A 57376-nucleotide genomic window follows, 5' to 3' on the forward strand; every position below is an offset into this window, starting at 1 on the left:
CCAGCAGGAACAGGCCGATCTGCCGCTCTCGAGGGGCCCGTGGCTCCGGTGACGTCATGACGTCGACCTTCTCAGACCGGGCTGAGAGCGGTTCCAGCGCCTACAGGCCCCCGGAGCCGCCCGGCCGGTGACAGGGTGGGTGCCATGCGTCAGGACCACCGGCCCGCGGTGACGATCGAGCACGTGGCCCGCGCCGCGGGGGTCTCCCGGGCCACGGTGTCCCGGGTGCTCACCGGGTCCGGGCCGTCCTCCGCCGACGCCGCGCAGAAGGTGCGCGCCGCCGCCGAGCGACTGGGCTACACCGCCGACCCGGTCGCCCGGGCGCTGGTGCACGGCCGGGGCACCCGGCTCGTCGTCGCGGTGACCAGCGCCTCCCCCACCGACCTCGTCGACTGCCCCTACGTCTCCCGGGTGGTCGGCTCGGCCGCCCAGCGGTGCGCCGGCGACGAGCTGGGGGTCGCGCTGCAGTGGCTGCCACTGGCGGCGCCGGAGCCCACGCTCGAGGCGCTGGCCCGGGACCGCTCGGTCGCCGGTGTCGTGCTGGTCAACACCACCCGCCGGGTGCTGGCCGCGCTGCCGCCCCGGCTGGCCGGGCGGGTGGTCTCCATCGGTGCGGGCTCCGCCGACGTCCCGCTGGTCGACGTCGACACCACGGCGGCCGCCGCCGCGCTCACCGCCCACCTGCTCACCTCGGGCCGCCGGCGGATCGCGATGCTGGCCGGGCCGCCGTGGCTGCCCTGCGCCGACCGCCCGGTGGCCGCGTACCGGGCCGCGGTCCGGGCGGCCGGCCTGCCCGAGCGGGTGCTGGCCGGGGACTTCACCACCGACAGCGGCCGGCTGGGCGCCGTCGAGGCGCTGCGCCGCTGGCCGGACACCGACGCCCTGTACGCCATCTGCGACGAGACCGCCCTGGGCGCGATCCAGGCGCTCCGCGCACTGGGCCGGCGCGTGCCGGAGGACGTCGCGGTGACCGGCTTCGACGACCTGCCGCTGGCCGCGTTCAGCGGCCCGGCCCTGACCACCGCGACCCACCCGGTCGAGCAGATCGCCGCGCACGCGGCCGGCAGCCTCCTCGACCGGGACCGCACGCCGGCCACCCTGTTCGACTCCGAGCTGGTGGTCCGGCAGAGCGCCTGAGCGGGGCGTTCAGATCGCGGCGGGGTAGCGCGAGTGCTCGGGGAAGTTGCCGTACAGCAGCTCGTTCTCCGGGCCCTGGGTTACCGCCTGCACCAGCAGCTCGCCGCCCACGAAGCAGCCCAGCCACGAGGCGACGCGGCCCCCGAACGGCTCGGCCCGGTCACCGCGGGACCGGGGCTTGTTGATGCCGACCTTGAACGCCTGCACCTCCCGGGCCAGCCGGCGGGCCTTGTCCTCGTCGTCGCAGGCCAGGCTGGCGACCAGCGCGCCGTTGGAGGCGTTCATCTGCGCCAGCAGCTCGGCCTCGGAGTCGACCACGACGATGGTGTCGATCGGCCCGAACGGCTCGGCGTGCATGAGCGCGCTGGCCCCGGCCGGTGAGAGCAGCGCGGCCGGCGCGACGTAGGCGGAGGTGTCCTGCCCGGTGATGAACCGGCCGTCGGAGACGCGCCCCCGGTACAGCGGGACGGCGCCGCGGTGCATGGCGTCGTCCACCCGGCGGCCCAGCTCCTGGGCCTTGGCGGCGCTGATCACCGGGCCGAAGTCCAGGGTCGGGAGGTCGTCACCGTCGGCCTCGACGGCCAGCGGGTGGCCGAACCGCAGCGACTGCACGACCGGCAGGTAGGTGGCCAGGAACTGGTCGACCAGCTCCCGCTGGACGACGTAGCGCGGGTAGGCGGTGCAGCGCTGCTTGCCGTACTCGAAGCCCTTCTTCAGGTGCGCGGCGAGCCCGGCCCAGTCGGAGAACTCCCAGATGCCCCAGGCGTTGAGCCCCTCCTGCTCGAGCATGTGCCGCTTGCCGGTGTCCAGCAGGTCGGCGGCGACCTTGCCGCCGTTGGACCGGCCGCCGACGAAGGCCAGCGCACCGATCTCCGGGGAGCGGACCAGCACGCTGGACAGCTCCGCACCCCCGCCGGACAGCAGGGTGACCGGCAGCCCCTCCCGCGCCATCAGCGCGTGGGCCAGGGTCAGGCAGGCCGCCCCGCCCTGCGACGGGGTCTTGGCCAGCACCGCGTTGCCCGCGAGCAGCTGCACCAGCTCGGCGTGCACCAGCACCGACATCGGGTAGTTCCAGCTGGCGATGTTGGACACCGGGCCGGCCAGCGGAGCGCGGTCGCCGAGCATCGTCTCGATCTCCTCGACGTACCAGCGCACGCCGTCCAGCGCCCGGTCGACGTCGGCGCAGGCCAGCTTCCACGGCTTCCCGATCTCCCAGGCCAGCAGCAGCGCCAGCTCGTCACGGGCGGCGGCCATCGCCTCGACGGCTGCGGTGACGCGGGCCTTGCGCTCGGCCAGCGGCGTCCGGGCCCACTCCCGGTGTGCGGCGGCAGCGGTCAGGACGGCGTGCTGGGCCTCGCCCGCGGACAGCCGGGGCAGGCCGATGAGCTTGGTGCCGTCGACCGGGGTGACCATCGGCTCGGGGCTGCCGATCGGCCGCCAGGCGCCGTCCACCAGGTTGTGCAGCCGGTCGGTGCCGAACGCCTCGGGGGCGAGCTCGGCGGCGCGGCCCAGCACCGCCGCCCACTCGGTGCCGGGCTTGACGTGCAGGGCCGGGGGCGTCGTGGCTGCCATGACGGCACTCTGCCAGTCGTCCAGGACGTCTGGAGCGTGACACGGCTCACGTGGTGGCCGGAGGAGCATTCTGGCCCGTGACGGTCCACAAGGGGCGTTAGCGGCTACCCGCAACCCTGGACGGCGACCGCGACTTCACGAGCCCTGGTCGGTTGTACGCGCGGTTGACCATGCCGAGGTGAGCACCGGCCCGACAGCCGCAGGTTCGGGCCGACTGGCGGGGTTGCGCCTGCCTAGGGCCTCGATCAACTTATCGACGCCGGCCTTGAGCTCGGCGAAGTCCGAGCTGTTGGCGTTGTCCGCGAGGAGGTTCTGCAGGTAGCCGGCCGTGATCGGCTGATTGGCCGGCAAGCGCCCCTGTGCGCGATCGATGGCCATGATGTGCACCAGCATGGGTGCCAGTGCATGCCCCTTTGAGTCGACCCCGTCGGCGTTGAGGTCAAGGCCAAGGGCGTCCTTGATCAGCGCGCGGTCTCCGTCGGTCAAATTCGCGAGGTTGTTGGGCTTCCCGTTCCAGCGGTCGGTGGTCCCCGCGCTGGGTGTGATCTCCTGAGCGAGAGTCGGGGCAGCTGATGCTGATAGTGAGAAGTTGGAACTGATCACTAGATCGCCTTCCTCTTAACGGTTCTGCGCGGTGCCGACACCAATCATCTGGGGGTATCGGCACCGCGCAGAGTCGGCCTGACGGCCCGGTCAGGACGTGTAGTTGACCGTGATCCCCACCGACTGAGCCTGGTAGTAGTTCGGCGCGAGCGAGCGCTTCGTGCTCGAGGCCAGGTAGCTAAGGAAGTGGAACGACTCATCGGCCGGCAGCCCAGCGAAGTCAGAAGTACTACCCGAGTACGACTGGGTGTTGTAGCTGGGAGAGACGTCGGTGCAGTAGTCGTCGGTCGGGCCCCAGCACAGGTAGACGTGCAGGCTGGTGCCCGAGGGCGGCGCTGACTGCATCGACCAGTTGAAGCTGACGTCGGAGACGACGGCGCCGAAGGGAACCGCGGAGTTGGCCGTCAGGTCGTTCCCTCGGCCCAGCTCGTTGGTGTAGTAGACAGTGGGCCGCAAGGTGCCCTCGCTGTCGTACCACTGGCCGGCGACGGCGGCCGACGCCATGCTGGTACCGACCGGCGCGACCAGGGCGGCGACGGCCAGCCCAAGGGTGAGAAGCAGTCGTGTGATGGTCTTCATGACTAGCTGTCCCAATCTCAGCCAGAGCGAGCCCTGGACAGAGGCTCCCTGTCGAGCTCCCTGTGAGGAACAGGTCACGCCCAGTGGTCGCAGGAGTCAACGGGTCCGAATCGTCTGGAATCGGGCTTAGTGCACTTCGCGTCGGCGTTTCCTTGGTGAGTGAACAACGGGCGAATCGCTTCAACAGTCACACCTGACTCGTGCGCCCCATGGGCGGGAGCATGAAGGCGAGCCAGCCGCCTGCCGCGCCAAGCTGCGAAGGATCATGGCGAGGCTGATCGACACAACCGCCGGGCATGATGGTCGGCGCCCGAACTGCACGGGCTCGTGGCCGCTAGGAACGACAACCACAGAGGACGTGTTCTTGCCATGCCGCAGATTCACTACGCCGGAGTCAAGATCGAGGTCAGCAACCCGAAGGCTCTCGAAGAACTGAGGGCGGCGGCCAGTGCGACCGCCCCTCACATCGTGACCGTCTACCTGGGGCCACGGGACGGGTATGGCGAGTTCCTCGTCGGCGGTGGCATCCCGGTTCGCGCCTCGATCGTTGCCCGACCGTGATCCAGCGGCCGAGCACCCCCCGGTGACGCAGGGCACAGTGAGCCAGGCCACTGCTGCCCGCCACCGACGGAGGACAACCGATGCAACGACGCCGGCTCACCCTTCCCGCACTCCTCGCCGCGACCGCGCTCACCCTGGCCGCCTGCGGCGGTTCCGAGGACGAGCCCGCGACGGGAGGTGGTGGTGGGGACGACGCCGCCGCGGCGGACTACCCGACCGACGACATCACCCTCTACGTCCCCTACGCGGCGGGTGGCCCGACCGACCTGGCCGCGCGGACCATCGGCGACTGCCTCACCACGGAGTTCGGCCAGACCGTCGTGGTGGAGAACCGTCCCGGCGCCTCCGGGTCGCTCGGCATGCAGGCGATGCTCGCCGGTGGCGCCGACGGCTACAGCCTGTCGCTGATCGCCGTCCCGGCCACCGCGACCAACCCGCTGAACCAGGACGTCGGCTACACCAACGAGGACTACGTCCCGATCGCCGCCGTCACCGAGATCCCCTCCGTGCTCGCGGTCGGCGAGGACTCCGAGTACGCCGACGCCGAGGCGTTCTTCCAGTACGCCGAGGAGAACCCCGGCCAGCTCAACGTCGGCGTGCCGGGGGCGACGACGTCCCAGGCGATGGAGCTGCAGCGGATGGCCGAGGAGTACGACGTCCAGCTGACCGCAGTGCCGTTCACCGGGAACGCCGAGATGACCACGGCACTGCTCGGCGGCAACGTGGACGCCGTGTTCATCAACGCCTCCGAGGACGTGCTGCAGAACGTCGACGCCGGCAGCTTCGTGCCGCTGGCGGTGAGCCCGGCCGAGCAGGTCGACTACCTGGAGGGCGTGCCCACGCTGGCCGAGTCCGGCTTCCCGGAGCTGACCAGCAGCGTGTCGGTGTTCGGCCTGGCGGCCCCGGCCGGCACACCGGACGACGTCGTGAGCACCCTGGAGGAGACGGTCAGCAGCTGCCTGGAGCAGCCGGAGACCCAGGAGCGGCTCGGCGAGCAGTACGTGCCCGACGAGTTCATCGGCTCGACCGCCTTCGCCGACCGGATCGACGAGATCGTCGAGGCCTACGGCCCGATCCTGCAGGACTGACCCACCGGCCGGTGCCGTCCGGGCGTCCACCGCCCGGACGGCGCCGGCGCTACCCCGCCGGGCTGGGCAGCACCTCCTCGGCGGTGGCCAGGAAGCCGGCCAGCACCGGGGAGGGGTCCTCCCGCCGCCAGGCCAGCGCGATCGGCACCCGGACGTCGACCCCGCCGGAGATCGGCCGGAAGACCACCCCCTCGAGCTGCAGCTGCTCGGCCGAGGCCGGCATCAGCGTCACCCCGACCGCGGCACCGACCAGGGCCACCACGGTGTGCGTGTCCGGCGCCTCCTGCACCACCCGCGGGGTGAAGCCGGCCGAGAAGCAGGCGTGCACGGCCGCGTCGCGCAGCGCCGAGCCGTGCCGCGAGGGGTAGGTGACGAAGGGGTCCGCGGACAGGTCGGCCAGGTCGACGGCGGGCTCCCCGGCGAGCGGGTGGTCCAGCGGCAGCACGGCCATCAGCGGCTCGTTGAGGATCACCCGGCTGGCCAGCGGCCCGTCGGGCACCGGCGCGCGCAGGAACCCCACGTCGATGCGCCCGTCCAGCAGCGAGCTGACCTGGGCGCCGCTGAACACCGCGGGGTGCAGGTCCAGCCGCACCAGGGGGTAGCGCAGCCGGTAGGTGCGGGCCATCCGCGGGAGCAGGCGCCAGGTGATCGCCCCGGTCACCCCGACCCGGATCTCCCCGCGGGCGCCCCGCTCGGTGGCCAGCACCGACTCCCGCGCGCGGTCGACCTCGGCCAGCACCCGGCGGACGTGCTCCAGGAAGACGACCCCGGCCCCGGTCAGCCGCACCTGCCGGGTGGTGCGCTCCAGCAGCAGCGTCCCGACGTCCTGCTCGAGGTGCTTGATCTGCTGGCTCAGCGCCGGCTGGGCCGTGTGCAGCCGGGCGGCGGCCCGGCCGAAGTGCAGCTCGTCGGCCACGGCGGCGAAGGCCCGCAGGTGACGCAGCTCCATCGGGCCCCTCCCCACTCATGCACCACTGGTCTGGATCAGTGGGCCATTCCGTATTGGACCACTCTCAAAGCCCGCCCTAGTGTCCTGGGTCACACGCAGCGTCGACGAGGACGAGGTGAGCACGTGCACGGCTCCACAGCGGCGTCCGGGACCGGGACCGAGGGGACGGCGAGCCGGGGGCACCGCTGGCTGCGGCTGCACCGGGTCGCGCCGCTGCTGCTCCTCGCCCTCGGGGTGGCGGCGGTGTTCGGTTCCCGCCGGCTGGGCCTGGGCGAGCTGACCGCGCCCGGGCCGGGGCTCTGGCCGTTCATCGTGTCGCTGCTGCTGACCGGCACCGCCGCCGTCCTCGTCCTGCTCGACCCGGCCGAGGACTACGAGCCGTGGACCCGCGGCACGGTGCGGATCATCGCCGGGCTGGTCAGCCTGGGCGTCTTCATCCTGCTGTTCCAGACGTTCGGCTTCGTCGTCGCGGCCTTCCTGATGCTGCTGCTGTGGCTGCGGGTCTTCGGCGGGGAGTCCTGGCGGATGACCCTGGTCCTCGCCGTCGGCGGCACCGCCGTCATGTACCTGCTGTTCGTCGAGGCGCTCGGCGTGCCCTTCCCCGACGGCCTCGTCGACGCCGTGATCGGGGGCTGACGTGGACAGCTGGAACGGCATCCTCCAGGGCTTCTCCGTGGCCCTGGACCCGACCAACCTGCTGTACGTCTTCCTCGGCGTGCTCATCGGCACCGTCATCGGGGTGCTGCCCGGGCTCGGCCCGACGGCGACGATCGCCCTGCTGCTGCCGATCACCTACACGGTCGAGCCGGTGACCGCGGTGATCCTGCTGGCCGGCATCTACTACGGCTCGATGTACGGCGGCACGATCACCTCGGTGCTGCTGCGGCTGCCCGGCGAGGCCGCGTCGGTGGTGACCACCTTCGACGGCTACCAGATGGCCAAGCAGGGCCGGGCCGGGCCCGCGCTGGGCATCGCCGCCGTCGGCTCGTTCATCGGCGGCACGGTCTCGGTGGTCGGGATGGTCCTGCTGGCGCCCCCTCTGGCCGACCTGGCGGTCTCCTTCGGTCCGCCGGAGTACGTCGCGCTGACCGTGCTGGGCATCCTGCTGGTCACCTACCTGGGCACCGGCTCGGTGCTGAAGAGCCTGTCGATGGCCGCCGTGGGCCTGCTGCTGGCCACCATCGGCCTGGACCCGATCACCGGCACCGCACGCTTCACGTTCGGTGAGGTCTCGCTCTTCAACGGCCTGGACTTCGTCGCGGTGGCGATGGGCCTGTTCGGCGTCGGGGAGATCCTGCACAGCCTGGAGCGGACCGAGAAGGTCCAGGCGGTCACCTCCAAGATCAAGGGGATCTGGCCGACCCGGAAGGACTTCCGCGACTCGGCCGGGGCCATCGGCCGCGGCTCGGTGCTGGGCTTCGCGATCGGCGTGCTCCCCGGCGGCGGCGGGGTGGTCTCCTCGCTGGCCTCCTACGCGATGGAGAAGCGCCGGGCCAAGGACCCCAGCCGCTTCGGCAAGGGGGCCATCGAGGGCGTCGCCGGGCCGGAGACGGCGAACAACGCCTCCTCCACCTCGGCGTTCATCCCACTGCTCACCCTCGGCATCCCGCCCAACGTGGTGCTGGCGCTCATCTTCGGCGCCCTGCTGGTGCAGGACATCACCCCTGGGCCGCAGCTGATCGAGCAGCAGCCGGAGATCTTCTGGGGCGTCATCGCCTCGATGGTGATCGGCAACCTGATGCTGCTGGCGCTGAACATCCCGCTGGTCGGCGTCTTCGTGCAGATGCTGCGGGTGCGGGCCGGCATCCTCGCCGCGTTCGCCCTGCTCGTGACCATGGCCGGCGTCTTCTCGGTCAACAACAACGTGTTCGACATGTGGGTCGTGCTCGGCTTCGGCGTCATCGGCTGGCTGATGAAGAAGACCGGCTTCGAGCCCGGCCCGCTGGTGCTCGCCTTCGTGCTCGGCTCGATCCTCGAACGGGCCTTCCGACAGTCGATGCTGATCTCCGGCGGCAGCTTCGACATCTTCGTCACCCGCCCGATCTCCGGCGGCATGTTCGCCTTCATGGCGCTGATCATCATCGTCAGCGCGATCACCAGCCGGCGCCGCAAGGCCGTCTTCGGCCGGGTCGACCCCGCCGACGTCGACGAGACCGACGAGCCGGGCCCGGACGCCGACCGGCAGGTCACCGCCGAGGGCAGCCCCGGCGCCGACTCGACCACCGACACCCCCTCCTCCACCACCCCGGGAGAACGATGACCGCGCGCCGCACCCTCGCCGTCCTGCTGCTCGCCGGCACCGCGCTGACCGGCTGCGGGGGCGGCGGTGGGGGCTCCGCGGAGGCGCCGGAGGAGTACCCGACCGATGACATCGAGCTGCTGGTGCCCTACACGGCCGGCGGCCCGACCGACATCGCCGCCCGGGCGCTGGCCGCGCACATGGAGGGCGAGCTCGGCCAGACCGTCGTCGTCACGAACGCCCCCGGCGCCTCCGGTGCCACCGCGTACCAGCAGCTGATCGCCGCCGACGCCGACGGCCACACCCTGTCGATGACGGCGTTGCCCACAGCGGTGCTCAACTACCTGTCCAACGAGGTGGGCTACACCCGGGAGGACTTCGCGCCGGTCGGCGTGGTCACCCAGGTGCCGTCGGGGATCGTCGTCCCGGCCGACTCGCCGTACGAGTCGTTGGAGGACCTCTTCGACGCCGCGCGGGCCGACCCGCAGGCGGTCACCGTGGGCACCCCGGGGGCGACGAACACCCACGCCGCGGAGACCCGGCGGATCACCCAGCTCTACGACGTCCCGCTCACCGTCGTGCCGTTCAACGGCAACGCGGAGGTGCAGACCGCGCTGCTGGGCGGCAACGTCACCGCCGGGTTCGCCAACCTGTCCCAGGACATCCTGCCGGCGATCGAGTCCGGCGACCTGCGGGTGCTGGCCGTCGGCAGCCCCGAGCCGCTCCCCTACCTGGACGCCCCGACGTTCGTCGAGCTCGGCTACCCCGAGCTGGTGCAGAGCACCACGACGTTCGGGGTGATCGCCCCGGCCGGCACGCCGGAGGAGGTCGTGCAGACCCTGGAGGACACGCTGCGCAGCGCGGCCGAGGAGCCCGGGGTCGTCGGGGCGCTGGACGAGCGGTACGTGCCGGCGGAGTTCATCGGCGCGGACGGGCTCGGTGAGCTGTTCGCCGAGACCGAGGAGACCTTCCGCGATGTCCTCGCCGACTGAGACGCGCTGGTACCGCCGCCAGGGGGCGCGGTGATCGACAAGCGGGTGGCGACCCTCGCCGACGCCGTCGCCGGGATCTCCGACGGCGCCACCGTGCTGATCGGGGGCTTCGGCGACTCCGGCGTCCCGGTGGAGCTGGTGCACGCCCTGCTCGACCAGGGCGCCCGCGACCTCACCGTGGTCACCAACAACGCCGGCGCCGGGGAGAGCGACGTCGCGGCGCTGATCCGGGAGCGGCGGGTGCGCACGGTCGTCTGCTCCTACCCCCGCTCGATGGGCTCGATCTGGTTCGAGGAGCTGTGGCGAGCCGGTGAGATCGGCCTGGAGCTCGTGCCCCAGGGCACGCTCAGTGAGCGGATGCGCGCCGCGGGCGCTGGACTGGGTGGCTTCTTCACCCCGACCGGCGCGGACACCCTGCTGGCCGAGGGCAAGGAGGTGCGCACCATCGGCGGGCGCCCGCACGTCTTCGAGCACCCGCTGCCCGGCGACGTCGCCCTGGTCAAGGCGCACCGGGCCGACCGGTGGGGCAACCTCGTCTACCGGAAGGCGGCCCGCAACTACGGCCCCACGATGGCCACCGCCGCCGCGCTCACGGTGGTGCAGGTCGAGGAGCTCGTCGAGCTCGGCGACCTGGACCCCGAGGCGGTCGTGACCCCGGGCATCTTCGTCGACCGGGTGGTCGAGGTGGCGGCGTCGTGATCCGCCCGCTGAGCGACGTCGCGGTGGCCCGCAGGGTGGCCCGCGACATCCCCGACGGCGCCTACGTCAACCTGGGCATCGGCATGCCGATCCTGGTCGGCGACGTGGTCGGGCCGGACAAGGAGATCGTCTACCACAGCGAGAACGGCATCCTCGGGATGGGACCGGCCCCCGCGCCCGGCGAGGAGGACCGGGAGCTGATCAACGCCGGCAAGCAGCCGGTCACCCTGCTGCCCGGCGGCTGCTACTTCCACCACACCGACGCCTTCGTGATGATGCGCGGCGGGCACATCGACATCTCCGTGCTCGGTGCCTTCCAGGTCTCCGAGACCGGTGACCTGGCCAACTGGATCACCGACCTGGCCACCATGCCGCCGGCCGTCGGCGGGGCGATGGACCTGGCCGTGGGCGCCAAGCGGGTGCTGGTGATGACGACGCACACCACCCGGGACGGCCGCCCGAAGCTGCTGCCCCGGTGCAGCTATCCGCTCACCGCCGCGGGGGTGGTCGACCGGGTCTACACCGACCTGGCGGTCCTGGACGTCGGCCCCGCCGGGTTCGTCGTCCGGGAGATGGCCCCGGGGCTCACCCGCACGGAGCTGCAGTCGGTCACCGCCGCCCGGCTCGGCTTCCCCGACGACGTCGGCGAGCTCGACCCGCACTGACCCGCACCGCCCGACCCCGGAGGCGACGATGCCCCTGTCCCGCACCGCCCGTGCTCTCACCGCCTGTGCCGCTCTCGGCCTGCTGACCGCCTGCGGGTCGGAGGAGTCGTCGTCCGGCTCGTCGGGCGCGGCCGCGGAGTACCCGACCGAGGAGATCCGCCTGCTGGTGCCCTACGGGGCCGGCGGGCCCACCGACCTCGCCGCCCGCGCCTTCGGCGCCTCACTGGAGGAGCAACTGGGCCAGACCGTCGTGGTGGAGAACCTGCCCGGCGGGTCGGGGGCGATCGCCACCCAGGAGCTGATCGGCGCCGAACCCGACGGGCACACCCTCTCGCTGGCCACCGCCGGCACCCTGGTGCTCACGCCGCTGGCCAACGAGGTCGGCTACACCTTGGACGACGTGACGCCGATCGGGGTGATGACCGAGGTGCCCTCGGTACTGGCCGTCGGGGCGGACTCGCCGTACACGACGATCGCGGACCTCGTCGCCGCGGCGGAGGAGCAGCCCGGCGCCCTGAACGTCGGCGTCCCCGGCGCCTCCACCCCGCAGGCGATCGAGCTCCAGCGGCTGGCCGAGGAGCACGACGTCGAGGTCACCGCCGTGCCGTTCAACGGCAACGCGGAGATGACCACGGCACTGCTCGGCGGCAACGTCGACGCGGTGCTGATCAACGCCTCCTCCGACGTCACCAGCAACATCGACGCCGGCCAGTTCCGGCCGCTGGCGGTCTCCTCGGCGGAGCGGCTGTCCTGGCTGCCGCACACCCCCACCCTGGCCGAGTCCGGGTTCCCGGAGCTGACCCTGTCCGGGTCGACCTTCGGCCTCATCGGCCCCGCCGACCTGCCCGAGGAGGTCGTCACCGAGCTGGAGGACGCCCTCCGGACGGCGCACGGCGACCCGGCGATCGCCGAGCAGGTGGGCGCGGAGTACGTGCCCGAGGAGTTCCAGGGCGCGGCCGAGTTCCAGGAGCTGCTCGACCGCACCCAGGAGGTCTACGAGCCGATCCTCGGCGACTGACCGCCGGGCCGGAGGGTCAGCGCAGCCGCGCCTCGGCGGCGGCCCAGGCCCGCTCGGCGTCGGCGGTCGGGGTGTGGCGCTGCACCTGCTGCGTGTCCCGCAGCAGCGCCCGCATCTCGGCCAGCCCGCCGCTGACCGCACCGCCCGCGCGGGCCTGGACCAGCACGTTCCCCAGCGCCGCCGCCTCGACCGGCCCGGCGACCACCGGCAGCCCACAGGCGTCGGCGGTGAGCTGGCACAGCAGCGCGTTGCGCGCTCCGCCGCCGACCAGGTGGACGACGTCCACGGCCTGCCCGGAGAGCTCGGCCGCCCGGCGCACCGCGCGCCGGTAGGCCAGCGCCAGGCTGTCCAGGATGCAGCGGACGGTGGCCGACTGGCTCTGTGGCGGCGTCTGCCCGGTCTCCCGGCACACCTCCGCGATCCGGGCCGGCATGTCACCGGGCGGCAGGAAGCGGGCGTCGTCGCAGTCGACGACCGCGCCGAAGGCCGGCTCGCGGGCCGCGGCGTGCAGCAGTTCGGTGAGGTCGGCCGGCAGCCCGGCCGCCTGCCAGGTGCGCAGCGACTCCTGCAGCAGCCACAGGCCCATCACGTTGCGCAGGTAACGGACCGTTCCGTCCACCCCGAGCTCGTTGGTGAACCCGGCCTCCCGGCTGGCCTCGGTGAGCACCGGGCCCGGCAGCTCCACACCGACCAGCGACCAGGTGCCGCAGGAGACGTAGGCGAACCGCTCGGACGCCGCCGGCACGCCGACCACCGCAGACGCGGTGTCGTGCGACCCCACCGCGGTCACCGGCACCGGGCCGGTCAGGCCGGTCTCGGCGAGCACGTCGGCGGTGAGCTCGCCGAGCCGATCCCCGGGCTGCCGCAACGGCGGGAACAGCTCGTGCGGCAGGCGGAGCCGGTCGATGAGGTCGGTCGACCACCGCCGGGTGGTGGCGTCCAGCAGCCCGGTGGTGGAGGCGTTGGTGACCTCGGCCCCGACCGCCCCGGTCAGCCAGTACGCCAGCAGGTCGGGGACCAGCAACGCCCGCCGGGCCAGCCCGAACCCGGCCAGCTGCCGCATCGCCGCGAGCTGGAACACCGTGTTGAACGGCAGGTGCTGCAGGCCGTTGACCCGGTACAGCTCGGCCGGCGACACCAGCTCGTGCACCCCGGGGACGGCGGTGGCGTGCCGGGCGTCCCGGTAGTGCACCGGGTTGCCCAGCAGCGCGCCGTCGGCGTCGAGCAGCCCGACGTCGACCGCCCAGCTGTCGATGCCGACGCCGTCCAGCGGCCCGGCGTCCCGCCCGGCGGCGCGGAGGCCGTCGAGCACCCCGCCGTAGAGCGCCAGCACGTCCCAGTGCAGCGTGCCGGCGACCCGGACCGGCCGGTTGGCGAACCGGTTGACCTCGTGCAGCTCCAGCCGCCCTGGACCCACCCGCCCGACCATCACCCGCCCGCTGGAGGCCCCCAGGTCCACCGCCGCCAGGCTCAGCTCCCGGCCCCCACCGGCCATGTTGGCCAACATGGCCGCCGTCAGCGGAGGAAGGCGGCGGCGACGCCGGAGTCGACCGGGACGTGCAGCCCCGTCGTCCGGGTGAGCTCGCCACCGGTGAGGGCGAAGACCGCATCGGCGACGTGGTCGGGCAGCACCTCGCGCTTGAGCAGGGTGCGCTGGGCGTAGAACTGGCCCAGCTCCTCCTCCGGGACGCCGTAGACCGCGGCCCGCTTGGCGCCCCAGCCGCCGGCGAAGATCCCCGACCCGCGGACGACGCCGTCGGGGTTGATCCCGTTGACCCGGATCTGGTGCTCGCCCAGCTCGGCGGCCAGCAGCCGCACCTGGTGGGCCTGGTCGGCCTTGGTCGAGGAGTACGCGATGTTGCTCGGGCCGGCGAAGACCGAGTTCTTGCTGGAGATGTAGACGACGTCGCCGCCCATCCCCTGCTCGATCATGATCCGGGCTGCCTCGCGGGAGACCAGGAAGGAGCCCTTGGCCATCACGTCGTGCTGCAGGTCCCAGTCGGCCTCCGTGGTCTCCAGCAGCGGCTTGGAGATCGACAGCCCGGCGTTGTTGACCACCAGGTCGACGCCTCCGAAGGCCAGTACCGCCTCGCGGAACGCTGCGGCCACCGCCTCGGCGTCGCTGACGTCGGCCGCCACGCCCACCGCGACGTCGGTCGAGCCGATCTCCGCGGCCGCATCGGTGGCCTTGGCCAGGTCCAGGTCGGCGACGACGACGCAGGCGCCCTCGGCGGCCAGCCGCTGGGCGATCGCCTTGCCGATGCCGCTCGCCGCGCCGGTGACCAGCGCGACCCGGGTGGCCAGCGGCTTGGGCTTCGGCATCCGGGCGAGCTTGGCCTCCTCCAGCGCCCAGTACTCGATCCGGAACTTCTCGCTCTCGTCGATCGGCGCGTAGGTGGAGACCGCCTCGGCGCCGCGCATCACGTTGATCGCGTTGACGTAGAACTCCCCCGCGACCCGGGCGGTCTGCTTGTTCGCGCCGAAGCTGAACATGCCGACGCCGGGCACCAGCACGATCGCCGGGTCCGCGCCGCGCATCGGCGGGGAGTCCGGGCCCGCGTGCCGGGAGTAGTAGGCCGCGTAGTCGGCGCGGTAGGCCTCGTGCAGCTCCTTGAGCCGGGCGACGACGTCCTCGACCGGGGCGGACGCCGGCAGGTCGACCACCAGCGGGCGCACCTTGGTGCGCAGGAAGTGGTCGGGGCAGGAGGTGCCCAGCGCCGCCAGCCGCGGGTGCTCGGCCGACGCCAGGAAGTCGAGCACGACGTCGGTGTCGGTGTAGTGCCCTACCTGCGGCTTGTCGGTGCTCGCCAGCCCGCGGACGACGGGCAGCAGCGCGGCGGCCTTGGCCCGGCGCTCGGTCTCCGGCAGCGCCTCGTAGCCCGGCAGCGGCGCCCCGAAGGGCTGCGGTCGGCCGCGCTCGGCGAGGAACCGCTCCGCCGTCGCGATGATCTCGAGGCTGTTGGCCTCGCACTGCTCGCTGGTGTCGGCCCAGGCGGTGATCCCGTGGCCACCCAGGATCGCCCCGATGGCCTGCGGGTTCTCCTCCGCGATCTGGGCGATGTCCAGGCCCAGCTGGAAGCCGGGACGGCGCCACGGCACCCAGACGACGCGGTCGCCGAAGCACTCCCGGGTCAGCGCCTCGCCGTCGGCGGCGGTGGCCAGGGCGATGCCGGAGTCGGGGTGCAGGTGGTCGACGTGCGCGGCGCGGACCAGCCCGTGCATCGCGGTGTCGATCGACGGGGCCGCCCCGCCGCGGCCGTGCAGGCAGTAGTCGAACGCGGCGACCATCTCGTCCTCGCGGTCGACGCCGGGGTAGACGTCGACCAGCGAGCGCAGCCGGTCCAGCCGGAGCACCGCCAGGCCACCCTCGGTCAGCGTGCCGAGGTCGCCGCCGGAGCCCTTCACCCAGAGCAGCTCGACCGGCTGCCCGGTGACCGGGTCGGTCTCGGTGCCGGCGGCGGAGGTGTTCCCGCCGGCGTAGTTGGTGTTCCGCGGGTCCGCGCCGAGGCGGTTCGAGCGGGCGAGCAGGTCACTGACCACGGGGTTCGTCATCGAAGAGGTCCTCAGTTCGGGGAACAGGCGAGCTTGTCCGCGCGAAACCGCGCGTGCTTTCGCGCGCGAAGGCGCGGGTGCTTTCGCGCGCGAAGGCGCGGGTGGTGGGGTTAGGCGCCCCAGGAGGCCTGCTGGCCCCCGACGCGTTCGGTGGCGATCTGCTCCTGGTGCCCGGAGGCGGCGTAGGCCCGGTAGGGGTCGCCGGCCAGGCCCTTCGACTCGCGCAGTTCGGCGAGCAGCGGGCGGACGTCGGTGTTGTAGGCGTCCATCAGCGCGGCGTTGGCGCCGAGCACGTCACCGGACTGCTGGGCGGCGCGCAGCGCCTCGCGGTCGACCAGCAGCGCCTTGGCGGTGGCCTCCTGCACGTTCATCACCGAGCGGATCTGGCCGGGGATCTTCGGCTCGATGTTGTGGCACTGGTCGAGCATGAAGTTGACGCCGGAGTCCGGCCGGAGCGCGTCGGCCCGGACGATCTCGTTCATGATCCGGAACAGCTGGAACGGGTCGGCGGCGCCGACGATCAGGTCGTCGTCGCCGTAGAAGCGGGAGTTGAAGTCAAAGGCGCCGAGCCGGCCCACCCGCAGCAGCTGGGCGACGATGAACTCGATGTTGGTGTTCGGCGCGTGGTGGCCGGTGTCCAGCACCACCTTCGCCTGCTCGCCGAGGGCCAGGCAGTGCAGCAGCGAGGTGCCCCAGTCGGGGATGTCCATCGTGTAGAAGTACGGCTCGTAGAACTTGTACTCGAGGATCAGCCGGTGCTCGGGGTCGAGCTCGGCGTAGATCTGCTGCAGCGACTCGGCCAGCCGGTCCTGCCGGTCGCGGATGTCGTCCTGGCCCGGGTAGTTGGTGCCGTCGGGCAGCCAGATCTTCAGGTCGGTCGACCCGGTCGCCCGCATGACGTCGATGCACTGCACGTGGTGGGCCACGGCCTTGGCCCGCACCGCGGGGTCGGCGTGGGTGAGCGAGCCGAGCTTGTACTCGTCGGCCTGGAAGAGGTTCGAGTTGATCGCGCCGATGGAGACGCCCTCCTCGGCGGCGTGCCGGGCGAGCGCGCCGAAGTCGTCGACGAGGTCCCACGGGATGTGCAGCGAGACCCGCGGGGCGGCGCCGGTGTGCCGGTGGACGACGGCGGCGTCGCTGATCTTCTCGAACGGGTCGCGGGGGACGCCGGGGGTGCTGAACACCTTGAACCGGGTGCCGGCGTTGCCGAACGCCCAGGACGGCAGCTCGATGGTCTGCTGAGCGAGCGCGGTCAGGGCCTGGCCGCGGAGATCGGTGGTCACGGGGTGTCTCCGTTCGTGGTGGTGTGCTCCCCGGCGGCCCGCAGCTGGGCGTCGAGGTCGAAGACGAGGTCGAGCGTGGCCTTGCCGCGGCCGTCGCCGGTCTCGAAGAAGGGGGCCATCTCGGCCTCCCACCGGGCGCTGACCGGGGCGGCGTCCACCGCGGCCTGCGCGGCCGCCAGGTCGTCGGTCTCGACGACGCCGACGAGCAGGCCGTCGGGGCGCAGGAAGAGCTGGTAGTCGCGCCAGCCGGCGTCGCGCAGCGCGCGGAGCATCTCCGGCCAGACGGCGGCGTGGCGCTCGCGGTACTCGGCGAGCCGGTCAGGGCGCACCTGGAGGGTGAAGCAGACCCGCGGCACGACGCCTCCTCACTGAAACGATTCACAAGGTGCTGTGGGCCACAGTAGGATGCTGCGTGCGAGCGGTCAACGGACCGGCCGAGAACCGAGGGGGCACCACTGACCGCCAGCATCCGGGACGTCGCCGTCCACGCCGGCGTCTCGGTCGGCACGGTGAGCAACGTCCTCAACCGGCCCGACTCGGTCAGCCCCGCGACCCGCGAACGCGTGCTGAACGCCATCACCACCCTGGGGTTCGTGCGCAACGAGTCGGCCCGTCAGCTGCGCGCCGGCCACAGCCGCACCATCGGGCTCGTGGTGCTCGACATCGCCAACCCCTTCTTCACCGACGTCGCCCGCGGGGTGGAGGAGGTGGCCAACGCGCAGGGCCTGTCGGTGGTCCTGTGCAACTCCGACGGCAGGCCGGCCAAGGAGGCCGCCCACCTCGACGCGCTCACCGAGCAGCGAGTGCGGGGCGTCGTCCTCACCCCGACCGCCGACATCTCCCCGCAGGTCCAGGCGCTGCGGCAGCGCGGCGTCCCGGTGGTGCTGCTGGACCGTCGCGCGCCCGGCGCCGACCAGTGCGCCGTGGCCGTGGACGACGTCCTGGGTGGCCGGCTGGCCGCCGGCCACCTGCTCGACCAGGGGCACCGCCGGATCGCCTTCATCGGCGGCACCACCGGACTCCCGCAGCTGCAGGAGCGCTACCAGGGCGTCGCGGCCGCCGTCCGCGAGGGCACCGGCTCCGACGAGGCGCTCGCCGTCGTCACCCCCGACACGCTCACCGTGGCCGGTGGCCGTGAGGCCGCCGCACGCATCCTCCGGCTGCCTGCCGGGCAGCGCCCCACCGCGGCGGTCTGCGCGAACGACCTGCTGGCGATGGGCGTGCTCCAGGAGATGGTGCGCCAGCAGGTCCGGGTGCCCGACGACTTCGCCATCGTCGGCTACGACGACATCGACTACGCCGCGGCCGCCGCCGTCCCGCTGACCTCGGTCCGCAAGCCCCGCGAGGAACTGGGCCGCCGGGCGGCCGAGCTGCTGCTGGACGAGGCTGCAGCCGAGGGCCACCAGCACCAGCAACCGGTCTTCGAGCCCGTGCTCGTCGCCCGCGAGTCCAGCACGGCCCGGCACCTCAGCCGGTCCGTGGCGAGCTGAGCGGAGGTCTCAGTTGAAGGTCGCACTCTTCGCCACCTGCCTGGTCGACACGATGACGCCGACCGTCGCCCACGCCACCGCCGCGCTGCTGCAGCGGCTGGGGCAGGAGGTCGTCGTCCCACCGACGCAGGCCTGTTGCGGTCAGATGCACGTCAACACCGGCTACCGGCGCGAGGCGGTGTCGATCGTGGCCAACCACGTGCGGGCCTTCGCCGGCGCGGAGGTGATCGTCGCGCCGTCCGGCTCGTGCGTGGCCTCGATCCACCACCAGCAGGCCGCCGTCGCCCGGCGGGCCGGGGACGAGGCGCTCGCCCAGGCCGCCGAGGAGCTGGCCGACCGCACGTACGAGCTGTCCCAGTTCCTGGTCGACGTGCTGGGGGTGACCGACGTCGGCGCCTACTACCCGCACCGGGTCACCTACCACCCGACCTGCCACTCGCTGCGGCTGCTCCGGGTCGGCGACGCGCCGCTGCAGCTGCTGCGGGCGGTGCGCGGGCTGGAGCTGGTGGAGCTGCCCGGCGCCGAGCAGTGCTGCGGTTTCGGGGGCACGTTCGCGGTGAAGAACGCCGACACGTCGACCGCGATGCTCACCGACAAGATGGCCAACGTGCTGTCCACGCACGCCGAGGTCTGCACCGCCGGGGACGCCTCCTGCCTGATGCACATCGGCGGCGGCCTCTCCCGGCTCCGGGCCGGCACCCGCACGGTGCACCTGGCCGAGATCCTCGCCTCGACGGAGGAAGCAGTGACCCCTGACCAGCGCACCGAGCCGGCGGTGACCGCGTGACCGCCGTCGACCTGGGCATGCCCGGCCTGCCCACCGCACCCCGGGGGGTGGGGCACCTGCGCGGCACGCAGTCCTTCCCGGACGCCGCCCGCGGGGCGCTGCGCAACGGCCAGCTGCGGGCCAACCTCGGCCACGCGACCAGCACCATCCGCGGCAAGCGGGCCGCGGTGGTGGGCGAGCTGCCCGACTGGGAGCAGCTGCGCGCCGCGGGCAAGGCGCTCAAGACCGCCACGATGGCCCGCCTGGACGACCACCTGGAGGAGCTCGAGCGCCAGGTGACCGCCCGCGGCGGCGTCGTCCACTGGGCCCGCGACGCGAACGAGGCCAACGAGATCGTCACCCGGCTGGTGCTGGCCACCGGCACGTCCGAGGTGGTCAAGGTCAAGTCGATGGCCACCCAGGAGATCGGCCTCAACGAGGCGCTGGAGGGCGCCGGGCTCGACGTCTTCGAGACCGACCTCGCCGAGCTGATCGTGCAGCTGGGGGAGGACAGCCCGTCGCACATCCTGGTGCCGGCGATCCACAAGAACCGCGCGGAGATCCGGGAGATCTTCGCCCGCACCATCCCGGGCGTCGACCCCGGCCTGACCGACGACCCCCGCCAGCTGGCGATGGCCGCCCGGGCGCACCTGCGCGAGCGGTTCCTGCGGGCCCGGGTCGCGGTCAGCGGCGCGAACTTCGGCGTCGCCGAGACCGGCACGCTCACCGTGGTGGAGTCCGAGGGCAACGGCCGGATGTGCCTGACCCTCCCGGAGACGCTGATCACCGTGATGGGGATCGAGAAGGTGGTGCCGACCTGGCGCGACCTGGAGGTCTTCCTGCAGCTGCTGCCGCGCTCCTCCACCGGCGAGCGGATGAACCCCTACACCTCGACCTGGGCCGGCGTCACACCCGGCGACGGGCCGCAGGAGTTCCACCTGGTGCTGCTGGACAACGGCCGGACGGCGGTGCTCGCCGACGAGGTGGGCCGCGAGGCGCTGCACTGCATCCGCTGCTCGGCCTGCCTGAACGTCTGCCCGGTGTACGAGCGGGCCGGCGGGCACTCCTACGGCTCGGTCTACCCGGGGCCGATCGGCGCGGTGCTCTCCCCGATGCTCACCGGCGTCGAGGACAACGCCTCGCTGCCCTACGCCTCCTCACTGTGCGGCGCCTGCTACGACGTCTGCCCGGTGGCGATCGACATCCCGTCGATCCTGGTCCACCTGCGCGGCGAGCACGTCGAGGCGCAGGAGCGGCCGACGGCCGAGGCGGTCGCCTTCCGCGGCCTCGCGAAGGCGATGTCGCACCCCCGGCTGTGGCACCTGGCCCAGCGGGGAGCCCGGCTGGGCCGGCTGTTCTCCCGTGGGCGGCCCACGCTGCCCAACGCGCTGCCGCCGCCGGTCTCCGGCTGGACCCGCAGCCGCGACCTGCCCACCCCGCCGGCGAAGACGTTCGTCCAGCAGTGGACCGAGGAGCACCGGTCGTGAGTGGTTCCACGTGCAACACGAACGGCGGACGACGGTGAGCGCCCGTGAGGAGGTGCTGGGCCGGATCCGTCAGGCACTGGGCGGCGAGGACCGGACGCCGGCGCCCGAGGTGGTCCGCGACTACCGGCTCACCGACGGCCGGCCCGCCGGGGACGCCGAGCTGCTGGCCCTGCTGGTCGACCGGGTGGAGGACTACCGCGCCACCGTGCTGTGCTGCTCGCCGGCGGAGGTCGCCGCGACGGTGCGGGCCGCTCTGGACCGGGGGCTGGGCACCGGGTGGGCGGCCGGCGACGTCGTCGTCGCGCCCGGGCTCGCCGCGGAGTGGCGGCCGGCCGGCTGCGATGTGGACGACGAGCGGCCGGCGGTGCAGCTGGCCGAGCGGGCGGCCTCGGTCACCGCGGTGGCCGTGGCGATCGCCGAGACCGGCACGCTGGTGCTGGACGGCTCCCCCGCCTGCGGACGGCGGGCGCTGTCCCTGCTGCCGGACTGCCTGGTCTGCGTCGTCACCGCCGACCAGGTGGTGGGCAGCGTGCCCGAAGGGCTGGCCCGGCTGGACCCGCTGCGCCCGCTGACCATGGTCAGCGGGCCGTCGGCGACCAGCGACATCGAGCTGCAGCGGGTCGAGGGCGTGCACGGCCCACGCACGCTCGTGGTGGTGCTGGTCGGCGGCTGATCAGCCGTTGCGGGTCGGGGGCTGCCCCTCGGCCAGGGCGGCCTGCGCCTGCGCCGGGTCGTAGGCGCAGGCGTCGCTGACCTCGGCGGCCGGGTCCTGCGCCGCGCTCGGAGCCGGCGCGCTGCTCGTCCCGGGATCGCCCGACGGGGCGGCCGACGACGACGGCGCGGACGACGGGGCCGTCGTCCCGGCGGCCGGTGAGGTGTCCGACGGGCCGGCCAGCGCCTGCTGGACCAGGGCGCGGATCCGGTCGTAGTCCGGGTAGGCGGGGTCGATCACCGTGTCGTCGAAGACCACGCTGCGGATCGGGGCGTCCTTCACCCGCAGGCCCAGCTCGACGACGTCGCCCAGCACCCCCTGCGGCACGTCGGTGGAGACGATGTCCTGGGTGGTCGCGGCGAGCTGCTGGAACCGGGTCAGCAGGGTCATCGGGTCGGCGGCGTCGACGATGGCGTCGAGGACGCACCGCTGGCGGTCCATCCGCTGGTAGTCCGTCAGCTTGAACCGGCCACGGCTGTAGGCCAGCGCCGTGGCGCCGTCCATGTGCTGGTCGGGCCCGGGGGCGATGTAGGCGTCCGGCAGGATGCCGAGGGTCGGCTCGCCGCCCACCGGGACGTAGTAGTTCACGTCGACGGTGATGCCGCCCAGGGCGTCGACCAGCTGACTGAACCCGTCGAGGTTGACCAGCACGTAGTAGTCGATGTGCAGGCCGAGCGCCTCGCCGACCCCGAGCTTCAGGAAGTCCGCCCCCGGGTCGTCGGTGGGGCCCAGGATGTCGGGGTACCAGGCCGGGCCGTTGCGGTAGACGGCGTTGAGCAGGCTCTCGCTCTCGCTGCCGGCGTCGAACCCGTCGGGGTAGACCTCGGCGAGCGGACTGTCGGCCGGGAAGGGCAGCTCCTCCAGGTTGCGGGGGAGGCTGAACAGCGTCGTCGCCCCGGTCTCCAGCTGGACGTTGGCGACGATCACCGTGTCGGTGCGGACGCCCTCCCGGCCCTCGCCACCGTCGCCCCCCAGCAGCAGGACGTTGAGCTCCTCGCGGTCCCCGAAGAGGTCCCTGCCGTCGGCCGGGTCGGTGACGGTGGCGCTGTCCCCGTCGGCGAAGACGGTGTCCACCAGGTCCCGCTGCGCGTCGGCGATCCGCACGGCCCAGACGGCCGGGACGACGACGGCCAGGCACAGCGCCAGGACGACGAGGCCACCGACGGCGTGCTGCCAGCCCCGCACCCGCCGGGGGAGCACCGCGCGGTAGCCGGTCACGACGACGGCCAGCCAGGCCAGCGCCACGACGCAGATGCCGCCGATCACCCAGAGCAGCGCGGTGGAGTCGACCGCGAACCGGATCGTGTCGCGCCAGCCGACGGTGGCCAGCCAGACGCCGCCGGCCAGCAGCAGGAGGAACAAGGTGAGGACGACGGCGCCGAGCCGGCGTCGTCCGCTGGCCAGGAAGGCGGTGCCGGGGACCACCGCGCCCAGCACCGTGAGCCCCAGCGCCGGGCCGAAGCCGGACGCGGCATGCCGCCGGCCACTGTGCGCGGACCGGTCGTCGTCGGCGAGCGGCAGGCCCGTGGTCGCGTGGACGTCGACCGGGTCGATCCGCTCGGTGTCGCCGGGCCGCCACCGGTGGCTCCCGTGCTGGTTCTCCTCGCTCATGCGGCGGCCAGGTGTCCGGTCATCTGGTCATGTTCCCACTGCTGGGTGGACGGATGCCGCTCAGATCGTCCGGGCTCACCCGCACGGGCGGACGCGCTGTGATCTGCCCGGCGCCGGCACGACTGGACCGCGGGCCGGCGGGTACCCCATCACCCGACGCCGGTCACCCACCGCCGGCGCCGGAACCTGGCCCTCGGCCGGGCCGTTGTCCCGGTCACGTGGTTACGGTGCCGTAGGTTACGGGACCGTAGGTGGTCGACCAGGGAGGTCCACGTGTCGGAGACGTCGCCGCAGGGCGCACTGCTCATCGAGCTCGAGCCGGTGGTCGAGGAGAACCTCAACCGGCACATCGGCCTGGCGCAGGAATGGCACCCGCACGACTACGTCCCGTGGTCGCAGGGGCGTGACTTCGCCTTCCTCGGCGGCGAGGACTGGGCCCCCGAGCAGTCGAAGCTGGACGAGACGGCCAAGGCCGCGATGTTCACCAACCTGCTCACCGAGGACAACCTGCCCAGCTACCACCGGGAGATCGCCACCCGGTTCGGCCGGGACGGCGCCTGGGGCACCTGGGTCGGTCGCTGGACGGCGGAGGAGAACCGGCACGGCATCGCCCTCCGCGACTACCTGGTGGTCACCCGCGGGGTCGACCCGGTCGAGCTCGAGCGCGCCCGGATGGACTACATGACCTCCGGCTACGACTCCGGGGACAAGACCCCGCTGGAGGCGGTCGCCTACGTCTCGTTCCAGGAGCTGGCCACCCGGGTGAGCCACCGGAACACCGGCAAGGCCACCGGCGACCCGATCGCCGACCGGCTGCTCGCCCGGATCGCCAAGGACGAGAACCTGCACATGGTCTTCTACCGCAACATCGTCTCCGCGGCGTTCGACATCGCCCCGGACGAGACGATGCGCGCGGTCGCCGACGAGGTCATGCGCTTCGAGATGCCCGGCGCCTCGATGGCCGGCTTCCGCAAGAACTCGGTGCTCATCGCCAAGGCCGGCATCTACGACCTGCGGCTGCACCACGACGAGGTCATCTCCCCGGTGCTGCGCGCCTGGAAGGTGTTCGAGCGCACCAACCTCGGCCCCGAGGGCGAGCGCGCCCGCGAGGAGCTGGCCCAGTTCATGGTCGGGCTGGACGCGCAGGCGACCAAGTTCGTCGAGAGCCGCGAGCGGATGCGCGCCCGGATGCAGGCGAAGTCCGACACCGAGATCGCCCCGCTCTCCCAGGCCTGAGGCGAGCGGCGGTGGACCTGCTGCCCCTCAGGGCAGCAGGTCCAGGGCGGCGAGGGCGGCCACCAGGCCCAGCGCGGCCACGCCCGTGCCCAGCACCCAGGGCAGCGCCAGCACCGGCGCGCGATCGACCCGGCCGCGCGGGAGGGCCAGGACCAGTCCGCCGGTCGCGAGCAACGCGGCGACGACGGGCAGCCAGAGCAGCCAGGCGGCGGCTGCTGGCAGTCCGAAGCCGAGCACCAGCTCGTCCACGGCGAGGGTGTCGCGGATGACGAGGGCGAGCGCTGCGAGGGCCGCCAGGCCCACCGCCGCGGCCGTCGCCGCCAGCGCGGCCGGTGCCCGGCGACGTCCGCCGCTGCCCCGTCGGCGGCTGCGCACCAGCGCGACCCCGAGCCCGGCGAGCCCCGCTAGCAGCCCGGTCACCGCGGCGGCCAGCCCGGACGACACCGGGGTGACGCCGTCGGTGGCCAGCCGGTACACCCCGGAGGTCAGGTGGACGTCGTCGTCCAGCACGACGTCCACCGGCCCGAGCCCGGCCAGGCACCGGGTGTCCGGGGTGCGGTGCGGGTCGTCGAGGAAGGCCACCGCGATGCTGGGCGCGCAGTCGCCCTGCAGAGAGGGTGTGTGGCCCTGCCCGGGCACCTCGACGAAGGTCGCGTCGCCGAGCCGCGCGGCGAGCGCCCGGCCGGTCTCCGGCAGGGTGATCGGGTCGTACTGCCCGGCCATCACCAGCACGGGCACGTCGCTGACCACAGGCGCCGCTGCCTCGGGCCGGGCCGGCACACCCCAGGCGCGGCAGACCTCCCGGTCCGCCCCGAGCCACAGCAGCCGGGTCGCCGCCCGCCCGGCCAGCGCCCCGGCGTCGGCCTCCGCGGCGGCGTCGGTGCTCATCGGCACCATCTCGGCGCACTGCACCGAGTAGTAGAGGCCCAGTGCGGTCCGGGTCAGCTCCACCAGCGCGGCGTCCGCGACCGGCCGGGCGGCACCGGCGTCGCCGTCCCCCAGCCGGTCCACCAGCAGCGGGACGTACCGGATGAGCTGCGGGTCGTAGAGGGCGTTGAACACCGCGGAGACCAGGTCGTCGCCGGTCAGCCGCAGGGTCACCGGTCCGCCGGTGTCAGGGTGGGTGGCGGCCACCTCCAGCGGCTGCTCGTCCAGCCGGGCCGCGGCGGCGGCCAGCGCGGTGTCCAGCCGCGGGTGGGCCCGGGCGCAGGCGGCATCGGCCGCGCAGGTGGCGACCAGCCGGTCCCATGCCGCCTGCAGGCCCGCGACCAGGCGGTCGTACTCGGGCACGTCGGTGGGCACGGCGGAGTCCAGCAGCAGGCTGCGCACCCCCTCGGGGTGGTCGCGCAGCACGGTCAGCATCAGCCGGGTGCTGTACGACAACCCCCACAGGTCCCACTCGTCGTGTCCGAGGGCGACCCGCAGGTCGGCGACGTCCGCGGCGTTCTCCGCCGTCGTGTAGGCGGCCAGGTCCACGCCGTCGGCACGCAGCCGGTCTGCGCAGGCCCGCGCGGCGGCGACCTGGACGGTGGTCTCCCGGGCCGGCGGGTCCGCGGTGGTCAGCCCGGTGATGAACGCCTGGCCGAGCTCCGGGCAGGTGAGCGCGGGCTCGGAGTTGCCGGTGCCCCGCTGCTCCAGCACCACCACGTCCCGGTCCCGCGCGTAGGCCGAGCCCGCCAGTCCGGTCAGACCGCCGCTGGCCGAACCCGGGCCGCCGGCCGTGACGAGCACCGGGGCGGCGGTGGGGTCGTCCACCTCGCTGTGCAGCACGGCGACGAGCAGCTCGACGTGGTCGCCGTCCGGGTCATGCCGGGACTCCGGGACGGCGAACCGGGCGCACTCGACCCGGCCGGCGTCGGGCACCGGCATCGGGCAGTCCACCGGCCGCAACGGGGTGCCGGTGAACGCCGAGGTCGGCGCGGCGGCCGCTGGGGCGGTGCCGCCCAGCACGAGCAGCACGAGCGCGAGCAGGGCCGCGGGTCTGCGCACGGCGCGCAGGCTAGCGGCCGCAGGCGTCCGGTGGGCGCCGCCTAAGGTCGACGGTCATGCGCCTGGCCACGTGGAACGTGAACTCCATCCGCAGCCGAGTGGACCGGGTGGAGGCCTGGCTGCAGCGCAGTGACGTCGACGTCCTGGCGCTGCAGGAGACCAAGTGCAAGGACGAGCAGTTCCCCGAGGACCGGTTCCGGGCGCTGGGCTACGAGGTCGCCCACGTCGGTTACTCGCAGTGGAACGGCGTGGCGCTGCTGTCCCGGGTGGGCCTGACCGACGTCGAGGTCGGCTTCCCGGGCATGCCGTCGTGGGCCAAGGAGGGCGCCGAGCCGGTCGCCGAGGCCCGGGCGCTGGGCGCGACCTGCGGCGGCGTGCGGGTGTGGAGCCTCTACGTGCCCAACGGCCGCACCCTCACCGACCCGCACCTGCAGTACAAGCTGGAGTGGCTCGAGGCGCTGCGGGTGCACGCGGCCGGCTGGCTCACCGAGGACGCCGACGCGCAGGTGGCGCTGGTCGGCGACTGGAACATCGCCCCCCAGGACGACGACGTCTGGGACATGTCGGTGTTCAGCCACTCCACGCACGTCTCCGAGCCCGAGCGGGCGGCGTTCCGCGGCGTGGTGGAGGCCGGGTTCACCGACGTCGTCCGGCCGTACACCCCGGGCCCGGGCGTCTACACGTACTGGGACTACACGCAGCTGCGCTTCCCGCGCCGCGAGGGGATGCGGATCGACTTCGTGCTCGGCTCCCCTGCGCTGGCCCGCCGGGTCACCGACGCCCGGATCGACCGCGAGGAGCGCAAGGGCAAGGGCGCCAGCGACCACGCCCCGGTCGTCGTCGACCTGGCCGACTGACCCGGCTCAGTCCACGTCGGGCGCCGACACCAGGTGCACGATGCTGGCCGGGCTGGTGATCCAGAAGGCCGCGCTGGTGCCCAGCGGCTCGATCTCGTCGCAGCGGGCCACTCCGTGGGCTGCCAGGTGATCGGCCGCTGCAGCGGTGTCGTCGGTCGTCACCTGCAGCCACAGCTCCGCCTGGCTCATGCCGGGGACGCGGTCGATCCACAGCCGGTTGGCGCCGAACTCGAAGCCGACCGACTCCGGGCCGCTGTCGAACGGGTTGTCCAGCTCCCGCAGCCCGAGGGTCTCCCGGTAGAACCGGACGGTGTCCTCCCACTGGTGGGGAGGCACCTTCATGGCGATGTTGCGGCCTCCCGCGTAGGCCAAGCCAGCTGCCGTCGTCATGACGCCCCCTCAGATCGGTCCGTACCGTCATCCTGCCGACGGCACTGCACGTCCGCCCTCGGCGGCGCGCTCTCCGACGGCGCGGCTCGCGACGGTTCCGCGGAACCGTCGCGACCGGTTGACCAGCGGTTCTGTCGGTGCCAGCCGCTACGTTCGAACACATGGTCGATGCGCTGGTCACTCCCTCGCCACTGTCCGTCGTCCGGAGCGCCGGGCCGGCACAGCCGGCCGAGCCGCTGGAGGCGCTCGGCGACCGGATCTGCGCCGGCGCGGTGCAGCTGGCCGCGGCGACGGCGTCCTGGTTGCGGCTGGTCGCCGAGTTCGACCAGCGGGAGGGCTGGCGGGGCATCGGCATCACCTCGTGCGCGCACTGGCTGGCCTGGCGGTGCGCGCTGACGCCGGGGACGGCCCGGCAGCACGTCCGGGTGGCGCGGGCACTGCGGGCGCTGCCCTTGACCAGCGCCGCCTTCTCCGCCGGCGAGCTCTCCTACTCGAAGGTGCGCGCACTGACCCGGGTCGCCGAGCCGGGCACCGAGGCCGAGCTCGTCGAGTTCGCCCGGCACGCCACCGCCTCCCAGGTGGAGCGCACCGTGCGGGCCTGGCGCCGGGCCGACGACGTCGACGCGGGCCGGGTGGCCGACCGGCGACGGTTCTCCTGGTGGACCGAGGACGACGGGATGATCTCGGTGCAGGTCCGGATGGAAGCCGAGCACGGCGCCGAGTTCCTCGCCGCGATCGAGTCGCTCGCGGAGCGGGACGCGCGCCGGGAGCGAGCAGCCCGCACCCGGGCCACCGCGGCTGGCGGGTTCGTGCCCCCGGGATCTGACACCGGCCCCGAGACCGCCGACGACGGCACGACTGGGGATGGCGCCGTCGCCGACGCCTCCGTTCCCGAGGAGCACGCTCCCGGAGACCCCGCCATCGAGAACGTGGCTGAGCCGCTGGCCGTGAGCACCGAACGCCGCTGCCGGGCGATGACCAGGCTGGCCGCGGCGGCGGCCGACGCCGACCGTCGGGCCGGCGACCCGCCCCGCCGCGAGGTGGTGGTCGTCGTGGACGCCACGGTGCTGGCCGACGACGAGGCCGCCGGGCGGGCCGCACTGGCCGGGGGCCCAGCCCTCACCCCGGCCCAGGCCCGGCGACTGGCGTGCGACGCGGCCGTCACCGCGATCGTCACCGACGGGCCCGAGGTGCTGGCCCAGGGCCGGTCGCGGCGGTACGCCACCCGCGCCCAGCGACGCGCGCTGCTGCTCCGCGACGGCGGTTGTGCCCGGCCGGGGTGCGAGGAGACGCGGCCGGAGCGGCTGCACGCCCACCACCTGCGGCACTGGCTGCACGGCGGCCGCACCGACGTCTCGAACATGGTCCTGCTCTGCGACGTCGACCACGGGCTGGTCCACGACCACGACCTGGCGCTCAGCCGGGCCGGCGGCCGACTGGTCGCCGTGGCCCCGGACGGTGGGCGGCCGTGGGAGGACACCGGAGGACGGTTCCGCGGAACCGCCGCCGACGGGCTGTCGTCGCTGCTGCCGGGCACACACCGGCTGCCCGCCGCGCTGCCCTCCGACGGCGAGCGGATGGACCTGCAGCACGTCGTCTGGGCACTGATGGCCCATCGGGACGTCGTCCGGCGACGCGCCGCCTGAGCGGAAGGGCGGCATCCCCGGGGCCGTTGCACCAGGTGATGACCACCGCGCTGACCGCACCCACCGCGCCGACCCTCACCATCGCCCCGACCCCCACCCGACGCTGGACGCCGTCCCGCGTCCTGGTCACCCGCTCGGCGGCCGAGCGGCCGTACGGGCAGCGGGTGCTGGCCCGGCTGGAGGCGGCCGGGGTCAGCGACATCGAGCTGCTGCGCGGCGACCGGCTGCCCAGCCTGCGTGGCGACGGCGACCGGGCGGCGTTCATGGCGGCCAAGCAGACCCTCGCGCTGGTCGTCCCGCCGGCGTCACTGCGCCGGCTGCAGCCGATCGCCCCCTCGGCGGACTGGCGCTTCGACCTGGCACAGGGCTGCCCGGCGCACTGCCAGTACTGCTACCTGGCCGGCTCGCTGTCCGGCCCACCGATCACCCGGGTGTACGCCGACCTCGACGAGGCGCTGGCCGGACTCGACGGCTACGTCGGGCATGGCACCGTCACCTCCGGCTCGGCCGCCCGCGCCGCGGAGGGGACGACGTTCGAGGCCTCCTGCTACACCGACCCGCTGGCGCTGGAGCACCTGACCGGCGGCCTGGCCACCGCGATCACCCACTTCGGCACCCACGACTGGGCCGGTCCGGTGCAGCTGCGGGCGACGACCAAGTTCGACGACGTCGCCGGCCTGCTCGACCTGCCGCACCGGGGCCGCACCCGGCTGCGGTTCTCGCTCAACGCCGGCCCGGTGGCCCAGCGGTTCGAGGGCGCCACCTCTCCGGTGGCCGGGCGCATCGCGGCACTGGGCGCGGTCGCGGCGGCCGGCTACCCGGTCGGTCTCACGATCGCGCCGATCATGCCGGTGGACGACTGGCGCGAGCACTACGGCCGCCTGCTGGACGACGTCGCGGCCGCCCTGCCCGCGGCCACCGACCTGACCGTCGAGTGCATCACCCACCGCTTCACCCCGGGCAGCAAGGAGACGCTGCTCGACTGGTACCCGCGCACCCGGCTGGAGATGGACGAGGCCCAGCGCACCACCAAGCGCGGCAAGTTCGGCGCGGTCAAGCACGTCTACCCCAAGGCGACGATGGGCGAGCTGCGCGGCTGGTTCACCGCCGCCATCGCCGAGCGGCTGCCCGACGCCCGGCTCCTCTACTGGACCTGACGAGCTCCGTCAGCGCGGGCGGTGCTGGACCAGCCCGACCGGGACCGGGCCGGGCCAGACGGCCTCCAGCGCCTCCGCGGTCTCCTCGCGCAGCTCGGTGGCCGCGCCGACGGTGCACACCCGGATCGGGTCGTTCCCCGGCGCGGACTCCCGGACGTCGGCCACCACGACGGTGATGTTGTCCGTCGGCGGACCGGCGAGCGCCGCGTCCCGCAGGCGGGCGGCGGCCTCGGCGGGGGTGCCGGGCGTGGCGAGCAGGTCGCGCAGCACGTCGGGTGGGACGACGTCGGACAGCCCGTCGGAGCAGACCATCAGCCGGTCGCCGGGCCGGGCGTCCAGCCGGAGCACGTCGACGGCCGCCACGTCGTCGTCCGCGCCGTGCAGGGCCGCGTAGACGGCCGAGCGCTGCGGGTGCACCTTCGCCTCGGCCGGGGTGAGCGAGCCGGCGTCGATCAGCGCCTGGACCAGCGTGTGGTCGGTGCTGACCTGCTGCAGCTCGCCGTCCTGCAGCAGGTAGCCGCGGGAGTCACCGATGTGCAGCAACGCCAGCCCCTGGGCGTCGGAGTGCACGGCGGTCATCGTCGTCGCCATCGTGCGCAGCCGCGGCCGCTCGGTGTAGGCAGCCCGGATCCGCTCGTTCGCGCTGGCCACCACCCGCACCGGGTCGTCGGCGCCCTCGCCGTCACTGCCGGCGGCGAGCGGGGCCAGCCAGTTGGCCACCAGGGACGACGCGACGGCCCCGCCGACGTTGCCGCCGACCCCGTCGGCGATGGCGATGAGCAACGGTCCGGCGACCGCGGAGTCCTGGTTGTCCGGGCGTGGTCCGCGGGTGGAGACGGCAGCACTGTCCAGCACCAACACGTCTCTCACCTCCTCGACCGGGCCCTGCACTGCGAAGCGCAGCGTCGCAGAACGGTAGATGACGACACCGGAGGTCGCCTCCGAGCAGCGCCGTTGCCCCGCTGCACGACCCCGAGCCTGCCAGCTCGCACCGGTGCGGCGGACGGCGACACGTAGCCTCGACCCCCGTGCTCGTGCTGCTGCCCCCTTCGGAGACCAAGCACCCCGGCGGGGACGGCGCGCCGCTGGACCTGGCCACGCTGAGCAGCCCGGAGCTCACGCCCCTCCGCGAGCAGCTGGTCGAGGCGGTCGTCTCCCTCGCCGGCGACGTCCCGGCCGCGCGGTCCGCGCTGGGCCTCTCCCCCGCCCAGGACGACGAGATCGCCCGCAACGCCGCGCTCCGGTCCAGCCCGACGATGCCGGCGATCGAGCGCTACACCGGCGTCCTCTACGACGCCCTGGACGTCCGCTCGCTCTCCCGCGCCCAGCGGCGGCGGGCCGACGGCCGGCTGGCGGTCGGTTCCGCGCTGTTCGGTCTGCTGCGCGCGGACGACGCCGTGCCCGCCTACCGGTTGTCCGCCGGCAGCTCGCTGCCCGGCCTGCCCACGCTGCGGTCGCTGTGGAAGCCGGTGCTGACCGACGTGCTCGCCGGCATCGACGGCCTGGTGGTCGACCTGCGGTCCGGCGCCTACGCCGACCTGGCGCCCGTACCGGGAGCGGTGACCGTGACGGTGCTGAGCGAACGCCCGGACGGCACCCGCGCCGTGGTCAGCCACTTCAACAAGGCGCACAAGGGGAGGCTGGCCCGGTTGCTGGCCACCACCACCGGCGAGCCGGACTCCGTCGTCCGGCTGCGGGCGCTGCTCCGCCGGGCGGGGTTGCACGTGGAACACGCCACCGACCGGGGGAAGCCGGGCACCGAGCTGACCCTGGTCGTCCCGGCCGCCGCAGTCACCCGCTGAGCGCACCAGGTTCCTCAACGCTGAGAGACCCAGTACGGTCGCCGGGGTGACCAGCGCCGAGGACCTCTGCACCCGCCCGGCCACCGAGCTCGCGGCGATGCTGCGCGCCCGTGAGGTCTCGGCCCGGGAGCTGCTGGACGCCCACCTGGAGCGGATCGACCGGCTGAACCCCCGGCTCAACGCCATCGTCACCCTCGACCCCGAGGGTGCCCGGGCCGCCGCCGACGCGGCCGACGCCACGCTCGCCGCCGGAGAGCCGGTCGGCCCGCTGCACGGGCTGCCCATCGCGCACAAGGACACCCACGCCACCGGCGGCATGCGCACCACCTGGGGCTCGCCGCTGCACGCGGAGACCGTGCCGGCGCGCGATGAGCTGGCCGTGGCCCGACTGGGCGCCGCCGGGGCCATCCGGGTCGGCAAGACGAACGTGCCGGAGTTCGCGGCCGGCTCGCACACCTTCAACACCCTCTTCGGGGCGACCCACAACCCCTACCGGCACGGGCTGTCCGCCGGCGGCTCCTCCGGTGGCGCGGCGGCGGCGCTGGCCGCCGGCCTGGTGCCGATCGCCGAGGGCAGCGACATGGGCGGCTCGCTGCGCAACCCGGCCGCGTTCTGCAACGTCGTCGGCCTGCGGCCCACTCCCGGCCGGGTGCCCACCCACCCGGCACCGATCGGCTGGTCGCAGCTGTCCGTGCAGGGGCCGATGGGCCGCACGGTCGCCGACGTGGCGCTGACCCTCTCCGCCCTGGCCGGGCCCGACCCGCGGGTGCCGATCGCGCTGGACGACCCGGGCGCCCCGTTCGCCGACCCGCTGCCCACCGAGCTGCGCGGCCTGCGGGTGGCCTGGGCGCCGGACCTCGGCGGTCAGGTGCCGGTGGACCCGGCGATCACGGCGACCCTGGAGGCGTCCCTGGGCGTCTTCGCCGACCTCGGCGCCACCGTCGAGGAGGCCTGCCCGGACCTACGCGGGGCCGACGAGGCGTTCGGGGTGCTGCGCGCCTGGCTGTTCGAGGCGAGCTTCGGCGACCTGGTCCGGCGGAACCCGGAGAAGGTGAAGGAGACCATCCGCTGGAACGCCGCCCGGGGTGCCGAGCTCACCGGCGCGGACGTCGGCCGGGCCGAGATCGCGCACACGAAGATCTACGAGCGGGTGGTGGCCTTCTTCCAGCGGTACGACGTGCTGCTGGCCCCCACCACCCAGGTGCTGCCGTTCCCGGTCGAGCAGGAGTACCCGACCGAGGTCGCCGGTGTGCCGCAGGAGGACTACCTGGGCTGGATGCGCTCCTGCACGCTGATCTCGGCGACCGGCTGCCCGGCACTGTCGGTGCCCGGCGGGTTCACTGCCGACGGCCTGCCGGTGGGGCTGCAGATCGTGGGGCCGCCCCGCGCCGACCGCCGGGTGCTGGAGGTCGGGCACGCCTTCGAGCAGGCCACCGGCTTCGGCCGGCGTCGTCCCGACCTGGGCTGAGCCCGGCGTCAGTCCCGGTCGGGGGCGGCCGCGCGGTAGGCGCCGCCGCTGCCCGGGACGCCGGCCGGGCGGTGCGCCTTGGCCTCCTGCTCGTGCTCCTCGTGCCGGGCGAAGACCACGGTCCCGACCAGGAAGAGCCCGGAGATGATCAGGACGACGGCGGTGAAGGCGTTGACGAACGGCAGGTCCACGCCGATCAGCGCCAGCACCCCGAAGACCACGAGCGCCAGCGCGGCGAGCACCGCCCCGGCGGCGCGCAGCGGGCTCTTGCCGACCTCCTCCACGCCCTCCTGCGCCTTCTCCTTGGCGTAGTCCAGCGGCTTGGCCGCCCACGGGAACCGGGTGGCGAGCACCGCCAGGCCGGCGGCGACGAGCACGAACCCGGGGCCGGGCAGGACGAGCAGGCAGATGCCGGCGAGGGTCAGCAGACCCCCGAGGACGGCGATCACGACGGTCTTCACGGATGCGTTGTGCCCCGCCGGTCCCCTGTTCACGCCAGGGGCGCGCGCGTGTCGGACCCACCGCCGAGGATCGGCCCATGACCGACTCCGCCCAGCCCTCCGCCGCTGACCTCGCCGACCGGACCGGGCTGGACGAGCAGCTGCTCGGCGTCCCCGTCCCGCTGCCGGTACTGCGCGACCCGCTGCCGGCCGTCCGGCTGGACTACACCCACTTCAGCGTGCTGCTGCGCACCGACCGGCGGCTGGCCGCGGTCGCCGGGGTGGGCATCGACGGCGCGCTGCTGCAGGACCGCTCGCGGTCGGGCATCGACTGGCGGCTGGACCCACGGGTGCCTGCCGACCAGCAGACCGGGGAGGCCGTCTACGCCCGCAACGACCTGGACCGGGGCCACCTGGTGCGGCGGGCCGACGCGGTGTGGGGCGCCACCGAAGCGGAGGCGCAGCGCGGCAACGAGGACACCTTCTTCCTGACCAACGCCGCTCCCCAGGCCGCCGCGTTCAACCAGGGCGAGGAGCTCTGGCTGGGCCTGGAGGACCACCTGCTGGCCAGCGCGGCCACCGGGCAGCGCCGGCTGGTGGTGTTCACCGGCCCGGTGCTCGACCCCGCCGACCCCGTCTACCGGGGCGTGCAGCTGCCGCTGCGGTTCTGGAAGGTGGCGGCCTTCGTCGACGACGGCCGGCTCGGTGCCACCGGCTACCTCCTGGACCAGAGCTCGCTGATCGGCCGGCTGCCCGCGCGCGCCGCCGACTCCCCTCCCCCACCCGGCGCCTTCCGCACCTTCGGCGTGCCGATCGCCGACCTCGCCGCGCTCACCGGCCTGGACCTGGACCAGCTGGCCGCCGTCGACCGGCTGCCGACCGTGGTGGGGCAGCCGGCCGGCGAACCCGGCGTGCCGGCCGGCTGGGTGCCGCTGACCTCCCCCGACCAGCTCCGCCGCTGACCGGTCGGGTCAGCGGCGGCGGCGCAGGCCGCGCAGGGTGCGGACGGCGACCAGCAGCTCGGCCAGCTCGTGCCGGTCGCCCCCGGCCAGCTCGGCCAGCTGGATGGCCGCCCGCTGCTGGGTGACGTCCCAGGCGTCGACCCACCGCTCGACCAGCGCCGCGGCGTCCTCGGCCCGGCCGTCGGCCCGCAGGCCCAGCACGTCGGCGGTGAGCGTCGCCTGCTCGCTGGCCAGGTCGTCGCGGAGGCTCGCCCGGGCCATCGACGGCCAGCGGCGGTCCCGGGGCAGCCCGATCACCAGCTCACGCAGTGGCACCAGCCCCAGCCGCTCGGCCAGGCACTGGGACACCTCCGCGGCCAGCGCGATCGGCGCCCCGGTGTCCTCGGCGACGACCGCGAGGTCCAGCGCAGTGGGCAGCAGCGGCGCGGCGGCGACCTCGGCGGCGAGCTCCGGGGGCACCCCGGCCGCCCGCAGCCCGGCCGCCCGCTCGGCGTAGGCCTCGGCGTCCGCGCCCAGCAGCCAGCCCGGCAACCCCGCGCAGACCTCGGCCACGGGCGTGGCGAAGCGGTCGATGACGGCCGCCAGGGACGCCGCGGGTTCCGCGGTCAGCTCCGGCACCCGCAGCAGCCAGCGGGCGGCCCGCTCGGCCAGCCGGGTGGCCTCGGTGCGCAGTTGCACCTGGGTCGCGGCCGGCACCCGGTTGTCCAGCTCGCGGGGGGCGTCCCAGAGCCGGTCGACGCCGAACACCGCCCGGGCCACCGTGTGCGCCCGCACCACCGCCGACAGCGGCGCACCGGTCTCCTCGGCCAGCCGGAACAGGCCGGTCACCCCGGCGGTGTTGACCGTCCGGTTGCTCAGCGCGGTGGCCACGATCTCCCGGCGCAGCGGGTGGCTGGAGATCGCGGCCGGGAAGCGCCGGCGCAGCGGCTCCGGGAAGTACCCGGTCAGCAGCTCGTCCAGCGCGGGGTCGTCGGGCAGCCCGGAGTCCAGCACCGCGTCGCCGGCCTCGATCTTGGCGTAGGCGAGCAGCACGCTGAGCTCGGGGTTGGTCAGCGCCTGCCCGTCCCGCCGGCGCTCCACGATCGCCCGGTCGTCGGGCAGCGCCTCCACGGCCCGGTCCAGCCGCCCGGACCGCTCCAGGGCACGCAGGTAGCGCTGGTGGGCGTCGAGCAGGCCCCGCGCCGCCGCGGACTCCCCGGCCAGCGTGGCGTTCTGCGCGTAGTTGTCGCCCAGCACGTCGGCGGCGACCTCGTCGGCCATCTCCCCCAGCAGCCGGGCCCGGCCGGCGGCGTCCAGCCGGCCCTCGTCGACCACCCGGTTCAGCGCGATCTTGATGTTGACCTCGTGGTCGGAGGTGTCCACGCCGGCGGAGTTGTCGATCGCGTCGGTGTTCACCCGGCCACCGGCCAGCGCGTACTCGACCCGGCCGCGCTGGGTCAGGCCGAGGTTCCCGCCCTCGCCGACCACCCGCACGCGCAGCTGCCCGCCGTCGACCCGCACCGCGTCGTTGGCCTTGTCCCCGACGTCCAGCGCGCTCTCCGACGCGGCCTTCACGTAGGTGCCGATCCCGCCGTTGAACAGCAGGTCGACCGGGGCCAGCAGCACGGCGCGCACCAGCTCGGCCGGGCTCAGCGCGTCCACGCCGGCGGCCAGGCCGAGGGCGGCCCGCATCGGCTCGGAGACCGGCACCGACTTCGCCGTCCGCGGCCAGACCCCGCCACCGGGGCTGATCAGCGACCGGTCGTAGTCGGCCCAGGAGGAGCGCGGCAGCGCGAACAGCCGGCGGCGCTCGGCGAAGGAGGCGGCGGCGTCCGGCGTGGGGTCGACGAAGACGTGCCGGTGGTCGAAGGCGGCCACCAGCCGCAGGTGCTCCGACAGCAGCATCCCGTTGCCGAAGACGTCGCCGGACATGTCGCCGATCCCGACGACGGTGACCTCCTGGCTCTGCACGTCCACGCCGAGCTCCCGGAAGTGCCGGGTGACCGACTCCCAGGCGCCGCGGGCGGTGATGCCCATCGCCTTGTGGTCGTAGCCGACCGAGCCGCCGGAGGCGAAGGCGTCCCCGAGCCAGAAGCCGCGCTCGATCGCCACCGCGTTGGCCAGGTCGGAGAAGGTCGCCGTGCCCTTGTCCGCGGCGACGACGAGGTAGGTGTCGTCGCCGTCGTGCCGCACGACCCGCTCCGGGGGCACCACGGCGCCCTCGACCAGGTTGTCGGTGAGCGCCAGCAGCGCACCGATGAACAGCTCGTAGCAGGCCTTGCCCTCGGCGAGCACCTCGTCGCGGGAGGCCCCCTCCCCCGGCGCGCGCAGCACGACGAACCCGCCCTTGGCCCCGGTCGGCACGATCACCGTGTTCTTCACCGTCTGCGCCTTGACCAGGCCCAGCACCTCGGTGCGCAGGTCCTCCCGCCGGTCGCTCCAGCGCAGCCCCCCGCGGGCGACCGCGCCGAAACGCAGGTGCACGCCCATCACCCGGGGCGAGCTGACCCAGACCTCGCGCGCCGGGCGCGGCTCGGGCAGGTCGGGGACGGCGTGCGGGTCGAGCTTGAGCGCCAGCGGCGCGCCGCCGGTGAACACCCCGGCGGTGTAGGCCGTGGTGCGCAGCGTGGCCCGCACCGCCGCCAGCAGCGAGGTGAGCACCCGGTCGGCGTCCAGCGACTCCACCGACCCGATCGCCTCGGTCAGCGAGTCGACCAGCGCCATCGTCCGGGCCTCGCGACCGGCGGAGCGGTCGGGGTGGAAGCGGGTCTCGAACAGCGCGACCAGCCGGGCCACGATCCCCGGGTGCGCGGCCAGCGTCTCCTGCACGTAGCCCTCGCCGAAGGGCAGTCCGCCCTGGCGCAGCCACTGCACGTAGGCCCGCAGCACCGCGACCTGGCGCCAGGTGAGCCCGGCCAGCAGCACCAGGGAGTTCAGCGCGTCGTCCTCGGCCCGGCCGGCCCACACGGCGGTGATCGCGTCGGTGAACCGCTCGGGCAGGGTGCCGGCGAAGGGCACCTCCCCGGTCGGGGAGGCCAGGCCGAAGTCGTAGACCCAGGCCATCGGCGCGCCGATCCGGTCGATCTCGTAGGGCCGCTCGTCCAGGACGTCGACGCCCATGTGCTGCAGCACCGGGAGCACGTCGGACAGCAGCAGCCGCTCCCCCACCCGGTAGACGGTCAGCCGGCGCTCACCGTCGGGGCCCTCGTGCGCCCACAGCCGCAGGTCCATCCCGCCCGGGGCGAGCCGGTCCAGCCGGGCGAGGTCCTCCACCGCCACCTGGGCCGGGAAGTCCTCCTGGTAGGCCGCGGGGAAGGCGTCGGCGACCCGGGCCAGCAGCCGGGGCGCCTCGTCGCCGTGCCGCTCGGCGAGGGCGTCGGCCAGGTCGTCGGTCCAGCTGCGGGCGGCAGCGGCCAGCGCCGCCTCCAGCGCCGCGACGTCGACCTCGGGCAGCGTGGCGGCACCCCGGCGGCTCACCGGCATCCGGACGACGAAGTGCAGCCGGGTGAGCACCGACTCGCTGGACCGGACGGTGAACTCGACGGTCGTGCCGCCGAGGGTCTCCAGCAGCAGCCGCTGCATGGTCAGCCGCACCTGGGTCGTGTACCGGTCGCGGGGCAGGTAGACCAGCGCGGAGAAGAACCGGTCGAAGGGGTCGCGGCGCAGGAACAGCCGGGTCTGCCGGCGCTCGCGCAGGTGCAGCACGGCCAGCGCCACCGGCAGCAGCTCGTCCACGTCCACCTGCAGCAGCTCGTCCCGGGGGTAGGTCTCCAGGACGTCGAGCAGCTCCTTGCCCGAGTGGCTGTCGGCCGGCACCCCGGAGCGCGCCAGCACCGCCTCGGCGATCCGCCGGACCAGCGGCACGTCCCGGACGCTGCTCGTGTAGGCCTCGTTCGGGAAGAGCCCGACCAGCAGGTGCTGGCGGCCCCGGCTGCCGGGCGTGTCACTGGGCAGGTCGACGACCACGAGGTCCAGCCAGGCCGGGCGCTGCACGGTCGACCGCGCATCGCCCTTGGTCACCCGCACCCGGCGGGCGGCCACCGCGCCCGGGACGGCCAGCGCTGCCGGGGCGACCGAGGTGGCCCGGTCCGGGGAGCTGCGCAGCACCCCGAGCTCCGAGCCGGCCACCACCTCGGTGGCGGGCTCGGCGGCGTCGCCGACCAGCTCGACCGTGCGGGCCCCGAGGAACAGGAAGTTGCCCGACGCCAGCCAGCGCAGCAGCGCCGCGGCCTCGGCCGGGTCGTCGGCGGGGTGCCCGGCGGGGTCGCCCTCCGGCACCAGGCGCTCCAGGGCGTCGGCGACCTCGCGGGCGCGCTGGGCGAGGGCCCCGGCGTCCTCGTGGCTGCGGCGGACGTCGGCCAGCACCCGCTCGAGCCCGGCCAGCAGGTCGGCGACGGACTCCTCGTCGACGTGCCCGGAGAGGACGACGGCCATCCAGGACTCGGCCAGCGCGTCGGCGCCGCAGGCCGCGGCGTCGGAGCTGTCGCAGAACGCGATCAGCTCCCCCTCGGCGTCCCGCCGGACCACGACCACCGGGTGGACGACGTGGTCCGGCGCCACGCCCTGGCGCACCACCTCGGCGGTGACCGAGTCGACCAGGAACGGCATGTCGTCGATCACGCAGCGGAGGACGGCGCGGCCGGTGGTGGTGCGGTGCACGTCCACGACCGGGCTGCCGGGCACCCGCCGGGCGGCCAGCCGGAGGTGCTGCAGCGCCAGCGCGGCCAGGTCGGCCGGGTCGTGGCCGATGACCTCGGCCGCCGGCTCACCGGCGTAGAAGCGGTGCATCAGCGCCGTCGTGTCGGCCGGCTGCACCCCGGCCGGCAGCGCCTGCTGCCCGCTCAGCTGCGCGCGGGCCACCCGGCCGGCCTCGTCCAGCAGCCGGCGCTTCTCGTCCTGCGCCGCCTCCAGCGAGGCCATGTCCACGGTCCCGGAGGTCAGGTCGAGCGTGTCGTGGTCCGGGGCGGCGGTGGTGCCGCCGCTGGTGCCGCCGCTGGTGCCATCGCCCCCGGGGCGGACCTCGGCGGCAGTGGACCGATCGGACGACGAACCGTGACCAGCCATGCTCACCGACGCTAGTGGCCGGTCAGGTCCCCCGCACGCACATCCGCGGCCGGGCTCAGCCGGCGCGGACCTTCAGCGGCAGGACGAGCTCGGCGATCCAGCTGAACAGCGCGATCAGGAAGCCGCCGAAGACCGCCGCCAGGAACCCGTCGACGGTGAACCGGTCGGAGATCGCCGCGGTGAGGCCGAGCATCGCGGCGTTGATCACCAGCAGGAACAGGCCCAGGGTGAGGATCACGAAGGGCAGCGCGAGCAGCCGGACGATCGGCCCGACGATCGAGTTGACCAGCGCGAACAGCAGCGCCACCCACAGGTAGGTGCCGGTCTCGCCGAAGAACCCGGTGGGGTTGCCGATCACCTCGATGCCGTCGACCAGCCGGGTGACGGCGTAGATGATCGCCGCCAGCACGACGACGCGGACGGCGAACTTCCCGATCGTGGCCACGGCGGCACGGTAGCGCGCACTGATCACCAGGAGCCGGCATGCGCTCGTCTAAGCGGCTCTCGCGTCTGGCCTAGACGGCCCGAGAGAACCCGACGACCGGAGGGCCGGGCCGGGCGAGACGTAGAGCACGCCATCCGGTTGGGAACAACCCGGTCGCTGCGGCGTTCATCCGGGTGCCGGTCCGGACAGACCCCCGGGCTCCACCCCTCGTCGCCTCGTGCGACCACTCGCCGAGAGGCGCCTGCCGGGCCGGTCATCGCGCGCCCCGTCGGGACTCGGCTCCCGGCGGGGCGCTGCGCTGTCAGACTGGCACCGTGGGGGGCGCACCACCGGGTGACCCGGATCGGCGACGCCGACGCTCCGAGCGGCTGCGCCGACTGCCCCCGCGCACCGCGCGGCGCGCCCTGCTGCTGGTGGTCGTGCTGCTCGCCGGCTGCGCCGTGGCCCTGCTGGTCGACCTCCCGGACGTCGCCACCCTGCGCGACTGGCTCGCCGACGCCGGCCCGGCCGGCTGGGCCGTGCTGCTGACCGGCCTCGCCCTGGCCACCCTGGCCCCGGTGCCGCGGACCGCGCTGTCCCTGCTCGCCGGGGTGCTGGCCGGCTTCTGGGGCGGGCTCGCCCTGGCCGTCTCCAGCGGGGTGCTCGGCGCCGCCGCCGGCTTCACGCTGGCCCGCTGGCTCGGCCGGGAGACGGTCACCCGGCTGGCCGGGCCGCGACTGGCCCGGGCCGACGCCCAGCTCGCCGAACGGGGCTTCCTCGCCGTGCTGGTCGGCCGGCTCACCCCGGTGGTGCCGTTCACGCTGATCAGCTACGCCGGTGGCCTGTCGGGGATGCGACTGCGCGACCACCTCGCCGGCACCGCGCTCGGCCTGGTGCCGGGCACCGTGCTGCACGTGACCCTCGGCGCCACCGTCGGGGGCGGCGAGCCCTCCTGGCTGCTCGGGCTCCTGCCGCTGGGCCTCGCCGCGCTGGTGCTGGCCGCACTGGCCCTCCGTCACCGGCGGGCCGGGGCGCCGCGGCGTGCGGTGACCCCCGCGGCCGAGCCCGACTGATTCGAACGCCTGTTCGAACTCCGTGCTACGGTCGGTCCAGCGAAGGGAGCACGGCCCACGGGCGCCGCGTCGGCTCTGTCGCCGTCTCAGCCTGTCTAGCGCATGAGCTAGACAGGCTGAGACGAGCATCGAGACCGCCGAGCATGCCGTCGTCTATACGTGTCTACCGCCAGGACAAGACGACCCCATAGGCTGCTTGACATGGACCCCGTGCGGAACCCGTACGCCCCCGGCGCCGGCCAGCGCCCGCCCGAGCTGGCCGGCCGGGACACCGAGCTGTCGGCGTTCGACGTCGTCCTCGAGCGGATCGCCCGCGGCCGGCCGGAGCGCTCGCTGGTGCTCACCGGGCTGCGCGGCGTCGGCAAGACCGTGCTGCTCAACCAGCTGCGCTCGGCGGCGATCAGCCGGGGGTGGGGCACCGGGAAGATCGAGGCCCGCCCCGACCAGTCGCTGCGCCGCCCGCTGTCGGCCGCGCTGCACATGGCGCTGCGCGAGCTGCGCCACCCCGACCAGGAGTCCACCGACGCCGTCCTCGGGACCCTGAAGGCCTTCGCCCAGCGCCAGGCACCCGCCGACGCGAAGGTGCGCGACCGCTGGCAGCCGGGCATCGACGTCCCGGCCGCGACCGGCCGGGCCGACTCCGGGGACATGGAGATCGACCTGGTCGAGCTGCTGTCCGACGTCGCGGGGATCGCCGCCGACGTCGGCAAGGGCGTGGCGCTGTTCATCGACGAGATGCAGGACGTGCAGGCCGACGACGTCTCGGCCATCTGCGCCGCCTGCCACGAGCTGTCCCAGCAGGGCTCCCCGCTGATCGTCGTCGGCGCCGGCCTCCCCCACCTGCCCGCCGTGCTCAGCGCCTCCAAGAGCTACTCCGAACGGCTCTTCCGCTACCTGCGGATCGACCGGCTCGACCGCGACGCCGCCGACCGGGCCCTGCTCGCCCCGGCCGAGCGGGAGGACGTCGCCTTCGACCCCGAGGCCCTCGACGCCCTCTACGCCGCCGCCGACGGCTACCCCTACTTCGTCCAGGCCTACGGCAAGGTCACCTGGGACGTCGCCGCCGCCTCCCCCATCACCGCCGCCGACGTCGCCATGGCCGCACCGGCCGCCGAGGCCGAGCTCGCGGTCGGCTTCTTCGGGTCGCGCTACGACCGGGCCACCCCCGCCGAGCGCGAGTACATGCACGCGATGGCCGAGCTCGGCGGCCCGACCGGTGCCGCGGTCGGCACCTCCGACGTGGCGGTCTCGCTGGGCCGCAAGCCCGCCTCGCTCTCCCCCGCCCGCGACTCGCTGATCAAGAAGGGCCTGGTCTACTCCGCCGAGCGCGGGCAGATCGCCTTCACCGTGCCGCACTTCGGCCGGTACCTGCTCAGCCACGCCACCGAATGAGACCGCACCGCTGACCGGGGGACGTTCCACGTGCAACGTCGGCGCCGGGACGGCAGGGTGGCCGGGGTGAGCACCCCTGCCGACGTCCGCTCCCCCGAGGAGATCACCGTCCCCGTCGAGGGCGGTGACCTGGCCGCGCTGTACTGGGCCGCCGACGCCCCCGGCGCCCCGCTGGTCGTCCTGGTGCACGGCATCACCGGGAACGCCGCCGTCTGGGCCCCGGTGGCCGCCGCACTGGCCGGCGAGTGCGAGGTGGTCGCCCCCGACCTGCGCGGCCGGGCCGGCAGCGCCGATCTCCCCTCCCCCTACGGCCTGTCGCAGCACGCGGCCGACCTGGCCACCCTGCTCGACCGGTTCGGCGCCGACGCCGCGGCCGGCGCGGACGCCACCGTGCTGGTCGGGCACTCGATGGGCGGCTTCGTGACCGCGCTGGCCACCAGCGGGGTCGCCCGGGAGCTGGTGCACGGCCTGGTGCTGGTCGACGGCGGGCTCCCCTTCGCCGTCCCGCCCGCCGCGGACACCGACGACATGCTGGCGGCCTTCCTCGGGTCGTCCCTGGCCCGGCTGGACGAGACCTTCCCCGACCTGGACGCCGTCCGGCGGTACTGGGCGCAGCACCCCGCGGTCGGCCCGTGGGCCGACCGCCCCGAGGTCGCCGGGTTCCTCGCCCGCGACCTGACCGGCACCGAGCCGGAGCTGCGCAGCGCCGTGGTGCACGAGGCCGTCCGGGTCGACGGCGCGGACATGCTGCGCAACCAGGCCGTGCTGGAGGCCACCACCGACCTGCCGGTGCCGGCCACCCTGCTGTGGGCCACCCGCGGGATGCAGGGCCAGGTCCCCGGCCTCTACGACGAGGTGCGACTGGCCGGCATGGGGCTGACCGGCGCGCACGTGTCCGCCCGCGAGGTGCCCGACACCGACCACTGGTCGATCCTCTGGTCCGGCCAGGGCGTCACCGCGATCACCGCCGCGGTGCGGGAGGCCGCGGCCCGGGACAGCTGACCGCGGTCAGCCCCCGACGGCGGCCACCGCGGCCGGCGCGGGGTGGTCCGCCGCCCTCCGGCTGGGCTCGCGGTGGGCGCGGACGGCGAGCAGGGCCACGTCGTCCTCGGCGCCGTCGACCAGGAGCGCGGCGAGCAGGCCGTCGCACAGCACGTCCAGCGGCTCCCCCGCCAGTGTCTGCACGGCCTCGCGCAACCGCGCCCGCCCCTGGTCCAGGTCGCCGGTGCGCCGCTCGAAGAGCCCGTCGGTGAACAGCAGCAGGGTGCTCCCCGGGGGCAGCAGGGCCACCCCGTCGACCCGGTCGCCCATCCAGCCCATCCCCAGCGGCGGCCCCACCGGCGCCTCCAGGTCGACGACGGTGCCGTCGGCGAGCAGCAGCAGGGGCACCGGGTGGCCGGCGGTCGCCCAGCGCAGCCGGCGGACCCCGGTCCCACGGTCGGCGTCGTCCTGCTCGACCCGGGCGACCAGCGCCGTGGCCAGCGTGGCGACGTCCAGTCCGGCCACCGCCCGGTCGACCCGGCGCACGACCTCCGCCGGCTCGTCCTGCCGGTCGTAGGCGATCGCCCGCACAAGCGTCTTCAGCTGGGCCATGGCGGCCGCGGCCTCCAGGTCGTGGCCCATCACGTCGCCGATCACCAGCACCGTGGCGCCGTCCGGCTGCTGGAAGGCGTCGTACCAGTCACCGCCGATGGCGACGTCCTGCGCGGCCGGCCGGTAGCGCACGGCGAGCTCCAGGTGGTCCGGCTGCACCGGCGCGGACAGCAGGCTGCGCTGCAGCCGCTCGGCGACCCGGCTCTGCGCGGTGGCCAGCCGCGCGTTGTCCAGCGCGAGCGCCGCCCGCCGGGACGCGATGTCGGCGGTGCGCAGCTCGGCGTCGGAGAACGGGCCGCGCGCCGGCCCAGTCACCAGGGTGACCGCGCCGAACAGCTCACCGCGGGCGACCAGCGGGAAGGTGGCGACGGCCGAGGGGGCCAGCGGTGCGAGCGCCGCCCGGGCCGCCGGCGTCGTCATCGCCTCGACCTGCTCGGGCTCCAGCTGCTGGATCACCACCGGCCGGCCCTCCCGCAGCGCGGTGGGCACCGGGGCGGCCGAGGAGTTGGTCCGGGCCCGCAGGTCGGCGTACCGGTGCATCGCCTCGACCATCGCCGGGTCGCGGTGCGCCCGGCCGACGTCCCGGCGGCGGCCCTGCTCGACCACGCTCACCAGGCACCAGTCGGCCAGCTGGGGGACGACGAGCTGGGCGAAGCGCTGCACCGCCTCGTCGATGTCCAGGGTCGCGGTCATCGCCTGGCTGATGTCGCCGAGCAGCATGAGGTGGCGGCCGGCCAGCTCGGCGGCGGCCGCGGACTCCGCGGCCCGGGCGGCCTCCTCCTCGCGGGCGGCGACGGCCTCCTCGCGTTCGCGCTCGACCCGGCGGCGGGCGGTCGCGTCGTCGTAGGTGACGACCACCCCCGCCTCGCTGCGGAACGCGTCGACCTGGAACCAGGTCTGCAGCGGCTCGAACCAGGCCTCGAAGCCCGCCGGCTCCCCCGTCGCCGCGACGTGCCGGTAGTGCTGCTCGAACGGCCCGCCGACCGCCTCCGGGAAGGCCTCCCAGACGTCCCGCCCGGTGAGCGTCTCGACGGTGTGCCCGAGCAGCGCGGCGCCGGCGGGGTTGATGTAGCCGAAGCGCCAGTCCCGGTCCAGGACGAACAGCGGCCGTGCCATGCCCTCGACGGCGAGCATCAGGAGGTCGGCCCGCGCCGCCCCACCCACCGTGGTCATGCGGTCACTGTGCCTCATGGCACGCGCCGCGCCCCACTCCCGGAGCCGGGCTGGGCGCGGCGCGTCCCCCTGCTGGGTGAACCGACCCCCGGTCAGCGCGCTGCGGGCAGCTCGGCCGGGGCCTGCGGGGCACCGCCGTGGTCGGTGCCGTGCCCGTCGTCGACCATGGTCGCCTCGTCGAACGGCCGCTGCCCGGAGAGGACGGCGTCCAGCTGCTCGCGGTCCAGTTCCCGGGTCCAGGTGGCGACCAGGACGGCGGCGATCGAGTTGCCGGCGAAGTTGGTCAGTGCCCGGGCCTCGGACATGAACCGGTCGATGCCCACGATCAGGCCCACGCCGTCCAGCAGCTCCGGCCGGTGCGAGGACAGCCCCCCGGCCAGCGTGGCCAGGCCGGCGCCGGTGACGCCGGCCGCACCCTTCGAGGCGATGATCATGAACGCCAGCAGGCCGACCTGTTCGCCCAGCGACAGCGGGTCGCCGAGCGCCTCGGCGATGAACAGCGAGGCCATCGTCAGGTAGATCGCCGTGCCGTCCAGGTTGAACGAGTAGCCGGTCGGCACCACGATGCCGGCCACCGGCTTGGAGACGCCGACGTGCTCCATCTTGGCGATCAGCCGGGGCAGCGCCGTCTCCGAGGAGGAGGTGGAGACGATCAGCAGGAACTCCCGGCCCAGGTACCGGAACAGCTTGAACACGCTGACCTTGGCCACCACCCGCAGCAGCGTGCCCAGCACCCCGAACACGAAGATCACGCAGGTCGCGTAGAAGCCGAGCATCAGGATCGCCAGGCTCTTCAGCGCGTCGATGCCGGTCGCCCCGACGACCGCGGCGATGGCGCCGAAGGCACCGATCGGCGCGACCCACATGATCATCGAGAGCACGCGGAAGACCAGCCGCTGGAAGTGGCCGATCCCGCGCAGCACCGGCTCGCCCGCCGGCCCCATCGCCTGGATGGCGAACCCGACCAGCAGCGCGACCAGCAGCGCCTGCAGCACCGATCCGTCGGTCAGCGCGGAGACCAGCGTCTCCGGGATCAGGCCGAGGACGAAGTCGGTCGTGCCACCCCCGCCCTCGGCCTGCGCGGCGTAGTCGGCCCCGCGGGAGCGCAGGTCGTCGGTGATCTGCAGGCCGTCACCGGGGTGCAGCAGGTTGCCCACCACCAGCCCGATCGCCAGGGCGAAGGTGGACATCACGATGAAGTAGCCCAGGGCCAGGCCGCCGACCCGGCCGACCTGCGCCGCCTTCCGGATCGAGCCGATGCCCAGCACGATCGTGCAGAAGATCACCGGGGCGATCAGCATCTTGATCAGCTTGACGAAGGCGTCGCCCAGCCACTTCAGGCCGACCGCGAAGTCGGGGAAGACCAGGCCGACGAGGATGCCCAGGGCCACCGCGCCGATCACCGCGAGGTAGAGCCAGTGGGTGCGGTCCCGCCGGCGGCTCGGGGTGCCGGTGTCCGCCCCCCGGTCGACGGGGGTGCTGCCTGTGGCCATGACTGCTCCTGTGGAGTCGGCGGCCGGGGCTCCTGGCCTCGGATCAGGTCACCCGGGGACGGGCGACCCGAGCACCTTCACCCGTGGCGTGACGGCGGTCACGCATGTGTTCATAGCGTTCACGGGCGGGGCTCCTCCCGGTGGACACTCGGCGGGTGCGCCCACCCGCCCTCCCCGGCCGACGGCCCGGCCGCGGCAGCCTGGCCCGTCAGCTGCTGCTGCTGCAGGCGTGCCTGGTGGCGGTCGTGGTGCTGGTCGCCAGCGGGGTGGCCTACACCTCCGCCCGGTCGGCGGTACGAGAGGCGGCCGAGTCCGAGGTGCTCGGCATCGTCGAGAGCCTGGCCAACTCGCCGTTCGTGCTCACCGCGGTCTCCGGTCCGGACGCCACCGCGCTGCTCGAGCCCTACGTCGAGCGGATCCGGGCCGACACCGGGACGTCGTTCATCACCGTGCTGGCGCCCGACCGCACCCGCTACACCCACCCCGACGTGTCGCAGATCGGCCGCCCGTTCCTCGGCACGATCGCCCCGGCGCTGGCCGGACGCACCTTCACCGAGACCTACACGGGAACGCTCGGGCCCTCGGTGCGGGCCACCGGGCCGGTGCTGGACGAGCGGGGCGAGGTGGTCGCCCTGGTCTCGGCCGGCATCACCGTCTCGGCCATCGGCGACGACCTGCAGGGCGCCCTGCCCGGCATCGCCTGGACGGCGCTGGCGACGCTGGCCGTCGGCGGGCTGGGCAGCTGGGCGATCAGCCGCCGGGTGCGCCGGCAGACGCACGGCCTGGGCGCCGCCCCGCTGGCCCGGATGCTGGAGTACTACGACGCCGTGCTGCACGCCGTCCGCGAGGGGCTGCTGCTGGTCGACGGCGACGGCCGGGTGCAGCTGGTCAACGACGAGGCCCGGCGGCTGCTCGACCTGACCGACGACCCGACCGGCCGGCACGTCACCGAGCTGGGGCTGCCGGCCGGGCTCACCGGCGTCCTCACCGGTCAGCAGCTGACCGTGGACGCCGTCCAGGTCACCCGGTCCCGGGTGCTGGTGGTCAACCAGGCGCCGGCGCGGCAGGCGGGGCGCTCGGTGGGTGCCGTGGTCACCCTGCGCGACCACACCGACCTGCAGGCGCTGACCGGCGAGCTGGACAGCGTGCGGGCCTTCGCCCACTCGCTGCGCGCGCAGTCCCACGAGGCGGCCAACCGGCTGCACACCACCATCTCCCTGGTCGAGCTGGGCCGGACGCAGGAGGCGATCGAGTTCGCCACCACCGAGCTGGCCGTCGCCCAGCGGCTGACCGACGAGGTCGTCGCCGCCGTCGGGGAACCGGTGCTGGCCGCGCTGCTGCTGGGCAAGGCCGCGGCGGCGCACGAGCGCGGGGTGGCGCTGGTGGTGGACCCGGACTCGACCGTGGGCAGCACCGGGCTCCCCGGGGGCGACCTGGTCACCGTCGTCGGCAACCTGCTGGACAACGCGGTCGACGCCGCGCTGGACGGTCCCCCGCCGCGCGAGGTCCACCTGCTGCTGCGCGCCACCGGGACGGCGCTGGAGGTGCGCGTCGAGGACACCGGCCCGGGGCTGACCGTGGAGCAGACGCGGCGCGTCTTCGACCAGGGCTGGACCACCAAGCAGGCACCCCCGGGCGCACCGGCCGGCCTCGGGCGGGGCCTGGGCCTGGCCCTGGTCGCCCAGACGGTCCGCCGGCACGGCGGCACGATCGAAGTGCGCCCGGGCCCGGGCGCGGAGTTCACCGTGACCGTGCCGCTGCCGGCCCCGGCGGCCGCCCGGTGACCGGCAGCCCGCCGGTGCGCGTGCTCGTGGTCGAGGACGAGCCGATCGCCGCCGAGGCGCACCGGCTCTACGTCGACCGCACGCCCGGGTTCACCGCGGTGGGCGTGGCCGGCACCGGCGCGCTCGCCCGCGAGGCGCTGACCCGCCGGCAGGTGGACCTGGTGCTGCTGGACATGAACCTGCCGGACACCCACGGCACCGACGTCGTCCGCTGGCTACGGGCCACCGGTCAGGACGTCGACGTGCTGGCCGTCACCTCCGCCCGGGAGCTGGCCACCGTCCGCGCCGCGGTCTCCGCCGGGGTGGTGGGCTACCTGCTCAAGCCGTTCACCTACCCCGCGCTGCGCGACCGGCTGACCGCCTACGCCGACTACCGGGACCGGCTGGCCGGCCACGGCGACCTGACCGGCCAGGACGACGTCGACCGGGCGCTGGACGCGGTGCGCGCCCCCCGGCCGGCGGTGCTGCCGAAGGGGATGTCGCGGGAGACGCTGGAGGCGGTGGTGACCGCGTTGCGGGGTGCGGACGGCTCAGCGACCGAGGGGCTGTCCGCGGCCCAGACCGGCGAGCTGATCGGCGCCTCCCGGATCACCGCGCGGCGCTACCTGGAGCACCTCGCCGACGCCGGGCTGGTGGCCCGCAGCCCCCGGTACGGGACGGCCGGGCGCCCGGAGGTCGGCTACCGCTGGCGGTGACCGGTCCCCCGACACGACGAGACCGGGGGAGCCGGCCCGGGAAGGGCCTGCTCCCCCGGTCCGGGGGTCGTGCCGTGCTGGTCGGGCTGGGTCAGTGCGCCATCACGATGGACAGGTTGCCCGAGCCGTAGCCGGCCACGTCGACCTTGAGGTCGATCCGGTTGAACGCCGCGGCGAGCCCGGCGATGTCGCCCGGGATCGACTCCCCCGGCGCATGCAGCTTGTACAGCTTCGAGTGGTTGACGCCCTCGCCGTTGAACATCGACGCGGCGATGTTCACGACCTCGTAGAGCGCCTCGAGGTGCATCGGGTAGAGCTCGCCCTCGTCGATGGCGTCCTCGAGCCCACCCTTGGGCAGCAGGGCCAGCGCGCCGGCCAGCCAGGCGCCCAGACGCAGGTCGACCAGGCACAGGGCCGTGGTCGCCATCGTCGGGTCGACGTAGACGGCGACGGCGGGCTTGTCGTTGAGCGAGACCGGGTCGCCGGGGGAGACGACGACCTCCTTGCCGAAGAGGCCCTCGAGCATGTCGCGGACGTCCTTAGCGGTCGGCAGCGTGGCCGGCTGCAGGGCGGCGGTCACGCGATCACCCCGTCCAGCGCGTCCTTGAAGGTGTCCTCGTTGAACGGCTTGGCGATCAGGAAGAGGGCGCCGGCGTTGGCCGCCTTCTCCCGCATCTCCGGGGACCCCTCGGAGGTCACGAACCCGAACGGCACCTGCGAGCCGGAGGCGCGCAGCGCCTGCAGGCACTCGATGCCGCTCATGTTCGGCATGTTCCAGTCGGAGAGGACCAGGTCCGGCTTCTCGGAGCCGACCTTCTCCAGGCACTGGGCCCCGTCCTCGGCCTCGACGATGTCGTGGTCGTCGTACCCCGCCTGGCGCAGGGTGCGGATGACGATCTGCCGCATGACACGGCTGTCGTCGGTCACCAGGATCTTCACTGCGGCACCTCAGTTCCGCTCGGGTGCGGGGCGGTGCCCTGCACGGTGATGGTCAGGTAGTTGCCTCGCCACTGACCGACGAGGGCACGGACGTCGTCCAGCCGCCCACGGGCGGGGGCCGAACCGATCTGGGGGAGGCCGAGCCGGGACTCACCCGGCAGGACGCTCTTGACGTTGCCGCCGAGCACGTTGGCGAGCTCGCCGAGGGCGTCGGCGACGTCCTCGTCGTCCACCACGGTGGGCGGGCGGGTCATCAGCACCGACTCGGTCAGCGCCGCCGCCGTGGACGGCGCGCAGGTGACGACGACGGAGCCGGTCCAGGGGCCGATGATGTCGACCCAGGCGCTGACGACCTCGGCCGGCGGGGCCACCGGCACGGGCACGAAGGCCTCGCCGTCGCCGACCAGGGACGGCCAGACCTCGTCGCAGATGCTCTGCACCGTCTCGGTGTCCAGCAGCTCGGTGATCGGCCGGGCTCGGGACAGGGTCATGCGGACACCTCCTCGGGGAGAAGGCCGAGCAGCGCCAGCTTGTCGCGGAGCGCGTCGGCGGTGAAGGGCTTGATCAGGTACTCGTGGGCCCCGGCGGCCAGCGCCTTGACGATCTGGCCGGTCTCGCTCTCCGTGGTGACCATCATCAGCGTCACCTGGCGGAACTCGGGGTTGGCGCGGACTGCCATGACGAACTGCAGACCGTCCATCACCGGCATGTTCCAGTCGATGCAGCACAGGTCGGGGACCCAGCCCTCGGCCTTCCCCTCGTGCAGCAGGTCGAGGGCCTGCTGACCGTCCCCGGCCTCACGCACCTCGAATCCGAAGTCCTTGAGGATCGTGCCGACGATGCGCCGCATGGCGCGGGAGTCGTCGATCACCAGAGCTCGCACGGTCAGGCTCCCTTCTTGGGCCGGTAGGCGGAGCCGCGGCCGAGGACGACCCGCTCCCAGTTGTCGTCCACACCGAGAGTGGTCTCGGCAGCACCCAGGAACAGCCAGCCATCGGGCCGCATGATCTGGCGGACGCGGTTCAAGATGCCCTGCTTGGTGGGCAGGTCGAAGTAGATGAGCACGTTGCGCAGGTAGACCACGTCGAACGGCCCCAGGCGGGGCAGCGGTGCGGCCAGGTTGCACTCGGAGGCGGTGACCATCCGGCGCAGCGCCGGCGCGATCTCCCACTCGTTGCCGGCGCGGGTGAAGTGCCGCACCAGCATCGAGGCCGGCAGGCCGCGGTTGACCTCGAGCTGGCTGAACCGGCCGGCCCGCGTCCGCTCCACCATCTCGCGGGAGAGGTCGGTGGCGGTGATCGACACGCGGTTGGTGGCGTTGGGGAGCGCGTCGGACAGCAGCATCGCGATCGTGTACGCCTCCTGCCCGCTGGAGCAGGCGGCCGACCAGATCTGCAGGCGCTCGTCGGGACGGCGGGCGGCCACCAGCTGCGGCATGACGGTGCTGGTCAGGGCGGTGAACGGGTCACCGTCCCGGAACCAGGACGTCTCGTTCGTGGTCAGCGCCTCGACGATGCGCCGGGTGATCGCCGGGTCCGGGCGGTTGCGGACGGACTCGACGAGCTCGCTGACCCCGGACAGCCCACGCTGCTGGGCCATCGGCAGCAGCCGGGCCTCGACCAGGTACTCCTTGCCGGGTTGCAGGACGATCGCGCTCTCTCGGTGCACCAGCTGGCGCACCCAGTCGAAGCTCGTGGCGGTGAGTGTCATCGGAGGCCTCCCATCGGGGCTGCGGCGCGGGCCGCGGCGAAGCTCGCCGCGGGGCGCGGGGTGGGCAGGAGCCGGGTGATCGCCTCGGCGACCCGCCCGAGGGGCAGCACCTCGTCGGCGAACCCGGCCTGGGTGACGGCGCCGGGCATGCCCCAGACGACCGAGGTGGCCTGGTCCTGGGCGACGACGGTGCCGCCGGCCTCCCGGATCTGACCGGCGCCGGTGCGCCCGTCCGAGCCCATGCCGGTGAGCACCACGCCGAGGACCGCACCGTCGTAGGCGGCGACCGCGGAGCGGAACAGCACGTCGACGGCCGGGCGGCAGAAGTTCTCCGGCGGGGCCTGGTTGAGCGCCGTGCGCTTGTTCGCGCCGCTGGTGCCCACGGTCAGGTGGAAGTCGCCGGGGGCGATGTGCACGGTGCCGGGCGCCAGGGGGGTGCCGTCGACGGCCTCGACGACGGTGAGCGCACACAGCCGGTCCAGCCGCTGGGCGAACTGCCGGGTGAACACCGGGGGCATGTGCTGCACGAGGAGCACCGGGACGGGCAGCGAGGCCGGCAGCAGCGGCAGCACCTTGGTCAGCGCCTCGGGGCCACCGGTGGAGGAGCCGATCACCAGGACGGCGGGCTGCTTGGGCGCGCGGGTCCGGGCCGCCGGGGGCCGGACGGCGACCGGCGCGGCGGCCGGGGCCGCGGCGGGGCCGCTGGTCATCGGCCGGCCGGTGAGGGCCTTGATCTTGGGGACGAGCTGCTGGCGCACGCTCTCCATCGACTGGGCGACGCTGCCGACGTTGGCCGGCTTGGTGACGTAGTCGTTGGCGCCGGCGGACAGCGCGTCCAGGGTGGCAGAGGCGCCCCGCTCGGTCAGCGTGCTGAACATGATGATCGGCACCCGGCTGCGCGTGGCGCGGATGGCGCGGACCGCCTCGATGCCGTTCATGTCCGGCATCTCGATGTCCATGGTGACCAGGTCGGGCTTGAGCTGCTCGAGCTTGCTGACCGCGAGCCGGCCGTTGGGCGCGGTCCCGACGACCTGGATCATCGGGTCCTCGGACAGCACGTCCGTCACGATCTTGCGGACGACGACGGAGTCGTCGACGACCATCACCCTGATCTGTTCCACACGTGCCCCCGCTGCCGATGGTCCGGCCGGTGGGCCGCTCCAGACCTGTATCGGCATCGACCGCCGGGGCTTGAGCGGATTCGGGCGTGTACTACGGATCTGTGGGCGACTCACCCCGCGAGGGGGAGGGACCTCCCGGTCACCATGGTCCACGGGCCGCCGAGCACGGCCAGCGACTCCTCGTCCAGCAGGTCGGCCATCGCCAGCCCCTGCACGCAGCCGGCCAGCGCGTTCCACACGCCCTCGGCACCGTCCCGGGCCGAGAAGCCGGCGTCCAGGAAGGCCGCCACCGTCATCAGCTGGGCCGCGGCGAGGGTGCGGGTGCGACCGGAGACGTGCGCCGCCCAGGCCGCGCCGTGCATCGCGGCGGCCCAGGGGCGCCGCTGCGCCCGGCTCGCGTCCACGGCCAGTCGCCAGCGCCGGCGGCCGGCCTCGTCGAGGGCGCGGAGCTCGCCGAGCAGCTCCGCCAGGCCGGGCGCCATCGGGCCGAGGTCGGGCCGGGGGCCGTGCTCCCAGGCGGTGGCGGTCGAGTAGGGGGAGGTGAGCTCCTGGCGGACGGCGACGTCCAGGGCGTCGGCGGCCCACCAGCCGGTGGCCGCGTCGGCCAGCACGTCGGCGGCCATCGTCGCCACGGCGGGGTCCAGGTCGGCGACGACGGCGTGCTCGGGGCCCAGCACGTCGTCGCGGACCAGCCGCTCGAGGGCCGGTGTGTTGCCGATGGTGCCGCGCTCCAGGAGGGCGACCAGCCGGGCCGAGCGGCTGTCCTCGTCGCCGCCCGGGTCGGTCATGTCCCGCAGCTGCGGGACACCGGCGGCGGCGAGCTCGTGGGCCCGGCGGGCCCGCACGGCCAGCGCTGCCCGCTCGGTGTCCGGTCGGCCGGCGGCGGGGTGGGCCCCGGCCAGGCGGTGCAGGGTGTCGGCGTCGGCACCGAGGCCGGTCACCAGCACGTCGGCGACCTGCCCGCCGGCGGGCAGTCGGACGAGGTCGAAGCCGAGCGTCGCAGCGCTGACCAGGGAGTAGGGCACGTCGCCTCCAGGGAAGTGGTCAGGCCATCGTGCGGCGGCCCCGGTGCACGACGCGACACGGAGGTCACCCGCTCGCAGGACAGCGAGCGGGCGACCTGCGCGCGTTCACGTCGCACGGTCAGTGCCCGGTGACCGTGCGTTCAAACAAGTCGCTCAGAAGGTGAACCGCGCAACGCTCCCCCGCAGGTCACTGGCCATCCGGGACAGCTCGTCGACGGCCTGCCGGGTCTGCCCCAGCGCCTGGGTCGTCGAGGAGGCCGCGGTCGATACGCCGGTGATGTTCGCGGCGATCTCGGTCGACCCACCCGCGGCCTCCTGCACCGACCGCGACATCTCGTTCGTCGTGGCGGTCTGCTCCTCCACCGCACTGGCGATCGTCAGCTGGAAGTCGTTGATCGAGCCGATCACCGTCGAGATGCCACCGATCGCGTCGATCGCCTTCGCGGTGTCGCCCTGGATGGCCTCCACCCGCCGCGCGATGTCCTCGGTCGCCCGGGCGGTCTCCTGCGCCAGCTCCTTCACCTCGTTGGCCACCACCGCGAAGCCCTTGCCCGCCTCCCCGGCGCGCGCCGCCTCGATCGTGGCGTTCAGCGCCAGCAGGTTGGTCTGCTCGGCGATGCTGGTGATCGCCTTCACGACCGCGCCGATCTCCTGGCTCGAGGTCCCCAGCTTGGTGATCGTCGCCGTCGTCTCCTGCGCCTCGGACACCGCCTGGGACGCCACCCGCGCCGCCTCGTTCGCGTTCTGCGAGATCTCCCGGATCGAGGCCCCCATCTCCTCCGCACCCGCCGCCACCGTCGCCACGTTGCGCGAGACCTCCTCCGCGGCGCTCGAGACGACCCCGGACTGGGCTGACGTCTCCTCAGCCGAGGCCGAGATCTGCGCCGAGGACGCCGACAGCTCCTCCGACGAGGCCGCCACCGCGTCCGCCGACCCGACGACTGCGGACATCACCGAGCGCAGGTTCCCCTGGGCCTCGGCCAGCGACGCCGCCATCCGGCCGATCTCGTCCCGCGAGGTGACCTCCGGGGCCACCGTCAGGTCGCCGGTGGCCAGCGCCTCGACCGACCGCTGGACCGAGGTGACCGTCCGCTTCAGCTGCCGCACCACCACGAAGGCCAGCGCGGCGGCCAGCGCGATGCCCACCACCGCGGTCACGATCACCTGGAACGCGAGCCGGCCGGCCAGCTCGGTACCGGCCGCCGCCTCCGCGGCTGCCGCCGCCGCCTCCGCGTCGCTCTCCAGGGCGTACGGGTCCATGACCGCGCTGGCCAGCGGCTTCTCCTCGTTGAAGCCGTAGTGCTCGGCGCTCCCGGCGTCGATGGCCGCCAGCTGGCGGTCGGCCTCGGCGTAGTAGGCCGCGACGGCCGCGGTGAAGTCGGCCCAGGCGTCGTCGTCGGCCTGGTGCCCGTCGTACTCCGCGATCAGCGCCTGGAGGTCGTCCTGACGCTCGGCCAGGCTCTGCCGCAGGCTCGCCCGGGTCTCCGGGTCCGCCACGTTGTAGGAGACGATCCGCACCCGGTCCCCCTGGAAGCTGCGCTGGATCGCGCCCAGGGTGTCCATCGGCTGCACGATCTCGGCGTACAGCCGCTGCTCCCCGTCGCGGAGCTCGTGCACGCCCTGCACCGCCAGTGCTGCGATGACCGCGGCCACGACGCCCATCAGTGCGATGGCCGCGCCGATCTTCACGGCCACCGGTCGGTCGAGCAGCCAACTCAGGTGGCGGCGGGAGGTGGTGGTGGGGCTCATGGTGACTCCAGGTGCGGATGTGGTCCTCGTGACCTCCCCATTCTGGGAGGGCCTGAACTGTCCTGGTGACCATTCGTGCGGTGTCACGCCGCGGATAGAGAAATCCAGGCGACCATTCCGGACGGACCATTTGTCGACTTCGTCCACACTCCGGTGGACGTGACACGGCCGCCGTCCCAGCAGGGACGGCGGCCGCGTGCAGTCAGGCGGTCCGTACGGGGCTCGCCGCGAGCCTGCGGGCGAGCGGACAGGGTCCTCCGGTCAGAAGGTGAACCGGGCGACACTCCCCCGCAGGTCGTCAGCCATCCGGGACAGCTCGTCGACCGCCTGCCGGGTCTGCCCCAGCGCCTGGGTCGTCGAGGAGGCCGCGGTCGAGACGCCGGTGATGTTGGTGGCGATCTCGGTCGACCCGCCGGCGGCCTCCTGCACCGACCGCGACATCTCGTTGGTGGTGGCCGTCTGCTCCTCCACCGCGCTGGCGATGGTCAGCTGGAAGTCGTTGATGCTGCCGATCACCTCCGAGATCCCACCGATCGCCTCGATCGCCTTCGCGGTGTCGCCCTGGATGGCCTCCACCCGCCGCGCGATGTCCTCGGTCGCCCGGGCGGTCTCCTGCGCCAGCTCCTTGACCTCGTTGGCCACCACCGCGAAGCCCTTGCCCGCCTCACCGGCCCGCGCCGCCTCGATCGTGGCGTTCAGCGCCAGCAGGTTCGTCTGCTCCGCGATCGAGGTGATCGTCTTGACCACCGCACCGATCTCCTTCGAGCTCGCCCCGAGCTTGGTGATCGTCGCCGTCGTCGCCTCCGCCTCGCCCACGGCCTGGGCGGCCACCCGCGCCGCCTCGTTGGCGTTCTGGGAGATCTCCCGGATCGAGGCACCCATCTCCTCCGCACCAGCCGCCACCGTCGCCACGTTCCGCGACACCTCGTCCGCAGCCGCCGACACCACCCCGGACTGCGCCGACGTCTCCTCAGCCGAGGTCGAGATCCGGGCCGAGGAGCTGGACAGCTCGCGGGAGGAGGCCGAGACGGCGTCGGCCGAGGAGACCACCGAGGCCATGACCGTGCGCAGCTCGGCCATCGCGCCGTCCAGCGCGGCCGCCGTCCGGCCCACCTCGTCGTGGGAGGTGACGGCCGCGCGCCTGGTCAGGTCGCCGGCGGCGAGCCCCTCGGCGGTGTGCTGCACCCGGCGCAGCGCCCCGGTGATCCGGCG

General features: G+C 74.1%; 52 protein-coding genes (2 of these 52 cut by a window edge). 25 read left to right on the top strand and 27 right to left on the bottom strand.

Annotation, left to right across the window (positions count from 1 at the left end; all coding sequences use genetic code 11):
• Positions 1 to 58, bottom strand: the beginning of a protein-coding gene (locus HLA93_RS12740; protein ID WP_222194739.1) for a hypothetical protein. 140 nt of this gene lie to the left of the window's left edge; the window shows 58 of its 198 coding nt (coding positions 1–58); its start codon is at positions 56 to 58; the stop codon falls past the left edge of the window.
• An 86-nt stretch (positions 59 to 144) separates the two neighbouring features.
• Here HLA93_RS12740 and HLA93_RS12745 point away from each other — a divergent pair, with 86 nt between their 5' ends.
• Positions 145 to 1137, top strand: a complete 993-nt coding sequence (locus HLA93_RS12745; protein ID WP_222194740.1) for a LacI family DNA-binding transcriptional regulator — start codon at positions 145 to 147, stop codon at positions 1135 to 1137.
• 9 nt (positions 1138 to 1146) lie between these two features.
• On the opposite strand, the gene HLA93_RS12750 is transcribed toward HLA93_RS12745, so the two are convergent.
• The 3 genes from HLA93_RS12750 to HLA93_RS12760 all read right to left on the bottom strand — a co-directional run bounded on the left by HLA93_RS12750 (position 1147) and on the right by HLA93_RS12760 (position 3891).
• Positions 1147 to 2709 carry an aldehyde dehydrogenase family protein gene (locus HLA93_RS12750; protein WP_222194741.1) on the bottom strand — a complete coding sequence of 521 codons (1563 nt, stop codon included), beginning with the start codon at positions 2707 to 2709 and terminating at the stop codon, positions 1147 to 1149.
• Positions 2710 to 2844: 135 nt separating this feature from the next.
• Complete coding sequence (locus HLA93_RS12755; protein ID WP_222194742.1) at positions 2845 to 3195, bottom strand: hypothetical protein; 351 nt, start codon at positions 3193 to 3195, stop codon at positions 2845 to 2847.
• 207 nt (positions 3196 to 3402) lie between these two features.
• Positions 3403 to 3891 (bottom strand): flagellar protein FlhE, encoded by a 489-nt coding sequence (locus HLA93_RS12760; RefSeq protein WP_222194743.1) that lies wholly within the window; start codon positions 3889 to 3891, stop codon positions 3403 to 3405.
• 369 nt (positions 3892 to 4260) lie between these two features.
• Here HLA93_RS12760 and HLA93_RS12765 point away from each other — a divergent pair, with 369 nt between their 5' ends.
• Complete coding sequence (locus HLA93_RS12765; protein ID WP_222194744.1) at positions 4261 to 4452, top strand: hypothetical protein; 192 nt, start codon at positions 4261 to 4263, stop codon at positions 4450 to 4452.
• A gap of 80 nt (positions 4453 to 4532) precedes the next feature.
• Positions 4533 to 5540, top strand: a complete 1008-nt coding sequence (locus tag HLA93_RS12770) for a tripartite tricarboxylate transporter substrate binding protein (RefSeq protein WP_222194745.1) — start codon at positions 4533 to 4535, stop codon at positions 5538 to 5540.
• Positions 5541 to 5589: 49 nt separating this feature from the next.
• Here HLA93_RS12770 and HLA93_RS12775 read toward each other — a convergent pair whose 3' ends face one another.
• On the bottom strand, positions 5590 to 6489 hold the full coding sequence (locus tag HLA93_RS12775) for a LysR substrate-binding domain-containing protein (protein ID WP_222194746.1): 900 nt from the start codon (positions 6487 to 6489) through the stop codon (positions 5590 to 5592).
• A 123-nt stretch (positions 6490 to 6612) separates the two neighbouring features.
• Here HLA93_RS12775 and HLA93_RS12780 point away from each other — a divergent pair, with 123 nt between their 5' ends.
• Genes HLA93_RS12780 through HLA93_RS12805 form a run of 6 tightly spaced genes read left to right on the top strand, consistent with a single transcriptional unit; the run spans position 6613 to position 12102 of the window.
• Positions 6613 to 7125 (top strand): tripartite tricarboxylate transporter TctB family protein, encoded by a 513-nt coding sequence (locus HLA93_RS12780; protein ID WP_308128098.1) that lies wholly within the window; start codon positions 6613 to 6615, stop codon positions 7123 to 7125.
• A gap of 1 nt (position 7126) precedes the next feature.
• Entirely contained in the window at positions 7127 to 8749 is a 1623-nt protein-coding gene (locus HLA93_RS12785; RefSeq protein WP_222194747.1) for a tripartite tricarboxylate transporter permease, read from the top strand.
• Entirely contained in the window at positions 8746 to 9720 is a 975-nt protein-coding gene (locus HLA93_RS12790; protein ID WP_222194748.1) for a tripartite tricarboxylate transporter substrate binding protein, read from the top strand. Before HLA93_RS12785 ends, HLA93_RS12790 begins: the two co-directional genes overlap by 4 nt.
• A gap of 30 nt (positions 9721 to 9750) precedes the next feature.
• Positions 9751 to 10419 (top strand): 3-oxoacid CoA-transferase subunit A, encoded by a 669-nt coding sequence (locus HLA93_RS12795; protein WP_222194749.1) that lies wholly within the window; start codon positions 9751 to 9753, stop codon positions 10417 to 10419.
• Entirely contained in the window at positions 10416 to 11084 is a 669-nt protein-coding gene (locus HLA93_RS12800) for a 3-oxoacid CoA-transferase subunit B (protein WP_222194750.1), read from the top strand. Before HLA93_RS12795 ends, HLA93_RS12800 begins: the two co-directional genes overlap by 4 nt.
• A 28-nt stretch (positions 11085 to 11112) precedes the next feature.
• Positions 11113 to 12102 carry a tripartite tricarboxylate transporter substrate binding protein gene (locus tag HLA93_RS12805; protein ID WP_222194751.1) on the top strand — a complete coding sequence of 330 codons (990 nt, stop codon included), beginning with the start codon at positions 11113 to 11115 and terminating at the stop codon, positions 12100 to 12102.
• Between the two features lie 16 nt (positions 12103 to 12118).
• Here HLA93_RS12805 and HLA93_RS12810 read toward each other — a convergent pair whose 3' ends face one another.
• The 4 genes from HLA93_RS12810 to HLA93_RS12825 form a co-directional block, all read right to left on the bottom strand.
• On the bottom strand, positions 12119 to 13597 hold the full coding sequence (locus HLA93_RS12810; RefSeq protein WP_246626420.1) for a rhamnulokinase: 1479 nt from the start codon (positions 13595 to 13597) through the stop codon (positions 12119 to 12121).
• A gap of 20 nt (positions 13598 to 13617) precedes the next feature.
• A complete protein-coding gene (locus HLA93_RS12815; protein WP_222194752.1) occupies positions 13618 to 15654 on the bottom strand; it encodes a bifunctional aldolase/short-chain dehydrogenase in 2037 nt (678 codons plus the stop codon).
• Between the two features lie 110 nt (positions 15655 to 15764).
• Entirely contained in the window at positions 15765 to 16937 is a 1173-nt protein-coding gene (gene rhaI, locus HLA93_RS12820) for an L-rhamnose isomerase (protein ID WP_222194753.1), read from the bottom strand.
• Positions 16934 to 17293 carry an L-rhamnose mutarotase gene (locus HLA93_RS12825; protein WP_222194754.1) on the bottom strand — a complete coding sequence of 120 codons (360 nt, stop codon included), beginning with the start codon at positions 17291 to 17293 and terminating at the stop codon, positions 16934 to 16936. The genes rhaI and HLA93_RS12825 overlap by 4 nt, the downstream gene beginning before the upstream one ends.
• A 111-nt stretch (positions 17294 to 17404) precedes the next feature.
• Between HLA93_RS12825 and HLA93_RS12830 the strand changes: the two genes are divergently transcribed.
• From HLA93_RS12830 to HLA93_RS12845, 4 genes are read left to right on the top strand one after another with little or no spacing between them, the layout of a single operon-like run.
• Positions 17405 to 18427, top strand: a complete 1023-nt coding sequence (locus HLA93_RS12830) for a LacI family DNA-binding transcriptional regulator (RefSeq protein WP_308128104.1) — start codon at positions 17405 to 17407, stop codon at positions 18425 to 18427.
• Between the two features lie 13 nt (positions 18428 to 18440).
• A complete protein-coding gene (locus HLA93_RS12835; RefSeq protein WP_222194755.1) occupies positions 18441 to 19214 on the top strand; it encodes a (Fe-S)-binding protein in 774 nt (257 codons plus the stop codon).
• Positions 19211 to 20680 (top strand): LutB/LldF family L-lactate oxidation iron-sulfur protein, encoded by a 1470-nt coding sequence (locus HLA93_RS12840; RefSeq protein ID WP_308128099.1) that lies wholly within the window; start codon positions 19211 to 19213, stop codon positions 20678 to 20680. The genes HLA93_RS12835 and HLA93_RS12840 overlap by 4 nt, the downstream gene beginning before the upstream one ends.
• A 34-nt stretch (positions 20681 to 20714) precedes the next feature.
• Positions 20715 to 21353 (top strand): LutC/YkgG family protein, encoded by a 639-nt coding sequence (locus HLA93_RS12845; protein ID WP_222194756.1) that lies wholly within the window; start codon positions 20715 to 20717, stop codon positions 21351 to 21353.
• Here the strand turns inward: HLA93_RS12845 and HLA93_RS12850 are convergent, their stop codons facing one another.
• Positions 21354 to 23003: an LCP family protein gene (locus HLA93_RS12850; RefSeq protein ID WP_222194757.1), complete on the bottom strand. Its 1650-nt coding sequence runs from the start codon at positions 23001 to 23003 to the stop codon at positions 21354 to 21356. It lies immediately after the preceding gene.
• 273 nt (positions 23004 to 23276) lie between these two features.
• Between HLA93_RS12850 and HLA93_RS12855 the strand changes: the two genes are divergently transcribed.
• On the top strand, positions 23277 to 24239 hold the full coding sequence (locus HLA93_RS12855; RefSeq protein WP_222194758.1) for an acyl-ACP desaturase: 963 nt from the start codon (positions 23277 to 23279) through the stop codon (positions 24237 to 24239).
• Positions 24240 to 24266: 27 nt separating this feature from the next.
• Here the strand turns inward: HLA93_RS12855 and HLA93_RS12860 are convergent, their stop codons facing one another.
• A complete protein-coding gene (locus HLA93_RS12860) occupies positions 24267 to 26228 on the bottom strand; it encodes an alpha/beta fold hydrolase (RefSeq protein ID WP_222194759.1) in 1962 nt (653 codons plus the stop codon).
• Between the two features lie 56 nt (positions 26229 to 26284).
• Between HLA93_RS12860 and HLA93_RS12865 the strand changes: the two genes are divergently transcribed.
• Positions 26285 to 27085 (top strand): exodeoxyribonuclease III, encoded by an 801-nt coding sequence (locus HLA93_RS12865; protein ID WP_222194760.1) that lies wholly within the window; start codon positions 26285 to 26287, stop codon positions 27083 to 27085.
• A 6-nt stretch (positions 27086 to 27091) separates the two neighbouring features.
• Here the strand turns inward: HLA93_RS12865 and HLA93_RS12870 are convergent, their stop codons facing one another.
• Positions 27092 to 27475 (bottom strand): hypothetical protein, encoded by a 384-nt coding sequence (locus HLA93_RS12870; RefSeq protein WP_222194761.1) that lies wholly within the window; start codon positions 27473 to 27475, stop codon positions 27092 to 27094.
• 161 nt (positions 27476 to 27636) lie between these two features.
• Between HLA93_RS12870 and HLA93_RS12875 the strand changes: the two genes are divergently transcribed.
• Entirely contained in the window at positions 27637 to 29121 is a 1485-nt protein-coding gene (locus HLA93_RS12875; RefSeq protein WP_222194762.1) for an HNH endonuclease signature motif containing protein, read from the top strand.
• 38 nt (positions 29122 to 29159) lie between these two features.
• Positions 29160 to 30278 carry an SPL family radical SAM protein gene (locus HLA93_RS12880; RefSeq protein ID WP_222194763.1) on the top strand — a complete coding sequence of 373 codons (1119 nt, stop codon included), beginning with the start codon at positions 29160 to 29162 and terminating at the stop codon, positions 30276 to 30278.
• Between the two features lie 9 nt (positions 30279 to 30287).
• Here HLA93_RS12880 and HLA93_RS12885 read toward each other — a convergent pair whose 3' ends face one another.
• Entirely contained in the window at positions 30288 to 31139 is an 852-nt protein-coding gene (locus HLA93_RS12885; protein WP_222194764.1) for a PP2C family protein-serine/threonine phosphatase, read from the bottom strand.
• A gap of 167 nt (positions 31140 to 31306) precedes the next feature.
• Between HLA93_RS12885 and yaaA the strand changes: the two genes are divergently transcribed.
• A complete protein-coding gene (gene yaaA / locus HLA93_RS12890; RefSeq protein ID WP_222194765.1) occupies positions 31307 to 32080 on the top strand; it encodes a peroxide stress protein YaaA in 774 nt (257 codons plus the stop codon).
• A gap of 46 nt (positions 32081 to 32126) precedes the next feature.
• Positions 32127 to 33548: an amidase gene (locus HLA93_RS12895; RefSeq protein ID WP_222194766.1), complete on the top strand. Its 1422-nt coding sequence runs from the start codon at positions 32127 to 32129 to the stop codon at positions 33546 to 33548.
• A gap of 8 nt (positions 33549 to 33556) precedes the next feature.
• Here HLA93_RS12895 and HLA93_RS12900 read toward each other — a convergent pair whose 3' ends face one another.
• On the bottom strand, positions 33557 to 34009 hold the full coding sequence (locus tag HLA93_RS12900; RefSeq protein WP_222194767.1) for a PGPGW domain-containing protein: 453 nt from the start codon (positions 34007 to 34009) through the stop codon (positions 33557 to 33559).
• 77 nt (positions 34010 to 34086) lie between these two features.
• On the opposite strand from HLA93_RS12900, the gene HLA93_RS12905 reads away from it, so the two are divergent.
• Positions 34087 to 34950, top strand: coding sequence for a DNA/RNA non-specific endonuclease (locus tag HLA93_RS12905; protein WP_222194768.1), 864 nt, complete (start codon positions 34087 to 34089; stop codon positions 34948 to 34950).
• Positions 34951 to 34959: 9 nt separating this feature from the next.
• On the opposite strand, the gene HLA93_RS12910 is transcribed toward HLA93_RS12905, so the two are convergent.
• Both HLA93_RS12910 and HLA93_RS12915 read right to left on the bottom strand, forming a co-directional pair.
• Positions 34960 to 39993 carry an NAD-glutamate dehydrogenase gene (locus HLA93_RS12910; protein ID WP_246626421.1) on the bottom strand — a complete coding sequence of 1678 codons (5034 nt, stop codon included), beginning with the start codon at positions 39991 to 39993 and terminating at the stop codon, positions 34960 to 34962.
• A 55-nt stretch (positions 39994 to 40048) separates the two neighbouring features.
• Positions 40049 to 40438 carry a phage holin family protein gene (locus tag HLA93_RS12915; RefSeq protein WP_308128100.1) on the bottom strand — a complete coding sequence of 130 codons (390 nt, stop codon included), beginning with the start codon at positions 40436 to 40438 and terminating at the stop codon, positions 40049 to 40051.
• 314 nt (positions 40439 to 40752) lie between these two features.
• On the opposite strand from HLA93_RS12915, the gene HLA93_RS12920 reads away from it, so the two are divergent.
• From HLA93_RS12920 to HLA93_RS12930, 3 genes are all read left to right on the top strand, one after another.
• A complete protein-coding gene (locus tag HLA93_RS12920; protein ID WP_308128101.1) occupies positions 40753 to 41490 on the top strand; it encodes a TVP38/TMEM64 family protein in 738 nt (245 codons plus the stop codon).
• A gap of 201 nt (positions 41491 to 41691) precedes the next feature.
• The gene (locus HLA93_RS12925) at positions 41692 to 42882 is read left to right on the top strand and encodes an ATP-binding protein (RefSeq protein ID WP_222194769.1); all 1191 of its coding nucleotides are present in this window, start codon (positions 41692 to 41694) and stop codon (positions 42880 to 42882) included.
• Positions 42883 to 42948: 66 nt separating this feature from the next.
• A complete protein-coding gene (locus tag HLA93_RS12930) occupies positions 42949 to 43884 on the top strand; it encodes an alpha/beta fold hydrolase (protein ID WP_222194770.1) in 936 nt (311 codons plus the stop codon).
• 6 nt (positions 43885 to 43890) lie between these two features.
• Here HLA93_RS12930 and HLA93_RS12935 read toward each other — a convergent pair whose 3' ends face one another.
• Both HLA93_RS12935 and HLA93_RS12940 read right to left on the bottom strand, forming a co-directional pair.
• Entirely contained in the window at positions 43891 to 45648 is a 1758-nt protein-coding gene (locus HLA93_RS12935) for a PP2C family protein-serine/threonine phosphatase (RefSeq protein ID WP_222194771.1), read from the bottom strand.
• A 92-nt stretch (positions 45649 to 45740) separates the two neighbouring features.
• Positions 45741 to 47141 (bottom strand): cation:dicarboxylate symporter family transporter, encoded by a 1401-nt coding sequence (locus tag HLA93_RS12940; protein ID WP_222194772.1) that lies wholly within the window; start codon positions 47139 to 47141, stop codon positions 45741 to 45743.
• Between the two features lie 155 nt (positions 47142 to 47296).
• Here HLA93_RS12940 and HLA93_RS12945 point away from each other — a divergent pair, with 155 nt between their 5' ends.
• Positions 47297 to 48925: a sensor histidine kinase gene (locus HLA93_RS12945; protein ID WP_222194773.1), complete on the top strand. Its 1629-nt coding sequence runs from the start codon at positions 47297 to 47299 to the stop codon at positions 48923 to 48925.
• Complete coding sequence (locus HLA93_RS12950) at positions 48922 to 49620, top strand: response regulator (protein WP_308128102.1); 699 nt, start codon at positions 48922 to 48924, stop codon at positions 49618 to 49620. Before HLA93_RS12945 ends, HLA93_RS12950 begins: the two co-directional genes overlap by 4 nt.
• Positions 49621 to 49711: 91 nt before the next feature.
• Here HLA93_RS12950 and HLA93_RS12955 read toward each other — a convergent pair whose 3' ends face one another.
• The 9 genes from HLA93_RS12955 to HLA93_RS12995 all read right to left on the bottom strand — a co-directional run.
• The gene (locus HLA93_RS12955; RefSeq protein WP_222194774.1) at positions 49712 to 50200 is read right to left on the bottom strand and encodes a hypothetical protein; all 489 of its coding nucleotides are present in this window, start codon (positions 50198 to 50200) and stop codon (positions 49712 to 49714) included.
• On the bottom strand, positions 50197 to 50559 hold the full coding sequence (locus tag HLA93_RS12960) for a response regulator (protein WP_222194775.1): 363 nt from the start codon (positions 50557 to 50559) through the stop codon (positions 50197 to 50199). The genes HLA93_RS12955 and HLA93_RS12960 overlap by 4 nt, the downstream gene beginning before the upstream one ends.
• Positions 50556 to 51050, bottom strand: coding sequence for a chemotaxis protein CheX (locus HLA93_RS12965; protein WP_222194776.1), 495 nt, complete (start codon positions 51048 to 51050; stop codon positions 50556 to 50558). The genes HLA93_RS12960 and HLA93_RS12965 overlap by 4 nt, the downstream gene beginning before the upstream one ends.
• A complete protein-coding gene (locus HLA93_RS12970) occupies positions 51047 to 51442 on the bottom strand; it encodes a response regulator (protein WP_222194777.1) in 396 nt (131 codons plus the stop codon). Before HLA93_RS12970 ends, HLA93_RS12965 begins: the two co-directional genes overlap by 4 nt.
• Before the next feature lie 2 nt (positions 51443 to 51444).
• Entirely contained in the window at positions 51445 to 52269 is an 825-nt protein-coding gene (locus HLA93_RS12975; protein WP_222194778.1) for a CheR family methyltransferase, read from the bottom strand.
• Positions 52266 to 53390 (bottom strand): protein-glutamate methylesterase/protein-glutamine glutaminase, encoded by a 1125-nt coding sequence (locus tag HLA93_RS12980; protein WP_222194779.1) that lies wholly within the window; start codon positions 53388 to 53390, stop codon positions 52266 to 52268. Before HLA93_RS12980 ends, HLA93_RS12975 begins: the two co-directional genes overlap by 4 nt.
• Before the next feature lie 110 nt (positions 53391 to 53500).
• Complete coding sequence (locus HLA93_RS12985) at positions 53501 to 54415, bottom strand: hypothetical protein (RefSeq protein WP_222194780.1); 915 nt, start codon at positions 54413 to 54415, stop codon at positions 53501 to 53503.
• A 153-nt stretch (positions 54416 to 54568) separates the two neighbouring features.
• A complete protein-coding gene (locus tag HLA93_RS12990; protein ID WP_222194781.1) occupies positions 54569 to 56164 on the bottom strand; it encodes a methyl-accepting chemotaxis protein in 1596 nt (531 codons plus the stop codon).
• A gap of 261 nt (positions 56165 to 56425) precedes the next feature.
• Positions 56426 to 57376, bottom strand: partial view of a methyl-accepting chemotaxis protein gene (locus HLA93_RS12995; RefSeq protein WP_308128103.1) — the 3' portion only. 654 nt of this gene lie beyond the right edge of the window; only the last 951 of its 1605 coding nucleotides appear in the window; the start codon falls outside the window, past its right edge; it ends in the stop codon at positions 56426 to 56428.

This window comes from Modestobacter italicus (assembly GCF_019799965.1).
Taxonomy (GTDB): Bacteria; Actinomycetota; Actinomycetes; order Mycobacteriales; family Geodermatophilaceae; genus Modestobacter; species Modestobacter italicus_A.

Bases quoted from the DNA above. Each gene is read 5' to 3' on its own strand.
- HLA93_RS12745 (WP_222194740.1), top strand. From the start codon at position 145: ATGCGTCAGGACCACCGGCCCGCGGTGACGATCGAGCACGTGGCCCGC.
- HLA93_RS12750 (WP_222194741.1), bottom strand. From the start codon at position 2,709: ATGGCAGCCACGACGCCCCCGGCCCTGCACGTCAAGCCCGGCACCGAG.
- HLA93_RS12760 (WP_222194743.1), bottom strand. From the start codon at position 3,891: ATGAAGACCATCACACGACTGCTTCTCACCCTTGGGCTGGCCGTCGCC.
- HLA93_RS12765 (WP_222194744.1), top strand. From the start codon at position 4,261: ATGCCGCAGATTCACTACGCCGGAGTCAAGATCGAGGTCAGCAACCCG.
- HLA93_RS12770 (WP_222194745.1), top strand. From the start codon at position 4,533: ATGCAACGACGCCGGCTCACCCTTCCCGCACTCCTCGCCGCGACCGCG.
- HLA93_RS12775 (WP_222194746.1), bottom strand. From the start codon at position 6,489: ATGGAGCTGCGTCACCTGCGGGCCTTCGCCGCCGTGGCCGACGAGCTG.
- HLA93_RS12790 (WP_222194748.1), top strand. From the start codon at position 8,746: ATGACCGCGCGCCGCACCCTCGCCGTCCTGCTGCTCGCCGGCACCGCG.
- HLA93_RS12805 (WP_222194751.1), top strand. From the start codon at position 11,113: ATGCCCCTGTCCCGCACCGCCCGTGCTCTCACCGCCTGTGCCGCTCTC.
- HLA93_RS12810 (WP_246626420.1), bottom strand. From the start codon at position 13,597: ATGGCCGGTGGGGGCCGGGAGCTGAGCCTGGCGGCGGTGGACCTGGGG.
- HLA93_RS12815 (WP_222194752.1), bottom strand. From the start codon at position 15,654: ATGACGAACCCCGTGGTCAGTGACCTGCTCGCCCGCTCGAACCGCCTC.
- HLA93_RS12850 (WP_222194757.1), bottom strand. From the start codon at position 23,003: ATGAGCGAGGAGAACCAGCACGGGAGCCACCGGTGGCGGCCCGGCGAC.
- HLA93_RS12865 (WP_222194760.1), top strand. From the start codon at position 26,285: ATGCGCCTGGCCACGTGGAACGTGAACTCCATCCGCAGCCGAGTGGAC.
- HLA93_RS12870 (WP_222194761.1), bottom strand. From the start codon at position 27,475: ATGACGACGGCAGCTGGCTTGGCCTACGCGGGAGGCCGCAACATCGCC.
- HLA93_RS12875 (WP_222194762.1), top strand. From the start codon at position 27,637: ATGGTCGATGCGCTGGTCACTCCCTCGCCACTGTCCGTCGTCCGGAGC.
- HLA93_RS12880 (WP_222194763.1), top strand. From the start codon at position 29,160: ATGACCACCGCGCTGACCGCACCCACCGCGCCGACCCTCACCATCGCC.
- HLA93_RS12905 (WP_222194768.1), top strand. From the start codon at position 34,087: ATGACCGACTCCGCCCAGCCCTCCGCCGCTGACCTCGCCGACCGGACC.
- HLA93_RS12910 (WP_246626421.1), bottom strand. From the start codon at position 39,993: ATGGCTGGTCACGGTTCGTCGTCCGATCGGTCCACTGCCGCCGAGGTC.
- HLA93_RS12925 (WP_222194769.1), top strand. From the start codon at position 41,692: ATGGACCCCGTGCGGAACCCGTACGCCCCCGGCGCCGGCCAGCGCCCG.
- HLA93_RS12935 (WP_222194771.1), bottom strand. From the start codon at position 45,648: ATGACCACGGTGGGTGGGGCGGCGCGGGCCGACCTCCTGATGCTCGCC.
- HLA93_RS12940 (WP_222194772.1), bottom strand. From the start codon at position 47,141: ATGGCCACAGGCAGCACCCCCGTCGACCGGGGGGCGGACACCGGCACC.
- HLA93_RS12965 (WP_222194776.1), bottom strand. From the start codon at position 51,050: ATGACCCTGTCCCGAGCCCGGCCGATCACCGAGCTGCTGGACACCGAG.
- HLA93_RS12975 (WP_222194778.1), bottom strand. From the start codon at position 52,269: ATGACACTCACCGCCACGAGCTTCGACTGGGTGCGCCAGCTGGTGCAC.
- HLA93_RS12990 (WP_222194781.1), bottom strand. From the start codon at position 56,164: ATGAGCCCCACCACCACCTCCCGCCGCCACCTGAGTTGGCTGCTCGAC.